Origin of the sequence: Nocardia acididurans (assembly GCF_016741815.1) — a bacterium.
GTDB classification, from domain to species: domain Bacteria; phylum Actinomycetota; class Actinomycetes; order Mycobacteriales; family Mycobacteriaceae; genus Nocardia; species Nocardia acididurans.
On record NZ_JAERRJ010000005.1, the window covers coordinates 513155 to 559859 of the forward strand.

The window sequence follows — 46705 nt, forward strand, 5'->3', positions numbered from 1 at the left end:
AGAGGTAGCCGTCGGGGGCGGTGAGTAGGACGGCGGTTACGCGGCGGGCCGTGGTTTCGGCGGGGGTGTGGTGGGTTTCGCGGAAGCGGATCACTACCGTGTCGCTCACGCGGTTCAATTCGATGAGCTCGTCGATCTCGATTCGAAGTCCGGGAACCGCGTTCCGCGCTTCGCGCAACCCGGCCAGGAGGGGTTCGCGCGCGACGATCGAGCCGTCGGTGCTCACCATTGTGAGGTCCGGATGTTGTGCTGCGGCAAAGCGTTCGAGTACTTCGTATGAAGCCTCTGTGCCCAGCCAGGCGGCGAGGTCGGTGTGCAGGTTCTGTACCGCGGTGACTATGGCCGCGTTGTCGGCTGCTCTCTGGTCGGTCACAGCACGAGCCTACGGGTGCGGTCGCGGGCGCGGCTGACATCGGATTGCGGCTTCGTCGGTATCCACGACTTTGATGGTTCCTTCGAGCTCGCCGTCCTCGTAGCTGTGGATGGTGATCCGCTTCGCGCCCTCGGTGCAGTAGATGTCGACGACTTCGGCGATGGCCTGGATATTGCATCCGCCCACGTGGTCTGAGTGCGGTACCAGAATCAGCTCCGCGTCCGCCAGTGCGACGAGTTCGAGAAGCTGTTCTATCGCGTCATCGTCGAGCTGGGTGTTTCGATAGGCGATGGCGGTCAGGTCGAGATCGAGTCGTGCCGCTATCCGATGAAGTCCGGATTCATCGTCTCGCCAAACTCGTTGGGGCAGATCGCGTCTGACGAAGCCTATCGCCCGGTGGCTGGTCGGCCGAGCGTGTCCCTCGAACCCCATCACGCCCCCTCCGTCGAATACTCCTGGTACACGGCTGCCCGTGCAACGAGTCGCCCCCTGTCGGTGGCTCGCCACGCCGCCGGGCTCCGGTAGTTCCGGTGGGCGAATCCGCCTCGTTCCAGGCGGGCGAGTGCTCGAATCGTCGTCGTGTGCGCAAGTCCCGACTGTGCGCGAATTTCGCTGGCAGTCAACGCTTCCGTGGGTTCGAGCGGGCAGAGAATGCCGAGCACTTTCGCCTCCCGTTCAGTCAGCGCCATGTCGCACCCCCTTGGGATTTCGAGTGACGGGACTCGGATTCCAGCCGTGTGCGGATCTGGTCGACGGTCGCGCCGTGCCAGTGCTGCGCAGTGGGGCTCGTGCGTAGTGGCGCGGATATTCCAGCAACGACCACCAGCGCGAGAAGCGTTATTGCCAGGATGATTTCCATGTCGTGTCTCCAAGTCCCCGGTATGGATGGAGGCATCCGTCGCCGAGCTCGCAGGACCAGAGATTGAGGACTCCGGTGTCGGATGTAACTCTGACGGTAAGGCTGTGCGGGGTGCATGGCCCCGGCTACGGTGTTGACAGACTGTTCACAGAGTCTCTGGGACGAGGGGACCATGGAACTCGGGGCAATGTTGAAAAGCGCGCGTGAGGTTGCTGGCATCGGCCTGCGCGAAGTGGCGCGCCAGACGAATTACACGCCTTCGTATCTGAGCATGGTCGAGAAGGGGACACGACCGGCGCTTCCCGAGATTGTTGCCGCGTATGAGAGGGTGCTCGGCCCTGACGCGATTCTCACCGACGGCCGCACGGACGGCGAGCTCGAGGCGCTCGCATGGGCGCAGCGAGTCTCCTCGTCGGATGTCGGCGGCGGCGTCCTCGAAGGGCTGGAGCGCAGGGTCGACGATCTCGCGTCGGCTTATACGAACACCGCGCCAGGCGAACTGCTCGTCGAGGTCGCGCAGCACCTCCGGCTCGCCGGGCGCATGCTGGACGGGAAGACAACGCTCGCGCAGCATCGACGCCTTGTTGTTGCGGTGGGATGGCTGTCGGTGCTCGCGAGCACCTGTCATATCGATCTCGGCGAGTTGCGGGCCGCCGACGCGCGGCTCGGAGTGGCGAAGGGAATCGCGGCAGAGGCGGAGCATCGGGAGATCGCGGCGTGGATTCTCGAAACCCGAGCCTGGCAGAAGTTGATCAGCGGTGATTTCGTTGCCGCGGTGGAACTTTCGCGTGCGGCACAGGACGCCGCGCCGCGTGATTCATCGGCCTACATTCAGGCGACCGCGCAGGAGGGCCGGGCGCTGGCCAGACTCGGCGATCCGGCCGGTACTCATTTCGCATTGCGTCGGGTCGCAAGCTTGGTTTCCGGTATGGGCTCGCCCGACCGGCCGGAGCATCACTTCCAGTACGACCCCGCGAAATCGGATGCCTACGTCGCCACCACACTCGCATGGCTCGGCGACCCGGCGGCCGAGTCTCACGCCCGGCACGTACTCGCCGACCTCACCTCGGCAACTCCGACCCGGCCGCGCCGAATCCTCACGGCGAGTATCGATCTCGGCCTGGCCCTGGTTGCCGCGGGCAAGCCGGATGAGGCCGCGCACGTCGCGCTCGGTGCGGTCACCTCCGGGCGGCTTGTCCCGTCGAACATCTGGCGCCTGTCCGAGGTGGTGGACCGAATCGGGCAGCGTGACCAGGCCGACGCCGCGACCGTCCGCGTCGCAATCCGTGACACTTATTTCGCCGACTCTCGCCTCCGGCCGAGCCGCTAGACTCGATCGGGTTGTTCCACCCTGCTCATCTCCATCGGAATCGAGAGGGAATCGGATGACTCAACTCGATCGCACCGTGCAGAAGTTCGTGGACGCGGTGAACGCACATGATTCGTCGGCCTTCTTCGCCACCCTGACCGAGGACGCCAGCATGTCCGATGACGGGAACGAGCGGAATCTCGCCCAGTGGACGGACTCGGAGATCTTCGAGACCAATGGGCGGATGAAGGTCGAGTCGGTGGCCAGTCCGACGGAGTTCGTGGCCGATTACAGCAATGATCGCTGGGGTGCGATGCGGACGGCGTGGCGGTTCACGGTGCGGGATGGTCTGATCAGCCGATTCGAGACCGGCCAGGCCTGATCTCACCGAGCGGGGGGATGGCTGAGTGCGTGATCCGAAACGGGGCTAGTCTCGACACCGTGACTTCCCACTACGATGTCGTCGTTCTCGGCGCTGGTCCCGGCGGTTACGTCGCCGCGATCCGTGCCGCTCAACTCGGCCTGCGAACAGCGATCGTCGAGCAGAAATACTGGGGTGGCGTGTGCCTGAACGTCGGGTGCATTCCGTCCAAGGCGCTGCTGCGTAACGCGGAATTGGCCCATATTTTCACCAAGGAAGCCAAGACGTTCGGTATTTCCGGGCAGGCGAGCTTCGACTTCGGCGCGGCGTTCGATCGCAGCCGCAAGGTGGCGGACGGCCGCGTCAAGGGCGTCCACTTCCTGATGAAGAAGAACAAGATCGACGAGTTCGACGGCAAGGGCACCTTCACCGGTCCCAAGGCGCTCTCGGTCGAGCTGACCAAGGGCGGCACCGAGGAGATCACGTTCGACAACGTGATCATCGCGACCGGCACCGTCACCAAGCTGCTGCCGGGCACCTCGCTGTCGGCGAATGTGGTGACCTACGAGGAGCAGATCCTCACCCGCGACCTGCCGGGCTCGATCCTGGTGGTCGGCGCGGGCGCGATCGGCATGGAGTTCGCCTACGTCCTCAAGAACTACGGCGTGGACGTGCGCATCGTGGAGTTCCTGGATCGCGCGCTGCCGAACGAGGACGCCGACGTGTCCAAGGAGATCACCAAGGCGTACAAGAAGCTCGGCATCACCATCACCACGGGTGCGGCCGTGCAGTCCATCGACGACGACGGCTCCAAGGTCACCGTCGCGATCAAGGACAACAAGTCCGGTTCGATCGAGACGGTCACCGTCGACAAGGTGCTGCAGGCCGTCGGCTTCGCGCCCCGCGTGGACGGCTACGGTCTGGAGAACACCGGCGTGCAGCTGACCGATCGCGGCGCCATCGCCATCGACGACTACATGCGCACCAATGTCGACGGCATCTACGCCATCGGTGACGTCACCGCCAAGCTGCAGCTCGCCCACGTGGCGGAGGCGCAGGGCGTCGTGGCCGCGGAGACCATCGCGGGCGCGGAGACCATGGCCCTCGGCGACTACCGCATGATGCCGCGCGCCACCTTCTGCCAGCCGCAGGTCGCCTCCTTCGGCCTCACCGAGCAGCAGGCCAAGGACGAGGGCTACGACGTCAAGGTCGCCACCTTCCCGTTCACCGCGAACGGCAAGGCGCACGGCCTCGGCGACGCCACCGGCTTCGTGAAGCTGATCTCGGACGCCAAGTACGGCGAACTCATCGGCGGCCACCTGATCGGCCCCGACGTCTCCGAGCTGCTGCCGGAGCTGACTCTGGCCCAGAAGTGGGATCTCACGGTCAACGAGCTGGCCCGCAACGTGCACACCCATCCGACCCTGTCGGAGGCGCTGCAGGAAGCGATCCACGGCCTCGCCGGCCACATGATCAACTTCTGAGGCCGCCCAACTCTGTGGGGTTTCTCATGGGTTCCCCAAAGTGTCCGGGGTGATAGCCTGAGCCGTGTGAACGGCCCGATGCCAGCGAAATCCACTGGCCTCGGGCCGTTTTCGCGTTTTCTGCTGAGTGCGCTGGTGGGTTGCCTCGCCACGCTGCTGATCGGCTGCGGCCTCTGGTTCGTGGACGACATCATCCTCGATGTGACCGATCATCAGCAGATTCCGCGGCCCGCGGATTCCGCCGTCAGCTATGCCGTGAACAGTGTCGGCATCGTCGAGCAGAAGAGCGGGCTGTTCAAGCGACACCTGAATTATCAGGTGTACGTGGGCTGCGAGGCGGGCATGGGGTACGGCCATGGCTTCGTCTTCGACAACGGCGATGACCCGCCGGTGATCAGCGCGGTGGGCTGGGAGCCCGGCGGAGTGCGCGTGCGCCTGTACTCCGGCCACGAGCTGTTCTTCCCGATCGAGCAGCAGAACCAATACTGCTGGCGCTGACCCCGGTGCGGGCGATCAGCCCAGGTACATCCGGCGGTGCAGCGCGTACACCCGATCGGTCAGCTCCGGAAACGGTCCTGTGACAGGCACATTCGGTGCGACCTGCTGAATCGGGAGCGGGCTCACCGGTCCGGGTGCGACACCGAATTCCGCGAGCCAGGCGGTGAACTGTTCGGTGGAGGCGGCGTAGACGATCGGGCCGAGCCCGACCCAGGCGTGCGCCGCCGAGCACATGGGGCAGTGCTCACCGGAGGTGTAGACGGTGGCTTTCGCGCGCTCCTCGGGCGTGAGATGCGCTGCGGCCCAACGCGCCAGCTCGAATTCCGGATGCCGCGTGTGATCCCCGCCCGCCACCCGGTTGCGGTCCTCGGCGAGGATGGTGCCGTCCGCCGCGACCAGGACGGATCCGAACGGCTCGTCACCGGCGTCCAGTGCCTCGCTTGCCAATTCGATGCAGCGCTCCAGATACCGCAGGTCCGACATCGCGCTCCTCAGTCTCGGTGGTAGTTCGCCTGGGCGGCTTGGATCTTCCCGATATTGGATTCCAGCACGTCGATGAGGTCGGCCAGGTGGTAGGCGACCTGTGCCCCCAGATCGGTGAGGGTGTATTCGACGTGCGGCGGGATCGACGTCTGGACTTCGCGGTTGATCATGCCGTCGCGTTCCAGGGCCTGCAGGGTCTGGGAGAGCATGCGCTCGCTGATGCCGTCGACGCGGCGGCGCAGGGCGCTGAACCGGTAGGGGCCCGCGCGGAGCGCGACCAGGGCGAGCACGCCCCAGCGGCTGGCGACATTGCCGAGGACCGGGCGGGAGAGGCAGTTGCGGGCGAAGACGTCGGCTTCAAGGGTGGGGTCGGCGTGATCGGCGGCAATGGCCTCGGGGTCCTCGGCCGGGTCGGGACCCGGGATTTGTGGAGAAAGAGGCCGCGTGGTCATGGGTCTAGGTTATCCGTCCCGGTTGCGATGGTGCGGGAATAGCTGGTACTTACTATTAGTTAGTACACGCAGAAGGTGCAGTTCATTCCCTTAACTACCTGGAGGAAGTCATGACCGTCGCGGTAACCGGAGCCAGCGGACAGTTCGGCCGTCTCGCCGTGGAGGCCCTGCTGAAGGAGGGCGCGGACGTGGTGGCCGTGGTCCGCGACCCCGCGAAGGCGGCGGATCTGGCCGCCAAGGGTGTCGACGTGCGGCAGGCGAGCTACGACGAGCCGGAGGCCCTGGACCGCGCCTTCGCCGGTGTGGATCGCGTGCTGCTGGTCTCGGGCACCGAATTCGGGCAGCGGGTCGCCCAGCACACCAATGTGATTCGCGCCGCCGAGCGGGCGGGTGTCGAATTGCTGGCCTACATCAGCATCCCGCACGCCGAGCGCAATCCGCTCATCCTCGCGCAGGAGCACTGGGGCACCGAGCAGGTCCTGGCCGACGCGTCCGTGCCGAATGTGGTGCTGCGCAACAGCTGGTACTGGGAGAACTACCTCGGCGGCCTGCCGCACGCCGTCGAATCAGGCGTGCTGCACGGCGCGGCCGGAACCGGCCGGGTCTCCGGCGCGGCCCGCGCCGACTACGCCGAGGCGGCCGCCAAGGTGCTGACCACCGACGGCCACGCCGGGCAGGTCTACGAGCTGGGCGGCGACGAGCACCTCACCTATGCCGATCTGGCGCAGGCGATTTCGACCGCCGCCGGTAAGCCGGTGCGTTACGAGAACCTGCCGCAGGCCGACTACGCCGCCGCCCTGGAAGCCGCCGGTCTGCCCGCGGGTTACGCCCAGGCCCTCGCTGACGCCGACAGCGGAATCGCCGACGGCATTCTGGATGTCACCAGCGGTGACCTGCAGAAGATCCTCGGCCGTCCCTCGACTCAGGCGGTCGAGGTGTTCCGCGCCGCACTCGCCTGATCAGGGCGGCGCACTCGATGGGCGGCAGGGTGAACGCCCTGCCGCCCATCGCTTTTCGCGTGCGGATCGGTCAGACCCACTGCACCAGCTGGATGATGATCCCGTTCGGATCGACGGTCTGGAAGTAGCGCTCACCCCACGACTCGGTTTCGATCTCCGTCACGATCGGCACGCCCTCGGCTCGTACGCGCTCGTATTCGGCGTCGATGTCCTCGACCACGAATACCACCAGCGTGCCCTGGCCGGCTGCGCCCGCGATCCGTTCGGGCTTGAAGGTCGACAGGCCCGTGCGCAGGTAGATGACATTGAATCCGGCGTCCTCGCGGGCGAGCGAGACGAAGCCGTCGGCGGCCATCTGCTCGGCGAAGCCGAAGTGGTCGATGAGGAACTTCGCCGAGGCGGTCGGGTCGGCGACGTTCAGCGACAGAGCGGAAGCGGTGATTTTCATGGGCCCTCCTACGGCGGCGATCAATCTCTATACGTAGTACGCTATACTTTGTATGGAAATTCCCGGGCGATTGCATCGTGATGGTCGTCACACTGGAAGTCGTCGCGAACGGCCGAGCCCGAGTAGCCTTGTGTCGGTGCGGTGGGTGCGTTTCCAGGGACATGGCGTCCAGCATTGGCTGGAGATGTCCGACAAGGGAGCGATCCTGCGCCGCATCGAATTCGACAGCGCCGCACCGGATCCGCTGCCCCCGCAGCTGCGTCCCGAGCGCAGCGACTATCCCGGCGCCGCCGTCGCCGCCGCCTCGATCACCGAATTCCTCAGCGTGCGTTCCCGATTCGGCGACAGCGGGGCATGGGTGTACGAGGCGCTGCGCGGCGATCCCGCGGTCGAGGCCGAACCGCCGTCGGACGCCACGGAAGTCACCTCCGACGAGTTCGACCACGCCTGGAACCACGCGGTCGTGCAGCGCAACTTCACACCGTGCGAGGGCGGCCCGCTGCCGGAGGGCTCCCGGGTGACCGGCACGGTCGAGGCGCTGCCGTGGGGGCCGGGGCAGACCGGCATCCTGGTCGACATCGGCATTCCGATTCCGGGTTTCGTGGACAAGGCGCACCTGCCGGGTGACCCCGGCGAGTGGCCGACCATAGGCGTTCGCGGCACCTTCAGGGTGCTGCAGATTCGCTTCAGTCAGTGGGAGGACACCGCCCGCCTGCAGATTCGGCTGGAGCCGATCGGCATTCTCGGGCGGCGGTGACGATGCAGGAGCAGAATTTCAGCTATGCCGAGATCCACCCCGGCAATCGTTGCCACCGAGATGTTCACCCGGGCGGCGCAGCCGGTGATCCCGGCCGGCGACGGTCTGGTGCTGCGGCCGTGGCTGCGCCGCGACGCCCCGGAAGTGTTCGCCGCGTTCCAGGACCCGGCGATCCGCCGCTGGCATGTGCGCACCGCGGATTCGGAGTCGGAGGCCGACGAGTGGGTGCAGTCGTGGGCAGGCGCGTGGAGCGGTGGCCTGGACGCCAATTGGGCTGTGGCCGATAGCCGTTCGGGGCGGATCGTGGGGCGGGCGTCCCTGCAGTACATGGTGCCGTCGCAGGGTCTGGCGGCGGTCGCCTATTGGGTGGTGCCGGGGGTGCGCGGCCGGGGCATCGCACCGCGCGCGGTGAACGCGCTCACCGACTGGGCCTTCCAGCAGGCCGGTTTCCACCGCCTCGAACTGCGCCATTCGGTGCACAACCCGCAATCCTGCCGCGTCGCGCTCAAATCCGGCTTCCGCCTCGAAGCCGTGAACCGCAGCGCCGGATTCCACGAGGACGGCTGGCACGACATGCACCTGCACGCCCGCATCGTCGGCGACAGTGCCGACGAGAACGCCCTGCTCGCCGCCGCCCCGACCGAGCCCTTCCGCGGCATCCGCAAATTCCGTGCCTGACCCTCCCGTCGTTCCACGCCGGGACGACGGGGGTGACGTGCTCCGCGATGACGCGGCGCTGTCAGTGATCGGGCTGGATGCGCAGCGCGGTGATGGTGCTGGCCAGTCCCTCGTACTGGTTGACCAGCAGCACGATCTCGATCAGCTTCGGCTCGCTGAACTGCTCGGACAGCGACTTCCACGCGTCGTCGGAGAGGTCGCGCGTGGTGACGAGCTCGTCGACGGCGGCGAGCAGCGCCTGTTCCTTGGCCGACCAGCCGGGCGCGCCCGGCCCGCTGCGCACGCGCTCCAGAATCTCCTGGGTCACGCCCGCCCGCTTCCCGAGCCGGATGTGGTGGTCCATCTCGTACTGACACTGCCGCAGATGCGCCACCCGCAGGATCACCAGCTCGGTCTCGTACCGGCGCAGCTTCCCGCCGGGCATCAGTCGTCCGGAGTAGTGCAGCCACCCCCGGAAGATGCCCTTGGCCTGTCCCAGCGTGCTGAACAGATGAGCGTCGTCGGTGCCCGCGGCGCGTGAAAGCACCTGCCAGACGACCCAATTGACAGGTCCCAGCTCGCGAAGGCGGCCGGGTGCGATGCGTGGCTGCTCTGACACCATGGGGCCACGCTAACAGCCCGTCTGAGTCACTGCCAGTACCGACTGTCAGTCACGCAGGGCGCGAGCCAGTTTGGTCAACCGCAGCGCATGTTCAGCACGCGCCAGCACATGATCACGCGAGGTGGCGATGTGCGCGATCAGCGCGTTCAGCGCTTTCTCGAGGTCACCGGCGAGCAGCTGCTCCGCAATGCTGATGTGGTCGTCGGTCATGGTCGAGATGCGGTCCGGGGTAGGTATATCCAGCGCCCGCACCGGCCGCACGCGGGCGTGCACGGTGCCGAGTGCCTCGGCCAGAGCGGTATTGCCGGAGGCCGTGAGAAGAGCGGAGTGGAACCGCTCGTCGGCGGCGATCAGCGCGGCACCGGGCTCCGGCGGATGCTCACGCAGATGCCGCCAGGTGGCCAGCTCGGCGCGCACCAGATCCCGATCGTGCGGGGCGGAACCCGTTGCCGCCGTCGTGTTCTCGGCAGTGCACCGCTCGACGTCGGCGCCGTCGCGGGCCGGGTCGCCGACGCCGCGTTGCCGCTGTATCCCATGGGCCTCCAGCAGAATTCGGAGCTCGTAGAGGTCGGCCAGCTCCTCCACGCGGGGCCGGTAGGGGTAGAGCCCGTCGGAGTGGCGTTCGACCAGGCCGTCGGCGAGCAGCCGGGCCAGGGCCTCGCGCACCGGGGTGCGCGAGACGCCGTAGGTCTCGGCGAGGCGTTCCTCGCCGAGCCGTTCGGTGGGCACCAGCACCCCCGCCGCCAGATCCCGCTGCAGGGCCCGATACACCCTGTCCGACAGCGGGATACGCCCCCTGTGTGCCATGTCGGCGCGCCCGGTCAGATGGCCATCGCCAGCCGGACAGCGGATTCGGCGCCCGCGCCGCCCGCACCGGACGAGGTGATCCGGCCCGACTGCAGCACGTAGTACTGCTGGGCGGCCTGCAGCGCGAAGCCGATGTGCTGCTCGACCAGCAGCACGCTCAGGCCACCGCGATTGGTGAGTTCGATGATGGTGCGCTCGATTTCGGCGACCACCGAGGGCTGGATGCCCTCGGTCGGCTCGTCCAGGATGAGCAGCTTCGGTTCGGTGATGAGCGCGCGGGCGATGGCCAGCTGCTGACGCTGACCGCCGGAGAGCAGGCCCGCCTTGCGGGTGAGCAGGTCCTTCAGCGCCGGGAACAGGTCCAGCGCTTCGGCGACGAGTTCCTTCCCGCGTTTGCGCCCGTCCGCCACGACCTGCAGGTTCTCCATGGTGGACAGCTGCTGGAAGGACTGCTGCCCCTGCGGCACATAGGCGATGCCGTGCTTGACCCGCTTGGACGGCGACATCTTGGTGATCTCGGTGCCGTTGAACACGATTCGGCCCGATTTGGCGGGCAGCAGGCCGACGGCCGCACGCAGCAGCGAGGTCTTGCCCGCTCCGTTGTGGCCCATGATGGCGGCGACGCCGTCATCCGGAACCGTCAGGGACACACCGTGAATGACCTCGGTTCGCCCGTAACCCGTGTGTAGCTCGGTGATTTCAAGCATCGGCGCTCTCCAGTTCCTCGGTGCTCGGCGGCAGTTCGCCCGCGGCCGCGGTGCCGAGGTAGACCTCCTGCACCTTGGGGTCGGCCTGCACCTGTTCGACGGTGCCCTCGCTGAGCACCCTGCCGCCCGCGAGCACGGTGACCGAGGAGGCGAAGGCACGCATGAAATCCATATCGTGTTCGACCACGATCACCACGCGCTTGTCGCCGATGCGGCGCAGCAGGTTTCCGGTTTCCTCGCGTTCCTCGGCGCTCATCCCGGCGACGGGTTCGTCGAGCAGCAGCACGGAGGCGTTCTGCACCAGCAGCATGCCGATCTCCAGCCACTGCTTCTGGCCGTGCGCGAGGATGCCGGCGGGTTTGTCGCGCAGGGCGGTGAGGCCGGTGATCTCGAGCGCTTCCTCGATGGCGGGCAGCACGGACTTACGTTTGCGCAGCAGGGTGAGGGCGGACCGCCCGGCTCCGGCCGCGATATCGAGGTTCTGCAGCACCGTGAGCTGTTCGAAAACGCTGGCGGTCTGGAAGGTTCGGCCCACGCCGAGCCGCGCGATCTGATGCACCTTCTTGCCGATCAGCTCGTCGCCGGACTTCTGCGCCGAGCCGGTGGCGGGCACCAGCCCGGTGATGGCGTCGATCAGCGTGGTCTTGCCCGCGCCGTTGGGACCGATGAGGAACCGCAGATCGCCCTGCAGCACCGTCAGATCCACATCGGTGACGGCCTTGAAGCCGTCGAAACTCACGGAGAGGCCGCGGATTTCGAGGTATACCTCGCTCATCGTGCTTCCACCTTCTCTTCGTCGGGCTCGTCCGCGGACTTCTCCGGCACCGGGTCGCCGGTGGTCATCACCGAGGCGGTGATTGCTTCGGCGGCCGTCAATCCCGCGGCGGGAGTGGGTGTCTCGGGCTTGGCGGGCCGGACGCGCTCCAGCAGCTGCTTGCCCAGCACGCCGAATCCGGCCAGCCCGGCGGGGATGAAGCCGACGACGACGATGAACAGCGCGCCCTGGAAGTACACCCAGCCGGAGGGGAACTCCTCCGAGAACGCGGTCTGCGCCCAGGCCACGCCGATCGCGCCGAGCACCGGGCCGAGAAGCGTTGTGCGCCCGCCGATCGCGACGCCGATCAGGAAGGCGATGGACGGCACCACGCCGATGTCCGCGGGGGAGATGATGCCGACGATCGGGGTGAACAGCGCACCCGCGATACCCGCGAAGAACGCCGCCACCACATACGCGACGATCTTGATGTTGGCCGGGTCGTAGCCGAGGAAGCGCACCCGCTCCTCCTGATCACGCACGGCGACAAGCAGTTCCCCGTACCGGCTGTGCATGAGCTGACGCGCGATGGCCACCACCGCCAGCAGCGCGCCCGCCGCGATGAAGAACAGCATCCGCCGATTGATCGGATCGTCGAGCCGGTAACCGAAGAAGGACCGGAAGTCGCTGAGCCCGGTGAACCCGCCGATGCTCTGCTGTCCCGTGAGCAGGATCGCCAGCGCCGCGGCCAGCGCCTGACTCAGGATGGCGAAGTACGCGCCCTTGACCCGGCGCTTGAACACGCCGAACCCCAGAATGAGCGCCAGCAGCGCGGGCAGCACCAGAATTCCGAGAATCGCCACCAGCGGCGATTCGAAAGGCTGCCAGTAGGACGGCAATTCGTCGATGCCGGAGATCACCATGAACTCCGGCACGTCGTCGCCCGCCTTGGCGGCATCGGCCATCTGCATGTGCATGGCCATGATGTACGCGCCGAGTCCGAAGAACACGCCCTGCCCGAGGGTGAGCATGCCGCCCCGCCCCCAGGCCAGGCCGATGCCGACGGCCACGATGGCGAAGCACAGGAACTTCGCCAGCAGGCTGAGCCGGAAATCGCTGAGCATCGCGGGCGCGACGCCGAACAGGATGACGGCGGCAATCGCGAAGCCGCCCAGGGCTTTCAGAGAAGAGTTGGCGTTCAAACGCTGGAGAGTGCTCATGCCAGGCTCCGGGTGCGGACGGTGAACAGGCCCTGCGGGCGCACCTGCAGGAAGATCACGATCACCACGAACACGATCACCTTGGCGACCGACGCGGTGGTCGAGTACTCGACGAACGAATTCAGCAGGCCCATACCGAAGGCCGCGATGACGGTGCCCTTGATCTGCCCGAGCCCGCCGATGACCACCACCAGGAAGGCGTCGACCAGATAGCTCTGCCCGATGGTCGGGCTGGTGGAGCCGATCAGTGTGAGCGCCACACCGGCCACGGCCGCGAGCCCGGATCCGATGAAGAACGTGCTGAGATCGGTGAAACGGGAAGATATGCCCGAGGTTTCGGCCAGACTGCGGTTCTGCACCACGGCCCGGATCCGGCGTCCCATGGGCGTCGCCTTGAGTGCGGCGGCGAGCGCGACCACAGCGGCCACCGCCAGCACCATGATGAAGATGCGGGTCTTGGGCACCACGGTGCCCGCGATCTCGATACCGCCGGTGAGCCACTGCGGAATGTCCACCTGCTTGGCTTGCGCGTCGAAGATGTCGCGCGTGGCCTGCTGGAGTATCAATCCGACGCCGAAGGTGACCAGCAGCGTGTCCAGCGGCCGGTCGTACATCCAGCGGATGAGCCCGGCCTCGAGGGCCGCGCCCAACAGCCCACCGACGATGAAGCCGGCGAACAGCGAGATGATCAGTGCCACCCCGGTCGACGAGACCACCTGCTGCACAACGAATGTGGTGTAGCACCCGGCCATGATGAATTCGCCGTGCGCCATATTGACCACGCCCATCTGACCGAAGGTCAGTGACAGGCCCAGAGCGGCGAGCAGCAGGATCGAGCCGAGGCTCAAGCCCGTGAACAGCTGTCCGACAGCGACTTCCATTGTGAATACCTCTGTGTCGTGTGCCGTACGGCCGGTGCGGGAGTCCCCGTCCCGCACCGGCCGCCCCTCATCGGCTTTCCTGGATTACTTGAGCCCGGCAGCCCATTCGTAGGACTTCAGGTACGGGTCCGGCACCACGGCCTTGCCGGAATCCCACACCGTGTAGATGAGGCCGTCGGCACGGATCTCGCCGATGCGCGCGGTCTTGGTGATGTGGTGGTTGGAGCCGTCGATGGTGACGGTGCCCTCGGGGGCCTCGAAGCTGACGCCGTCGGCCGCGGCCTGAATGTCGGCCACCGCGAAGGACTTCGCCTTCTCGACGGTGTTCTTCCACAGGTAGACCGAGGCGTAGGCGGCTTCCATCGGGTCGGAGGTGGGCTTCTCGGCGCCGAAGGCGGCCTTGTAGTCGGCGACGAACTTCTTGTTCACCGGGGTGTCGACGGTCTGGTAGTAGTTCCAGGCGGTCAGCTGGCCGACGATGTTCTGCACGCCGATGCCCGCGACCTCCTCCTCGGCGATGGACACCGAAACCACCGGCATGTCAGCGGCTTTCAGGCCCGCGTTGGCGTACTCACGGAAGAACGCGACATTGGAGTCGCCGTTGAGGGTGTTGAACACCGCGCCCGCCTTGGAGTTGCGGACCTTGTTGACGATGGTGGAGAAGTCGGTGGAGCCCAGCGGAGCCAGGTCCTCACCCTTGATCTCGATACCGTTGGCCTTGGCGTACGCCTTGATCTCGCGGTTGGCGGTCTGCGGGAAGACGTAGTCCGAGCCCACCAGGTAGAGGCTGGTGATGCCCTTCTGCTTCAGGTAGTCCAGGGCCGGGATGATCTGCTGGTTGGTGGTGGCGCCGGTGTAGAAGATGTTCTTGGAGTCTTCCAGGCCCTCGTACTGGACGGGGTAGTAGAGCAGCGAGTTCAGGTTCTCGAACTTGGGCTTCATGGCCTTGCGGCTCGACGACGTCCAGCCACCGAAAACCGCTGCGACACAGTCGGAGCTGATGAGCTTCTCGGCCTTCTCGGCGAAGGTCTTCGGGTCGGACGCGCCGTCCTCGAGCACCAGTTCGATCTTCTTGCCCAGCACGCCGCCGGCCGCGTTGATCTGATCCACCGCGAGCTTGGTGGAGTTGGCGACGGTCACCTCGGAGATGGCCATGGTGCCGGTGAGCGAGTGCAGGGAGCCGACCTTGATGGTGCTCGCCGACGTGTCGACGCAGGACTTGGCGGCCGAACCCGCGGGATCACTGTCCTTGGAACCACATCCGGACACCAGCGCCACGGAGAGCGCCAGCGCGGTGGGGATGGTGATCGCCTTGATCAGACGCCGAGCGCGATCTCGGCCGAGGGAATCTTGCATGGGGGCGGACCCTTCTCACTCACGATCTTCGGCGACGCCGCTGCGCCGCTTGCGAATACCGGTGCGTATACAACCGCTGTATTCGTGGTGAGAAAGGTAAACGGGAAGTGTTGCGCTGGAATGTCTCTCGATGACAGTCCGATTGCCTGTGTTGCGCAGACGTGAATTTCCGCTCACCGCACCGGGATCGGAACGATGAGTTCGGCTATAACCGCAGGTCGAATGCGGTTGCGGGACCTACTGGATCACGTAGGGCGAGATGGAGCTGCGGTGTTCGCTGATGTCGAGCGACTTGCCGAGCGGGGGGAAGGCGCGCTGCGGGCAGCTGGAGCGCTCGCAGACCCGGCAGCCCGCGCCGATCGGAGTTGCCTTGGGCTCGTTGAGATCCAGGCCGTCGGCGTACACGACGCGGCCCGCGTGTCGCAGTTCGCAACCCAATCCGATAGCGAAGACTTTGCTGGGTTCGCCGTAGCGGGTGGCGCGGCGTTCCACGGTGCGGGCCACCCACAGGTATTTGCGGCCGTCGGGCATCTGGGCGATCTGGGTCATGATCTTCGCGGGGTAGGCGAAGGTTTCGTAGACATTCCAGAGCGGGCAGGTGCCGCCGCTGGAGGAGAAGTGGAAACCGGTGGCGGACTGGCGTTTCGACATATTGCCCGCGCGGTCCACACGCACGAAGGAGAAGGGGACGCCGCGCAGTTTCGGGCGCTGCAGGGTCGAAAGCCGGTGGCAGATGGTCTCGTAACTCTGCGTGAAGAAGGCGGACAGCCGCTCGATGTCGTAGCGGAAGTCCTCGGCCACCTCGTGGAATTGGCCGTAGGGCAGCACGGTGGCCGCCGCGAAATAGTTGGCCAGGCCCAGTTTCGCCAGCACGCGGGACTCGTGGCTGGAGAAATTGCCCTCCTCCACCAGCTTTTCGATGAGGTCGCCGCACTCCAGGTAGGCGAGTTCGGCGGCGAGTTTGAACACCCGCTGGCCGCCGGACAGGTGCGGAGCGATTTCCAGGCGGCGGGTATCCGGGTCGTAGCGGTGCAGGACACCGTCGCCGAGGTCGATGCGTTCCACGATCTGCACGCCGTGCGCGGTGGTGAGGCGGCGTTGGATCTCGCGTTTCAGGTCGCCGCCGTGGAAACGCATGCGGGTGGCGAGTTCCTCTGCGGCGGTATCCAATTCGTGGATGTAGTTCTGGCGCTGATAGAAGTAGTCGCGCACTTCCTCGTGCGGTTTGGAGATGGCTCCCGAACCGCTGCCGTCGGCGAAGCGGTCCTCGGTGGCGGCGGCGAGCTGTGCGGTGGTATTGCGATAGCGCCTGTGCATATTCACCATGGCGCGCGCCAAACCCGGGTGCGCGGAAACCATTTCGGCGATTTCCTGAGCGTCCGCCTCGATGGCGAGCTCCTGGTCCATCACCACTTCCTGGAGTTCGGCAATGAGACGCGTATCGTCCTGTGAGGAGAAGAACCCGGCGTCGACGCCGAACACCTCGCTGATGCGCAGCAGAACCGGTACGGTGAGCGGGCGGACGTCGTGCTCGATCTGATTCAGATAGCTCGCCGATATCTCCAGCGACTTCGCGAGCGAGACCTGGCTCAGCCCGCGTTCGGTACGCAGCTGCCGTAGCCGCGCGCCGACGTAAGTCTTGGCCATGTGCCCAGTTTATGACCGCTTTCGCAAACATGCCAATCGAGAATTAACAGCTCTGCTGAGCAATCTGTCACACCGGCGGGTTACGGTCGGATCGTGCTGTTGTCGCAAGTAGTGCAGGCGTCGCAGACCGTGCGTGCGACCACCTCGCGCAAGATCAAGATCAAAACGCTGGCCGAGCTGCTCGCCGAGGCCGCGCCGGACGAACTCGCCCAGGTCGTGGCCTGGGTTTCCGGGGAGCTGCCGCAGGGGCGGATCGGGACGGGCTGGCGGACTTTGACCGCCATGCGGGTGCCCCCGGCGACCGAGTCGAGTCTGAGTGTCGGTGCTGTCGACGCCGTATTCGGTGAGCTCGCGACAGTCAACGGGTCGGGATCCACGGCTCGCCGCAAGGAACTGCTGACCGGATTGTTCGCCGCCGCCACGGCCGACGAACACGAATTCCTGCTCCGCCTGCTGACGGGGGAGATGCGCCAGGGCGCGCTGACGGCGATCGTCGCCGAGGCCGTGGCCCAGGCCTTCGACGTGCCCATCGCCGCCGTCCGCCGCGCCCACATGCTCTCCGGCAAGCTCCCCGTGACGGCCCTGGCCGCGCGATCGGGTGGTCTGGAGGCGCTCGAAGCCTTCCGACTCGAGGTGGGCCGCCCCATCCAGCCCATGCTCGCCTCGCCCGGTGCGGCGCTGGACGCGGCTCTCACCGAATTCGACGGCGACGTCAGCATCGAACACAAGATGGACGGCGCTCGAATTCAAGTGCACCGCAACGGCGACGAGGTGCGCGTCTTCACCCGCACCCTGCGCGACATCACCTCCGGCGTCCCCGAACTGGTGGGCCGCGTCCTCGAATTGGATTGCACCAGTGTGGTTCTCGACGGCGAAACGCTGGCCCTGGAAGACTCCGGCCGCCCCCGCCCCTTCCAGGAAACCATGTCCCGCTTCGCCGCCGACCCCGCCGTAGCCGAAGCCAACTCCACCCGAGAACTCCTCCTGCACCCGTACTTCTTCGACTGCCTACACCTGGACGGCGTAGACCTCCTCGACGCTCCTCTGCGCGAGCGCCGCGCGGCCCTGACGAAAGTCGCAGGCCCGCTGAGCATTCCGGCGCTGATCGCTCCCGACGAAGAGGCTGCGGCCGAATACTTCGACGGCGCTCTGGCCGCGGGCCACGAGGGCATCATGATCAAATCCCTCTCCGCCCCCTATGCCGCTGGCCGTCGCGGCCGAGCCTGGCAGAAAATCAAACCCACCCACACCCTCGACCTGGTGGTCCTGGGCGCGGAATGGGGCTACGGCCGTCGCACCGGCTACCTCTCCAACCTCCACCTGGGCGCCCGCGACCCCGAAGGCGGCGACCCGATCATGGTCGGCAAAACCTTCAAGGGCCTCACCGACGCCCTACTCCACTGGCAGACAGCCGAATTCCCCCGCCACGAACGCGACCGCGACGAACACACCGTCTACCTCTACCCCGAACTCGTAGTCGAAATCGCCATAGACGGGGTCCAAACCAGCCCCCGCTACCCCGGCGGCATAGCTCTGCGCTTCGCCCGCGTAATCCGCTACCGCCCCGACAAGGAACCCGCCGAAGCCGACACCATCACCACCCTCCGGTCCCTGCTGCCGGGCGGGTGAGACCACGCCACCGGAATGCGTTCCGGCGCACCGTGGTTCAGGCCGTGCGTACGCCCAGCTCCCGACATGCGCGGGCGGCGCTTTCCAGCGCTCCTTCGATCCAGGCGCGGCCCCGGGTGGAGGTGCTGTCCCCGGCGAAAGCCAGGCGGCCGTCCATTTCCGTGGTTCGGGTGTCGGGCCCGATCTCGACGGCCTGGCCGGGCAGGTAGACCGCGGCCTCACCGTCGGCCCAGCGGTCCGAAGCCCAGGAGTGCGAGGCGAATCCGCCGGTCCAGGTCTCGCGTACGCGCGGCCCGTGCACTTCGGTGAGGTGGGCGAGGCATTCGGCGGCGCGCTCGGCCGGCGGTAGCGCATCCCAGGCGCGGGCGTCGTCGGACCAGGTGTAGGAGGCGATGACGACGCCACCCGCGCCTTCGGGATGGGAGGGGTAGACGGTCAGCCGGGGCGGCGCGTCGGTGACATCGATGCCGCCGTGGCCGGGCCACCAGCGCTCGGAGAACTCCAGGAAGGTCTTGGTCGCGGCGTCGTAGTGCAGTTCGGCGATGGCGCGCCGCTTGCCATAGGACAGTGCGGGTGCGAAGGACATGTGCCGCAGCAGCGTGAACGGTGCGGTCACCAGTACCCGATCGGCGTCGACGGTCACCTCGTCCGGACCGTAGGTGACGCGCATCCGATGGCCGCGGCCGTCGATGGCCGTCACCTCCGCGCCGGTCATGATCTCCGCGCCCGCGGCGCGCGCCGCGGCGGCCAGCGCGGTGGTCAAATGCTCTGTACCACCGACGATTTCGACGATATCGGTATTCGGCGCGAGGTTGTATGCCGTCATCAGATTGTGCGTCATGCTCAGTGCCATGCGCGCCGTGAGCCCCTCGGTGGACCCCACATAGTCGAGGTGCGCCTCCGAATTCCCTTGCCCGAGCAGCCATTCCCGCAGCGATACCTCGTCGTAGCGGGCCAGATAGTCCGTCCATTCCCGCACCCCGGCCCCCGGACCCACGCCCGCCTGGGTGAGCGCATCGTCCAGAATGGCCCGCCCACGCTGCGCTCCGATCCCGAACAGGGTGGTGATCGGCGCGGGATCCCTGTCGTATTCCGATCGCGTCACCGACACATCGCCGACGGTGATCCGCCGCTCGGAATGATGCATGAGGAACGGCCGAGTGGCGACGCCGAGCTTGTCCAACACCCCGGTGACCAGCGTGTGCGAAGTGGGGATGCGCATGGCCCCCGCCTCGCCGTGCCCGCCGGTACGGGCGAAGGGTTCGCGCAAGGTGCGGATGCGCCCCCCGATCCGGTCCGCACCCTCCAGCACCCGCACCCGATGACCAGCCCGCGCCAGCACCCAGGCCGAGGCCAGTCCGGCAACCCCCGCCCCCACAACGACGACCTCACCCGCGTCCGCCTGCCGCCGCGGCCCCGCCCCGCCCAGCAGTTCCTGATACCGCGCAAGCAGACTGCCGCCATCCTCATCGACACCAACGATGTCCCGAGCCACCATCCGGGCCCGATCCACCCTATGAGCAGGCACCTCGGCCGCTACCGTCCGGACCGGGTCCTCCCGATCGGTGACCAACACCCCACCCGCCGCCCCCAGCGCCACCCCCATCGCGCCGACCGCGCCCATACGCAGAACGTCCCGCCTGGTGCGAGTGTCATCGCCCACGATTGCAACTCCCCGGATAGAGGAAACAATTGCTGCAAGTTTGCACCACGAAGGTTCCAAAGGCGCTCATCGCGCGCCGGAATTTCGAATTGCCGGTCGGCCAGCGAAACCCCCTGCCCGGTCGGCTTTACCTGAAGCGCACTCGAGGTTCTAACCTCGCTTGTACTGCGTCAAACCGACCGAGGAGAAGCGATGACCACCGCTGCGGCAGCAACAGTGCTGGAACAGTACGAAGCAGCCTTCAACACCAACGACGCCGACGCCATGAACGCATTGTTCTGGGACGAAGCAACTTTCGTGAACTTCAGCGGCAGTGTGTCCACCAATCGCGCCGACCTGCTGGCCAAACAACGCTTCGTCTTCGCCGAAAACGGTCCCCTGCACGACATCAGCGTCCGCTACGACGTAGAACGAACCATCGAACTGGCACCATCCTTCGTGCAGGTGGTCGCGCGGCAACACAGCCGCGATACCAGCGCCTCCACCCCCGACCCGATGCACGGCGTCATCATCCTGACCCTCGAACAGCGCGAAAGCGAATGGCGTATCCGCACTGGCCAGAACACCCCGGTGAGCGTCGTTTAGCGCCATCGGGCACAGGTCGCCATTCACGAATCAATATGCGGCACTGAAGTATTCGTTCACGGTCCAGGTCTTCGCGCGGAGTTCGGGGTGCTGCGGGTCGTCGGTGACGGTGATCGTCGCGCGGGCCAGGTCGATCTTCATACCGTCGGCCACGAACTGCTGGCTGTTGGCGGTAAGGTGAAAAAGGTGCCTTCGAACGGGTCCGGGCGCAACCCCGGGGCCGATGCGCGCATGACGCGGGTGCCGGTTCGGTCCTCGCACACCACGAATCGCTGGTCGCCGCCCGCGCGAGTGCCCTGGACCGTGGTCACCGGTCGGCCGGTGGTCTGCCCGACCAGCAGGACCAGGCGTTCGGGGTCCTTGCAGCGGGCGAACGAGTCGCGGTAGCCGTACGCGTCGGTACCGGCGGGCAGTGTGCCGTCGGTCTGTACCGGGGCGGCGGTTGTGGTGGTCGGCGGTGTCGATGAGCGCGACGACGTGACAGCGGATTCCTGACCGGAACACGCCCCCATCGAGCTGATCACCGCGGCCCCCGCCAATGCCGCAAAGCATTTCCGTGCCGAGATCATCCACGGAGGCTAGCAATCCAGACGACAGGAGGGAGCGTGCTACGGTTGCGGCCCTGTATTGATCTTCGGGGGCAGGGTGCGATTCCAACTGGTTGTGTGTGCGTTGACCGTCACGGTGACCGGTGGGCTTTCCGCAGGGTGTGGCCAGCCGGTTCCAGCGGCACTCCCCGTGTGCGACAAGACATTCGACTTCCGCGCTGGAGTAGAGCCACTGGGACCGCAGAGCACGCTGTGGACCGAGATTCGCAAGGCGGCCGAAGGCGCCGAACCGGTGACTTTGGCAGAACTCACACGGCTGGCCGGCTGGGCCGAAGGAACCTGGGACCGGATGGTGCATGTGCCCGCGGACGCGACGGCAGCGGAACTGAACGCGGCCTCCGGCATCTCCGATTTCTGCTGGTCCAATATGCCGCAGAGCTGGTCGATCAGCGTGGAGCAGACAATTCGCGACGGAAACCTGCTGTTCGTACCGGGCACGACCCCGCTCCAGTCGGTATTCGTGAGCGACATCTCACGCACCATCGAACTCGGCGACAACCCCCTGGAAGTGGTCCACCCGAATACTCTTCTCACGCCGAAGGACCACTACAGCGGCCGACGGCTCACCACCGTCGAGTAACCCGCCCCCTCTCCTAACATCGCCCACCCTCTGAGCGGGGCTCCTGGAACGAATGTCGAGGTACACGGCAAGGTGACCTGACCATTGGGAAACGCGACCGTGGTGGTCCGGTAGAGATTGGTCAGCCCGATCGCCGCCGAGTTCGGCGACGGCTGAAATGCGTTAGCGTCGTCGAGTGGAGCTGCGTCAGTTGCGATATTTCCTCGCGGTGGCCGAGGAGCGCAATCTCACCAGGGCCGCCGACCTGGTCGGGATCCGGCCGACCTCGCTGAGCCAGCAGATCATCGCGCTGGAACGCGAGCTCGGTGCCGCGCTGTTCGTACGCACCGCGGCGGGAATGTCGGTGACACCGGCTGGACTGCGACTGGTGCCGCACGCGCAGGCAGCGGTGGACGCTACACGCTGGGCACAGCGTGCGGTGCGGGAGAGCCACGCTCTTCGTGTCGCTGTGACGCCCGGAGCGCCGCCCCAGTTCGCGGCAGCGATCTGGCAGGCAGCGGGGGATCCGGCCGCCGAGATCACCGATATGCAGACCGCAGAACAGCTTTCGGCGCTGCGGGCGGGAACCCTCGACGCCGGAGTGCTCCTGCTGCCCACCGACCTGGCCGGACTGGAGCATGCGGTCGTCGCCGATGTCGAGCTCGGTGTCGTAGTCGCGGACGGGCACCGGCTGGCACAGCAGCAGGCACTGCGATGGACCGACCTCGAGGGCAGCGCACTGCTGTGGTTCGCGCGTTCGGCGGCGCCGGGCTACCACGACGCCGTCCGCGAATCCTGGACGCGCGCGGGCTGGCAGCCCGCCGCGATTCGCGAGAGTTCGCCGCGCCGAGCGTTGTTCACCGCCGAACTCGGTTTCGGAGGCGATGTCCTCGCTCTCCGCCCGGCCTGGGATGTCCGCCCCGGCGACGGATTGTCGTGGATTCCGTTTGCCGCCGAGGCAGCCCGCATCCGCTACGCCCTCGTCTGGAACACAACGGATTCCGCCGCCGCCCGCTACCGCGAGATAGCGGCTGACCTGGCGTGTGCGGTTCCGCCACAGGCTCATCCGGTACCGCCTCGTGGACAGGCCACCCGGCGATCGGCTCAGATGGAGAGCGATCAGGTCACGCCCTAGCGCGGCCGAACCACACTTCGAGAGGTACCGAGATGGCGCTCACCGCATGGGGATTCATCTACACTGCGTCCGGCAGTGATCCGGCTCGGGAAACGGTCGTCGAAACTCCCAGCTGCCGCTCGGTATTCGTCGGAGTGAACGATCCCAGCCAGGTGGTCGACGTGGCGCGGCGACTGGTCGAAGGCGGCGCGCAGTTGATCGAACTGTGCGGTGGTTTCGGCCCCGTCTGGACCGCCCGGGTGATCGAGGCGGTCCAGGGAGCGGTGCCGGTGGGCGCCGTGGCCTACGGCACTGAGGCCGTCGACCAGGTGCACGCGCTGTTCGCCGACCACTGACCGAACCGGTGTCCTGATGGCGAACCACCGGACGATCAAATGGCGAACGATTCGGACTGCTGCTCCTCGCCACCGGAAATGCCTTCTGTAACAGTCGGTGTCGCTATCCCGCAGTCGCAGGACGGATACTTCGCACGTGGAGAGCTGAATCGCTCACGGCCGACCAGCTCCGCCCGCGGGCCGTGGAGCCGTCGCAATTGTCGCTGATCGGATTGGTCCGCCACCCGACCGACGTCGAACTGGGCTGGTTCACCCGCATCTTGTCCGGCGCGGATACTCCCTTCGTCCACTGGCGCGCCGACGCACCGGACGGCAACGATTTCCACGTCGAAGACGCGACGTAGAAGAATCACTGCGGTTGTGGCACAACACATATGCCCGATCCCGTGAGACCGCCGAGGCCTGCGAATCGCTCGACACTTTCGGGATACATGAGCCGACCGGCGACCGATTCAGCTTGCGCTGGATCCTCACCCACATGATCCAGGAATACGCTCGGCACAACGGGCACGCCGACCTCCTCCGCGAGCGAATCGACGGCCAGACAGGCACATAACAGCGTTCCCACCCCATGAGTCCACGTCATCCGCACATCCACGCCGCTTACAAAGCCGTTCGGGACAGTCAGACCGGGCCCGCCGTACGCACCCTCATGCCGAGTTTCGTGCATCCAACTGGTCCATAAGGGCCTCCTTGCAGCCCTCTGGCTACTCCGTGGATCTCGGGAGTGAGGGTGTTTGGCCTCTGGAATCAGAACGGAGCGTTGAAGTGTCGACTTGCCACCGTCAGCCCCAGGCCCCGGGCGCCCGGACAGGTGTAGTGAGTTCGGCGACTACGCCGTAGTGGTCGCTGGCTTGAACCTCATCGCGGGGCTTTACCCCGATCAGGTCGACGGACTGCACCTCGAGCGTGGGCCCGAAACTCCCTCCTCGCACCATCACGTAGTCGATGCGCCGCCCGGCCGCGGAGAACATGTCGCCGCGGGCTACGAGCGGGTTGTCCGGGGTGAACGTATGCCCGGGATCGTTGGGGCGCAGGGCTTCCCACGCGTCGTGATAGCTGACGCTCATCCCTGCCAGTGACTGTCGGCCGGTCCAGAACCGTATGCTCGACGAGTCCGGGCCGGCGTCGAAATCGCCGACAAGGACAACGTGCTCCTCTTGGTCGCCGAGGACCTTTTCGATGAATCGGGCCGCCTCGACCGCCTGCAACTCCCGTTCATGTTCGTAGTCGAACTGGAAGACCGGTTTGTGGTGGACGACATGCAGTGTTCCCAATGGCTGTGGAGCACGGATTTCGGCGACGACCACTGCCGACCAGGGGTACACGGCCGCGCGAGCGGTGACGCCCAGGTCGTGTTCGTGAATCTTGTCGATCGGCCAGCGGCTGGCCAGCGTCAATCCCACGCCGTCAGGCGTTGTCCGAGAGTGCCACGCGACGTGCCAGCCCGGGCCCAGCAGGTCAGAAATGCCCTGGTCCCGATCCGCACCGGCATCGACCTCTTGGAGAGCGACGATGTCGGGGTCGGTTGCTCGTAGGTGTTCTGCGACAACCTTCTTCCGGAGGTGCCAATCAGCAAGCAGTGGCGACAACACATTGAAGGTTGCTACTCGCACCGATTCTCGGGATATCGCGGGGCTGGTGCTCGGCTTCGGATCGATCACGATGGATATGTTCTCAGAGCCTCGTATTTCGGTTGTCCCGCAGGAACTTCAAACCCGACATGCGGTGACCCTCGCCGACGAACCCGGATGTGCCGGAGTCAAGGGCCGGGTCGGCCTCTTTCAGCAAACACACCAATCTGCCGCATTCCGCGCGGTGCGTGGAAACCAGCGCGGTCTGGCTGAAGATCAGCGGCCCGAGGCAACTCGGGCCGTTCTGATACTCGCGCTGTCGATTGCCGAAGGATCGTCCGTTGTAATCAAGAGCGGTACAGGGTCATTCGACTGCCGCTACCCTCCCTTCCGTAACCCGTCGGCGAGGAAGGCGTGTCATGGCAGAGAAGGAAGCCCCGCTGGAGAACCCCGGTCTCGTCGAGGTGACGCCTGGTGACGCTCAGCGCGGAGAAACAGCGACACTGTCGATCTTCTACCGCGACGGACGTCCGGTGCTCATTGCCACGGCGGGAACAGTTCTTCCGACCGTAATCGAAGTTGTGGACGACCAAGGCCAGGCTATCGCCGCCTATGCGACCACGACCGAGCAAGTCGGCACGCAGACCAGGTTCGGCGAGTTCGACTGGCAAGGATCGATGCGGTGAGCCGCGAACGGTGACCTGTCTCGCCGCCTTCACCTCTGGGCGTGGCAGCGATCCGAACCAGGCCGTGAAACATCCGATTCTGCCGCGACCCGGGCGTTCGGAACCGGCCGCGGGCTTGCTATGACCGGTGCTCTCGGTGTGTGCGCGGCTCGTGTGGTCGTGATCCGCTTCCGCGAAACCCACCACACTCCCGCCGACGTGACCGCTCGCCGCGTGATCCGCCGTCCTGCTCGCCACCCCCGGCGGTTGCCTCTGGCAATCCGTCCACGAGGCAAGAATCTGTTAAGGATCTCGAAGGCCGCGGGCCATAGTTTGGTCTTCATCGGGCTGGAAGTTGTTCAGCCGCAGATAGATTCGCGTCACGTGGCGTGAGGTCGAGGGGAATTCATGAAACGGTCGGTCGTCGCTCGTATAGGCATCGTGCTCGCCGGTGTCGCCGCCGCCGCGGTGGTGAGCGCACCCGCCGCACAGGCGGACTATCCCACCGGCGCGTGCCTGGTCGTGGACAATCAACGTTCGGCGGCGGTCACGCTCACAGTGCGCAATCAGCCCTATACGGGGCGTCAGTGGACCGTGCCCGCACACGTCAGGTGGGTGCTGCTATCGGGCGACCAGGCGATCAAGAATCCCGAACGCAGCTGGTCCATCACCGCGCCGCAGGGTGAATGGAGCTACAACAGTTCGATCGAGACCGGCCGTGGGTGCAACGGCTCCTGGATCTTCACACTTCGCTGAACTGCCACCCCATGACCTGGACGCATCTGCCGCATCGAAAATCGCATGCCCGGTTGGCAATTCGTCACCGGGCGGCACCAGAACGAGCCACAAGGAGCATCATGGCGAACAGCGATGACCACGAGCCGGTCGACCCGCGAGCCAAGTGGCGCAAGCTACCTCCAGAACCCGTCCCGACGGTCGAGGAGACCCACGTCGAGGGCAGTTCCTCGGATTACTCGACGCCCAACGTCGACCCGGGGCAAGACTTCACCCGCCTCTACGGCGGCTAGTGGCGGCGTGGGAGGTTGTCGGCGGAGCGTGATCATCTTGTGAGGCGGATTCGCCCGGCGGGTTGGGGCCGGCGGTCCTAGGCTCTGGGAACGCACTGTTCGTGGAGAGTCGAGGATTCCATGGTGCAACAACCTCCGGGCGGATATCCGCCCGCTCAACAGCCGCGAATCACTCCGCCCGCGTGGTGGTTCGCGGTGGGGGCGCTTCTCATCGTGGTCGGCGTGGTGGGGGCGATCGCACTCGCCGTGTCGTCGTTCACGGGGATGTCGGACAAGATCGATGGCTTCCAGCGGGTCGCCATCCCGGGGTCCGGCACGGTGCAGCTCGAATCGGGGAGCTACACCGTTTACATCGAGGGGCCGGACGGGGCCACCGGCAGTGTGCTCATCACCGCGCCCGACGGGTCCGAGGTCACGCTCGAGCCGTATTCGTCGAAGGTTACCTACTCCTTCGGCGGGCATGACGGTGAGGCCGAATTCTCGTTCCAGGCAACACAATCCGGCACCTATGACGTGACCACAGAGGGACCGTCCGGGTCGAACATCGCGATCGGCGAGGGGCTGGGCGGCGGCATCGTCGGCAGCGTGCTCGGCGCGCTCGCGCTCGGACTCGGCGGGCTGTTCCTCGGAATCATCGTGCTGATCGTGACGGCGGTGAAGCGCAGCGGCAGCAAGAAGCGGGCCGCGGCCGGATCCGGATGGGGTGGTGGCGCTCCCCCTCCCGGTCAGCAGTGGCCGGCCCAGCCCGGCCCGGGGCAGCAATGGCCCGCCCAGCCCGGACCCCAGCAGGGGCCCGGACCGTACGGCCCAGGCCCCAAGGAGTTCTGACAATTACCGGCTGAGCCGCTGGAATCTGCGTACCGCCAGCGGCAGGAAGATCGCGGTGAGCACGGCGGGCCACACCAGCGCCATCAGTCCGGCGTGCTGCTCGATCCACGAATCTCCGCTGCCCACAGGCGTTCCGAAGAGTTCACGGGTGGCCGCCGAGGTCGACGAGATCGGATTCCACGCCGCGATCGCGCCCAGCCAGTCCGGCATGAGCTGCGGTGCGACGAAGATGCTGGAGATCATGGTGAGCGGGAAGGCCACCGCGTAGAGGCCGCCCGCCGCCTCCGGGTTCGGCACCATCAGACCGAGCCAGACGCCCACCCAGATCAGCGCGAAGCGCAGCCACAGCAGCAGCGCGAAAGCCGTTGCCATACCCAGGATTCCGCCGCTCGGCCGCCAGCCGATCAGGAAGGCGGTGAGCATCAGGATGGCCAGTTCCGCGCACGCCACCAGTAGATCGGTGACCCCGCGCCCGGACACCACCGCCGACGCCGACATGGGCATGGAGCGGAACCGGTCGACCACGCCCTTGGTGACGTCGTACACCACCAGCGTGGCGGTGTTCATGAACCCGAAGGCCATGGTCATGACGAACATGCCGGGCATGAGGAAGCTGCGGTAGTCGCCGCCGCCCGGCACCGTCATGGCACTGCCGAACACGTAGCCGTACAGCAGCACCGAGATGATCGGGAAGCCCAGCTGCCAGGCGATGTTCACCGGTTGGCGCTGATAGTGGGTCAGGCCGCGCCGCACGATGTTCCAGCAGTCGGCCAGCGCCCAGTAGGCGCGGGATCGGGTTTCGGGGGTCAGGTCGACGGCGCTCATCAGGCGGCCTCCTCGAGGGTGGTGCGGTGACCGGTCAGATGCAGGAAGACGTCGTCGAGGCTGGGGCGGCGCAGGCCGATGTCCTCCACGACGATGCCCTCGTCCTGCAGGGTGCGGGCCACCTCGGTGAGCGCGGCCACCCGATCGGTGACCGGAGCCTGCACGCGGCGATCGAAGTCGATGATCTCGGGCTCGCCGATACTCACGCGCGCAACGACTTTCGCGACCAGGGGTAGATCGGCGGCGGTCAGCGCGACCACCTCGAGCAGGTCGCCGCCCACCGTGCGCTTGAGCCCGTCCGGGGTGTCGTCGGCGATGCCGTGACCGTTGTCGATGACGGTGATGCGCGAGGCGAGCTGGTCGGCCTCCTCCAGGTACTGGGTGGTCAGCAGCACAGTGGTGCCGTCGGATACCAAGGCGCGCACCGACTCCCACACCTCGTTGCGGCTGCGCGGATCCAGGCCGGTAGTGGGCTCGTCGAGGAAGAGCACCTCCGGCGCGAGGATCATGGAGGCTGCCAGATCGAGGCGGCGGCGCATGCCGCCGCTGTACTTGCCCGCACCGCGATCGGCGGCGTCGGTGAGATCGAAACGCTCCAGCAGTTCCTGGGCGCGCAGCCGCGCCCGCCGATTGCCCAGATGGAACAGGCGGCCGAACATCTCCAGGTTCTGCCGCCCGGTGAGCACCTCGTCGACGGCCGCGTACTGGCCGGTGAGGCCGATGCGGGAGCGCACCTCCCCGGCCTGGGTCGCCACATCGAAACCGGCCACCCGCGCCTGCCCGCCGCTCAGCGTGAGCAGCGTGGACAGGATGCGCACGGCGGTGGTCTTGCCCGCGCCGTTCGGACCGAGCAGGCCGTGCACCGTGCCGCGGCGGACTGTCAGATCGAATCCGTCGAGCGCGTTCTTGTCTCCATATCTCTTGGTTATCCCCTCGGCCTGTATCGCGAAGTCGGTCACCGTCACCCTCCAGCATCACTCGGACCAAACTGGGTACATCGTACCCCAATTCGGGTACAACGTACCCAGTTTTTCTCCGGAGCGCTAGGCTTCAGTCCTATGAGCAGTACGGAGAGCAGTGGCAGCGGCGACCTCGCGCGGACTCTCGAGCTCCTGTGGGACTCCGGCCCACGGCCGAGCCGGGGGCCGAAACCCGGACTCACCCTCGATCGCATCGTCGAGGCCGCCATCCATATCGCCGACGCCGAGGGCCTGGACGCGGTCACCATGCGCCGGGTCTCCACCGAGCTCGGCACCGGCACCATGACCCTCTACCGCTATCTGGGCGGCAAGGGCGAACTGCTCGACCTCATGCTCGATCGCGTGCAGCGCCCCGAGGAGGACGGTCTACCCGAACCCGAATCCGGGTGGCGCGCAACGCTGGAAGCCCTGGCCTACGCGAATCTCGCTCTGCTGCAGCGACATCCGTGGCTGATCCAGGTGAATCAGGCCCGCCCCGTCATGGGACCGAGCGCGGTGGAGGGCATGGAGCGCATCCTCACCCGCATCAAACCGATGGGATTGACCGACCCGCAACTGATTTCGGTGGTGCTGCTGATCGACAACTACGTCACCGGTGCGGCTCGCACCCAGCTGTACGAGCAGGAGGCCGAACGCCGCACCGGGCTGACCGACCGCGAATTCTGGGACGTGCAGGCTCCGATGCTGCAGAAGGCCATGGAATCGGGCCGGTATCCGGTGCTGGCCGGCATGGCCGAGGACACCTTCGATCCGGGTTTCGACCACTTCGGCTGGGGACTGCAGCGGCTGCTCGACGGCCTCGAAACCGTGGTCGGCCGCGACTGATTCGATCCCGCCGGACCTGGCGAGGTCAGTCCCGCCAGACCTGGCGCGCCACCCGCGTGAAATTGCCCCGGAACACCGCGGCGATCTCGGCCGCGGAGAAGCCGCGCCGGGCCAGCACCTCGGCCAGACCGGGAATCTCGTTCTCGCCGAACAGATCCTCGGGCGGGGTCCACTGCAGCGGACCCCAGCGCGTATAGAAGTCGGAGAACGCCTCCGGTGTCGCGGCGATCTCGGCATTGAACTGATCGCCGTCGAAGGAGAAGTCGGAGCTGACGCCGACGTGCTCTATCCCGACCAGCTCCGCGCCGTAGGCGATGTGGTCGGCCATGGCCTCGACCCGCTCCGCGCGCTCGCCGGGTGCGTTGTGGCCCAGGAAGATTCCGACGCCGTTGATACCGATGACACCTCCGGTGGCCGCGCAGGCGCGGGCCTGATCGTCGGTGATATTGCGCGGATGCTCCCACAGCGCATCGAAATTCGAGTGGCTGTAGATCATCGGGACCGCTGTGGTCTCGGCAATGTCGAGGCCGGTCCGGCGCGAACAGTGCGATCCGTCGGCGAATACGCCCACGGCGTTCAACTGCCGGACCAGATCGCGGCCGTAGCCGGTGAGCCCGGTGTCCTCGGTGTCCAGGCATCCGCACCCGGCCGCGTTCGCATAGTTGTAGGTGGCGGCCAGCGACCGCAGGCCCAGGTCGTAGAACACCTTCACGGTATCCAGATCGCCGCCCAGCGGATTGGCGTCCTCCAGATCGAAGGCCAGCGCGATCCGGCCCTCGTCCTCGATATCCGCGAACCGCTCGACGAGCCGGAAACCGCCGTGCGCCAGCGCATCCCGGCGGAACTGATGCAGCAGCGCCAGGGTGTCCGCCGTGCTCTGCTGCGAGTACCCGACATTCACCGACAGATACGACCCGACCGGGTAGCGCGCCAGCTCGAGAATATCGGCGGTCGGCAGCAGTGGGAGACAGCAGTGCTGCTCCCACACCCTGGGCCGGAGCGAATGCGGCTGCGGCAACCCGGAACCTCCGATCGGACTCGGCGACGCTGCGGCAATCCTACTGACCGGTGTGGACACCTCCATTCACTAGCCTCGGACCCGTGGACCCGATCGACAGCACTGTTTCGACGCATCTCCTGCGGCTGGTGCGCGATTCCGCGCGCCGGGCCGGGGTGGCGGAGGACCAGTTGCGCGCGATCCACGGGACGGATGACGAGACGCTCAACGGAGAGCTCAACCGCATCCCGCTGAGCTCGCTGGTCCGGCTCTGGGAGTTGCTCGCGCACGCACTACCGGTACCCGGCGCGGGCATCGCCGTGGTGGACGCGGCACCGCTGGGCACCCTCAACACCTGGGACTATCTGGTCACCACCGGAGCCACCCTCGGCGACGCGCTACGGAACGCCCAGCCCTATCACCGCCTGGTCACCGCCGCCGGGGAAGCCTTCACCCTGGACGGCGACGGCGACCTGACCGTCGGATTCGGCACCACCGTGGGCGATCCGAAAGTCGTCGGCATCCTGAACGAATACGTCCTCGCCTACTATCTGCGGCGGGCCCGCGAGGCCACCGGCCGCCCGGTGCGGCCCAAGCTCGTGAGTTTCAGCAGCCCTGCGCCACAACAGCATTCGACGCTCGCCGCCGCCTTCGGCACCGATCGCATCGAATTCGGCGCGGCCGCCGACACCATCGTCTTCGACGCCGCCGACGCCACCGCCCCTCTCATCCGCCCTGATCCGACCCTCGCCGGGCTGCTGCGCAGTCACGCCGATCTGGTGCTGGCCACCGCCAAGCCGATTCCCGGCCCGATGGACGCCTTCCGCATCGCGCTGACCGCGGCCCTCGAATCCGGCGACCTCACCCTCGACGCGGTGGCCCGCCGCCTGCTCCTGAGCCGCCGCAGCCTGCAGCGCCAACTCGCCGACCAGGGCACGACCTGGCGGCACGAGGTCGACCTGATCCGCTACGAGCAGGCCAAACGCCTACTCGCGGAAGGTCGTTCGACATCGACGGTGGCCGTCCAACTCGGCTTCACCGACGACCGCGCCCTCCGCAAAGCCTTCCACCGCTGGAACGGCACCTCCCCCACCGGTCACTGACCGCAGCGCTGGCGCGGGAGGACCGGGGGGTGGCATCGGGGGACCTGGGAGCGGAGGCGCGGGGGCAATAGCGTTCATGGCAGCGGATCGGAGATGCCGGTCGATATATGAAAAGGATTGTGCGCCATGACAACTCAGGTACGTATCAGCCGAGAGATCCAGCTCGCCGCCCGCCCGGACGGCGTGCCCACCGCCGAGAATTTCGCACTGGTCGAGCGGGCGGTGCCGGAACTCGGGGAAGGGCAGATTCTGGTGCGGAACACCTGGATGTCGGTGGATCCGTACATGCGGAGCCGGATGGACGACAAGGAGTCCTACATTCCGCCGTTCCAGGTGGGGCAGGCCCTGGAAGGGTCCGCGGTCGGCGAGGTGGTGGAATCCCGGGCGGAGGGAATCGCGGTGGGGGCCACCGTTTCCCACTTCGCGGGGTGGCGGGAGTTCGCCGTGCTGGATGCCGCCGACGCCACGCCGATCGACACCGCGCTCGCGACGCCGCAGCAGTATCTGGGACCGCTGGGCACGACCGGGCTCACCGCGTACGCGGTGCTGACCGATGTAGCTCCGGTGCGAGAAGGGGACACCGTGTTCATCTCCGCCGCCGCGGGCGCGGTCGGCAGCGTGGCGGGGCAGATCGCACGGGCGCTCGGTGCGAAGCGGGTGATCGGCTCCGCGGGCGGGGCCGCGAAAACCGCTCTGCTACTGGAGGAATTCGGGTTCGACGCGGCCGTCGACTACCGCGCCGGGGATATCGCCGGGCAGTTGCGGCAGGCCGCGCCCGAGGGTGTCGACGTGTACCTCGACAGTGTGGGCGGCGAACATCTGCGGGTCGCGGTCGAGCAGTTGCGGCACAGCGGGCGGATCGCGCTCGTGGGAGCAATCAGCGGATACAACGGCTCGGCCCCGGAGGCCGGACCGGATCTGTACCTGGCCGCCACCAAGGAGGCCACCCTGCGCGGGATGCTCGTCAACAGCTATTTCCCGCTGTTCGGCGAGTACATCGGCAAGGCGGCGGGCTGGCTGGCCGACGGCACGCTGCGCACCCGCGAAACCGTGTACGAGGGTCTCGACCAGGCGCCGGCCGCCCTGCTCGGGGTGCTGTCGGGCGCGAACACCGGAAAGATGCTGGTTCGCCTGGGTTGAGGGCGGGCCCGGCCCGCAGCGGGCGCGGGACCCGGCGACCCCGCGGTCTCATCCCACCGCCCGGCCCGGCGTGGCACCGGTTCGGCAACAATGTGGGGATGAGCGTCGTTGACGAGAGCGTGACGGACCCCTACCTCTGGCTCGAAGAGGTCACCAGCGACCGCGCCCTGGACTGGGCGCGGTCGCACAATGACGTGGTCGTGCAGCGGTTCGCCGCCTCCGACCGCTTCGGCGACCTGGAATCGCGCATCCTCGCCATGCTCGACACCGATACGCGCATCGCCTATCCGGGGCGGCGCGGGCGGTGGCTCTACAACTTCTGGCGCGATGCGCAACATCCGAAAGGGCTGTGGCGGCGCACCACTTTCGCCGAGTACGCCAAGGACGAGCCGGAGTGGGAGGTGCTCATCGATGTCGACGCACTGGCCGCCGCCGAGGACGAGAACTGGGTGTGGGGCGGCGCGGCGGTGCTGCGGCCGGAGCAGGAGCGGGCGCTGATCTCGCTCTCGCGCGGCGGCGCGGACGCCAAGGTGGTGCGCGAATTCGTCATCGAGGCAAAGGCTTTCCTGGAACCGGAGAACGGCGGCTTCTTCCTGCCGGAGGCCAAATCGGAGATCCGCTGGATCGACGCCGACACCGTCTATGTCGGAACGGATTTCGGTGACGGCTCGCTCACCGACTCCGGCTATCCGCGAATCGCCAAGCGCTGGAAGCGCGGAACCGCGCTCGCCGAGGCGGAGACGGTGTTCGAGGGCGAGGTTGCCGACGTCGCGGTCTCGGCCGGATACGACCGAACCCCCGGCTACGAACGGCATTTCGTCGGCCGCGCCACGGACTTCTTCAACGAAGAGGTGTATCTCGTGGAGGCCGACGGCAGTCTGCGGCACATCGATGTCCCCACCGACGCCTCGGAATCCTGGTACAAGGATTGGCTGCTGGTGCGGCTCAAGTCACCGTGGCAGGTGAACGGGCACAGCTACCCGGCGGGCGCGCTGCTCGCGGCGAACTTCGAGGAATTCCTCGGCGGCGCACGCGATTTCGAGGTGCTGTTCACCCCTGACGAGCACACCGCCCTGCACGGCTACGGCTGGACCGAGAACCACCTGCTGCTCATCACGCTCGAGGATGTGCAGACCGGCCTGCACGTGCTCACCCCCGGTCCGGACGGCTGGACCCGCGAACCCCTCGCCGACGCCCCGCCCATGGCCACCACCAGCGTCATGAACCTGGACCCGCTCGAGGGCGGTGACGAATTCATGCTCTCCACAAGCGGTTTCACCAGCCCCACCACGCTGCTGACGAGTTCGGTGGGCGGCGACACCGCACTGCTCAAGAAGGAGCCGGAGTTCTTCGACGCCGCGGGCGTGCAGACCGAGCAGTTCTTCGCGCGCTCCGACGACGGCACCATGATCCCGTACTTCGTCATCCGGCACCGCGACCGTGTGGGCACGCCCGGCCCGACCATCATGTCCGGGTACGGCGGATTCGAGGTCTCCCGCACCCCCGCCTACAGCGGCGCGTCCGGCATGGGCTGGCTGGAACGCGGCGGCACCTGGGTCATGACCAATATTCGCGGCGGCGGCGAATACGGCCCCGAATGGCATACCGCCGTGCAGAAGGCCAACCGCCACAAGGTGTACGAGGACTTCTCGTCCATCGCCCGCGATCTGGTGGCGCGCGGCATCACCACGCCGGATCAGCTCGGCGCGGTCGGCGGCAGCAACGGCGGCCTGCTCATGGGCGTCATGCTCACCCGCTACCCGGAACTGTTCGGGGCCATCGTCTGCCAGGTGCCGCTGCTGGATATGAAGCGCTACCACCTGCTGCTGGCGGGCGCGTCCTGGATCGCCGAATACGGCGACCCGGACAAGCCCGAGGAGTGGGAGTACATCTCGAAGTACTCCCCGTACCAGAACACCAGCGCCACAGCGCAATACCCGCCGATCCTGCTGACCACCTCGACTCGCGACGACCGCGTGCATCCGGGACATGCCCGGAAGATGGCCGCGCTGCTGGAATCCCAGGGCCACCGGGTCTGGTACTACGAGAACATCGAGGGCGGCCACGGCGGCGCGGCCGACAACAAGCAGTCGGCGTTCCAGGCCGCGCTCATCTACGAGTTCTTCACCAGGACGCTGATCGAGGACCGGGCGTAGTCAGGCGGTCCAGTGCGGATCCCGGCCGGTGACCCCCACCAGCCGGGACAGCAGCGGATCGGTCTCGGGCACCGGCACCTCCGGGCCGTAGATACCCATCTGACGGCCCTGTTCGGCCGTGGCCGCGGTCTCGCGGTAGGCGTAGGCCAGCAGATCGGCGTCCCACTGCGGGTCCTGGCCGGTGGCCCGCGCCAGATCCCACGCGTGCACCATCAACTCGCCGACGACCATGCCGCCGATCAGGGGTGCGGGCAGTTCCATCGGACTGCCCATATGCGTCATGCCCTGCCAGGCCGCGGGCGCACTCCACGCGGTGGCGATCCGGTCGAGCTGGGATTCGAGGGCTGCGGCCCAGTCGCCGGACAGCAGATCCACCTCGGCCTCGTTCTCGGCGGGCGGCGGCACGGATTCCTTGCGCGCCGCGCCCTCCAGCGACGGACCCCAGAACAGCAGGTGGTTCAGCAGCCGACGGACATCGAATTCCGCGCACGGCGTCGGGTTTCCGAGCTGGTCGCCGGTGATGTTCCGGATGATCTTCAACAGGGGTGCGGCAGCCAGGGCCGCGTAATCGCTCTCGGACATGGCCACAGGTAAACACGGGCGCGATGCCGCCGTCTCGTACAAACGCGACATAGACTCGCGGCGTGGGCCGGGATCCTCGGGAACTCTCCAGTTCGTGGCGGCGGTTCCAGCGCCACGAATTCCATACGCCCACCGGCGATCTCGCAACGCATATCGCGCACTACTGGACCGTCGCCTGGGAGTACGAGCAGCCCTACCGCCAGCTGATCGTGCCGATGCCGACCGTGCACCTGACCTTCCGGGACGGGACGGCCACCCTCTCCGGGCCCACCAGCGGGCATCGATTCCAGGTGCTGGAGGGCACGGGCAGCGTGTTCGGGGTGGCGTTCCGCCCGGGGCGGTTCCGGCCGTTCCTGGGCGCACCGGTGTCCACGATCCGGAACCGGGTGGTGGACGCGCACACTGTATTCGACTGGGCCGCAACGGAAGTCGTCGATACCGCCACCGTGGAACGGCTGCTCGCGCCACTGCTGCCCGCGCCGGATCCGCACGCCGAACTGGCCGAGCGGATGGTCGCCGCGATCGCGGAGGATATCGAGGTGACCCGGGTCGACACCGTCGCGCGGCGCTTCGGACTCGGCATGCGCCAGGTGCAGCGGCTGTTCGCCGACTATGTCGGCATCGGGCCGAAGTGGGTGATCCGGCGCTATCGGCTGCACGAGGTCACCCAGCAGCTCGACGCGGGAGCCGACATCGACTGGGCCGCACTGGCGGACGCCCTGGGATACGCCGACCAGTCGCATTTCGGGCGCGAGTTCCGCAAGCTGTTCGGGGAGACGCCGACCAGCTACGCGCAGCGCTACTGACGCGGTGTGGGTTCCGGCCACAAATATGCCGGAGCCGGCGATCAGCGGTCCCGCAGCCACTTTTCGACGTGATCGAGCGTGGACTCCGGTGCGCTGATCCACCCGTTGTGACCGAGGCGCTCCGGATTGTGCCAGGTGGTGATCTGTGCGTTCGGCAGTTTGTCGAGCAGATGCCGCGCCGAACCGGGCGGGGTCAGTTCGTCGCCGGCGAGGGTGATCGACAGCACCGGCAGTTTCAGCCGCGCGATGCGCTCCTCGTAGTCGATATCGGCCTCGGCGGGCTCGAACCGGCCGGTGCGGGCCAGCCGCGCCCAGTCGTTGATGAGCACCTTCGACTGCCGCCCGAAACCACCCGCGGTGATCTTGTCACCGGGCCAGAACCCGGCCAGGTTGGCCGTCAGCGAGACGGCGGCGCTGCCGAGCAGCAGTCCGGCCGAACCCAATCCGGTGTAGCCGCGGTGATACGGCGTCCCCGACGCGACGAGAATCAGCCCGCCCAGCCGGCCGCGGATCCGCGATGCGTACATGACGCCGAGCTGGCCGCCCATGCTGTGCCCCAGCAGGTACGGCGTGCTGTCCGGGAAGCGGTCGCGCACCACCTGGAACATGGCCGGGAAATCCACCGAGACCAGTTCCTGATAGCCGTAGGCGCTCTTGGGGCCCGGCTTGGGCAGGCTGCCGCCGTTGCCGCGCAACTCCAGCAGCGCCACATCGAATCCCCGTGCCGCCAGCGGCATCCCGAACAGCGAGTAGTACTCCCCCGGCACGCCCAGACCGGGGACGATCACCACGACCGGCCGGGGCGCGTCCGGCGAGATCGGATGCCGATGCGGGCCTTTCGCCGGAATCAGCCGCACCGGCACTGTGGTCCCGTCCGGCATCTGAATCGGCACAGTCTCCATGCCGCCGAACGCTACCCGCCGGACCCGGCAGCGTGCCCGTCCGCACGGGCGCGAATCTCCCCCTGACGACATTCATGCCCGCTCGCATTCGCGAGCGGGCATGAATCGGCTTCGGCTATCGGAAGATCGGTGGGGTTCAGGCGCTGACCGCGCCCATGATTATGCGGCGGAGGACGCTGATGACATCGTCCAGGGGTGGGCGGGGATCGGAGCCGCTCCAGGCGTCCACGACGTAGTTGACGGCGCCGATGATGGCCAGTACGCGCATTTCGTAGTCGCCGGGCGGGATTTCGCCGTGCATGGCGGCATCCTCCGCGGCGCTCGCGAGTAGTGCGCCCCAGGCGCGGCGCAACTCGAGGCGGAACTTCTCCACCTTGGGTCCGGCGCCGACGACTTCGACCAGTGCGACCCGGGCCTTGCGCGGATCTCGTCCGATGGACTCGATATAGGCGCGCACGGCGGCGTCGATGATGTCGATGGCTGCGGCGTCGGAGCGTTCGGCGATGGTGGCCGATACGGCATCCCGCGATTCACGGTCGATCTGTTCGTAGAGTTCCAGCAGCAGTGATTCGCGGCCGGTGAACTCTTCGTAGAACTGCCGTGACGAGAGTCCGGCGTCTTTGCAAATCGCGCCGACTGAACTGTTGGCGTATCCGTCGCGTGCGAACACCGTCAGCCCGGACTCCAGAAAACGCGCACGACGTTGCCGCTGCCGGTCTTCTACGGGCTGCCCGGCGTACATTCTTCCCGCGTTCGTTTCCTGAGACATTGCGCCAGACAATACCGAAGGCCCCGATCCCCTCGTCATGGATCGGGGCCTTCGATTGCACCTCCGGCTTACCGCGCGTTAGCCGAAAGTTGGCTCAGGACCTCGGGAGACTGCGACGCACCCGGGACGGCGGGTATTGGCAGGGGAACCGCCCCGGGTTCGGAACGCGCGTCTGGGGGGAGACTCACGCCCGATGTCGCAATAACCCGAAAGTCACTGATCATTTGCCGTTCCACACGATACAGAGCGGGCGAACTGGACGGAATACTTTTGCAGGACTTTTTTAGTACTTATTTTCCGACCCGCCGTGACCACGTACGCGAAAGGGCCCGGCCCCCTCATCCGGGGCCGGGCCCTTGCCTGCCACTTCGACTTCCGCGCAGTAGCCGAAAGATGGCACTCGCGTGACTACTTCGAGGATCCGCTCGACGATCCGCTCGCCAGCAACTTCACGAGGGTCTGGACGAGAACATCCGAGAGAAAGTCGGCCATGGTCGTGCTCCGCTCTAACAGGTGGTACCAGTGCTGTCACTGATGGTTTGCCATCGGGACGATACAGACCGGCACGCAGCCCGCGAGAGCTTTTGCAGGAAAGATCTAGAAAATTTTCAAGACACCGCTAGAACCGGTCGCCACCTGCTGATTCAAGCCGGAACCTCGGGTTCGCCGAGGGTAAGCATGAGCCGGTTCGCCCACGAGAACGACGCCGCCGACAGCACCAGATCGTGCAGGTCGGCATCGGTGAAACCCAGCTCACGCAGGCGGGTCGCGTGGGAGCCCTCGGCACGGGGCGGGTTGGCCGCCAGCGCGTCGACGAAATCTATTACGGCATCCCACTTTTCGTCGATACGAACACTATTTCGCAATTGCGGGTCAGCAACCGGAAGTACAGGCCCGATGCCGCGGTCGCCAGCCAGTAGCGGGCGCTGGTTCTCGTCGGCGTCCGCCACTCCCGGCACAGGAGTGAACTACGGTGCGGCGAGGTGGTTTTCGAGCCAGGCCGGGAATTCGGTGAGGCTCTGCAACACCACGTCGGCGCCCTCGGCCGAAAGTTCTTCCGCCGCATAGGGTCCGGTGGTCACCGCGACGGACACGGCGGCGGCGGCCTTCGCGCCGCGGACATCGCCGAGGTGATCGCCCACGTAGATGGAGGCGCCGTGCTCACGCAGCACGGCGCCTTTCTCCTCCGCCCACACGCCGCCGACCAGATCGTCCACATCCAGACCGAGATGGTCGAGATGCAGCTGTGCGTGCGGACCGTTCTTGGCGGTGATCACCAGCACCTTGCCGCCCGCCTTGTGCACGGCCGCCAGGGAGTCGATCACGCCCGGGAGGTGGTCGCTCGGCTCCACCGCCAGATCCGGATACAACCGGCGGTACAGGGCGACCACCTCATCGACCCGGTCCGGCGGGAACCAGTTCGCCGCCTCGTGCGCCAGCGGCGGACCCAGCCGCGACACCACCAGCGCGGAATCGATCGGCACGCCGGTCTCGGCCGCCACCGCATCCCACACCGCGGCTATGCCGGGGCGCGAATCGATCAGCGTCATATCCAGGTCGAACCCCACGACGAGGCCGCCGGAACGACCGGTCGGATGATCTTCAGCCACCCTTCGACCCTACGATCCTCGCTACCCTCGACGCATGACGGGTGAGAAGGAGTCCTTGTTCTGCGATATCGAACTCGGCGCACGCATCGAAAGCGTCGAGGTCGAACTCATCGCCACCAGCAGCGCGGCCGCCCGCGCCCGGCTGGCGGACGCGGGCGGATTCACCATCCCGCTAGCGGGGGGCATCGCCTCCTACGCCGAACCGGACTCGCCCCTCAACAAGATCGCGGGGCTCGGCTTCTCCGGCATCCCGACCGACGCCGAACTCGACGAGATCGAACAGCGGTACGCCGCCCACCACGCACCCGTGCAGGTCGAACTCGCGCACATCGCCGAACCCGGGCTGGCCGAGCTGCTCACCGCGCGCGGGTATCGGCTCATCAACTTCGAGAACGTGCTCGGGCTGTCGCTGAAGACCACACCGGAACGCGTCACCCCGCCCGGCGTCGAGATCCGGCCCAGCGGCGCGGACGAATTCGACCTCTGGATCGACACCGTCGCCGACGGCTTCGCCCACCCCGACACCCAGGGCGTCACCTCGCCCGAGGAATTCCCGCGCGACGTGATCGCCGACGCCGTCCGCGACCTCACCTCCGCCGCCGGGGTCACCCGCTACCTCGCCATCCACGACGGACAGGTCGCGGGTGCGGCCAGCATGCGCCTCTCCCAGGGCGTCGCCCAACTCACCGGCGCGGCCACCCTGCCCGCACACCGCCGCCACGGCATCCAGACCGCCCTACTCTCTGCCCGCCTCACCGAGGCCGCCACCGCGGGCTGCGACATCGCCGTGGTCACCACCCAGCCCGCCTCGAAATCCCAACAGAACGTGCAACGCCGCGGCTTCGACTTCCTCTACACCCGAGCCGTTCTCGTGAAGGACTGAGCGCGCTTGCGCGAGGCTCGTAGCAAGGAAACGTCGCCCCATCTGATGATGGGGCGACGTCCCGGCAGGCCCGACCTGGTGGGCAGACCTGCCGCCCGGCCAGGCGGCGTCCCGGCTCACGGCGGCTTCGAGCCGAGCGGCAAGGCGCCCGGCCCATCCGTCGCCGGAACGAGCCGCCCGGCTCCTCGCCGAGGCACTATCGCACAGCGGCTCGTTCGTAGCCGAGCGAGCGGGTGGTGAAGGTGCCGCGGCCATGGGTTCGGCTGCGCAAACGGGTTGCGTAGCCGAAGATCTCGGCCAGGGGCGCGACCGCCGTGACGGTCACCTCCGTGCCACGGGTGGTGGACTCGGCGATGCGGGCGCGACGCGCGGCCAGGTCGCCGAGCACCGCGCCGAGATCCGCCTCCGGCGCGGTGACCGACAGCTCGACCATCGGCTCGAGCAGCGCGATCTCACACGCCCGCAAGGCTTCTCGCAGCGCAAGCCGACCGGCCATGCGGAACGCCCGCTCCGACGAGTCGACCGGATGGGTCGCACCATCGGTGAGGGTGACCCGCACACCGATCACCGGGTTCCCGGCGAGTGGGCCGTCCACGAGCGCGTCGCGACAGCCCGCCTCCACCGCCCGGACGTACTCGGGCGGCACGCGGCCACCGACCACCGTCGAGCCGAACTCGAAATCCGCTGCGGCGTCGAGTGGTTCGACGTCGATCAGGACATCCGCGAACTGGCCCGGACCACCCGACTGCTTGACATGCCGGTATCGCACACCGGACACGCCACGCACCACCGTCTCCCGATACGCCACCTGCGGACGCCCCACCGCGATCTCGATCCCGCGGTCACGGCGGATCTTCTCCACCGCCACCTCGAGATGCAGCTCGCCCAGGCCCGACAGCAGCGTCTGGCCCGACTCGGGGTCGGTGCGGACGACCAGGGAGGGATCCTCCTCGACCGCCCGCGCCAGCGCCGCCGTCAACCGCTCGGTATCGGCGGAGGTGCGGGCCTCCACCGCGACCGAGACCACCGGTTCCGCCACGGACGGCGGTTCCAGCAGCACCGGCTGATCCGGCGCGCACAGCGTCGCACCGGCCCGCGCCGACTTCGGACCGATCAGCGCGACGATCTCACCCGCCTGCGCGGCCTCCACCTCCGTATGCCGATCGGCCTGCACCCGCAGGATACGAGCCACCCGCTCGGTGCGACCGGCCCCGACATCGAGCACGGACTCACCCTTGCGCAGGGTGCCCGCGTACACACGGGCGAAGGTACGCCGGCCGGAACCGGTGCCCTGCACCTTGAACACGAGCGCCACCACGGCGGCCGCCGGATCGGGTACGAGCGCCGAAGGCGGTTCACCACAGCGGAATTCGACCTGCGGCAGCGGACGATCCGGCGGCGCGGGCAGGTAGTCGACCACCGCGTCCAACAGGGCCTCCACCCCGATGTCACGGTAGGCGGCACCGCACAGCACCGGCACCATCTCACCGGTGCGGGTCAGCTCGCGCACGGCGGCGGCCAGCAGCGCGTCCGACAGACCCGGCCGCGTGTAGAACTCGTCCAACGCGGCCGAATGACGTTCCGCCACAGCCTCTTCCAGTGCACGTCTGCGCTCCCCGGCAGCCCGCTCCAGCTGGGCCGGAATCGGTTCCACGGTCAGTGTCCCCGACTCCCAGACCAGCGCGCGCATGCGCACCAGATCCACCACGCCGGTGAACCCGGCCTCCGAACCGATCGGCAGCTGCACCGCCAGCGCGGCCGGATGCAGACGCGTGCGGATGGAATCCACCGCGGCGTCGAAATCGGCTCCGGCACGGTCCATCTTGTTCACGAACGCGATGCGCGGCACACCGTAGCGATCCGCCCGCCGCCACACCGACTCGCTCTGCGGCTCGACCCCGGCCACCGCGTCGAATACGGCCACGGCACCGTCCAGCACGCGCAGCGCACGTTCCACCTCATCGGAGAAATCCACGTGGCCAGGCGTATCGATCACCGTGAGCCGGTGACCGCTCCACTCGCACGCGACCGCCGCCGCGAAGATGGTGATGCCGCGCTCGCGCTCCTGGGCGTCGAAATCGGTGACGGTGGTGCCGTCGTGCACCTCGCCCCGCTTGTGGATCTCACCCGCCAGGAACAGCATGCGCTCGGTGACCGTCGTCTTTCCGGCATCCACATGCGCGAGGATGCCGAGATTGCGGACAGCGGTCATGGCTTGCCGAGAAGTGTTGGTACGCACAGTCTTAGGTCTTTCTCTTCGACCCGAACAGAGACAGCGCGATTCACCGGACACACTGCGCCCGAAGACACAGTGATAGAAGAAGTCCGGACTCAGTACCGGCCGCGCAGCCGGCACCGGACCGGCAGGGACACCAGGATCACCTCGAAGCGAGAACGGGCAGCCACGACGGGACGACTACGCATCACCGGCTCCCTTCACTTCGACGAAAGTTGAAGGCGGGCACCCCCAACGGTCCCGCCGACAATGAACCTAACAGCCCCGGCCGACAGGATCATCCCAATTTCCGGCGGGGAGCCGAACTACCTCAACTACCAGGGTTTTCCCGCATGAGACGCGCGAAAGCCCGTAGCCCGGAGATGATTTCGCGCTGATCGGCCACACCGTCCAGCGCCGCGTCGAACCGCGCCACCATCACCGTCATACGCTGCTCCACCCCGACGATCGACTCCCGCGCCGCACGCTGCTCGTCGCGGGCGCGCTGATCCTGGCGGCGCACATCATCACGCAGGTCGTCGATCTGACGGGCGTCCGACTCCTGCCAGGACGACAGCGCCGACTCCAGCGCCTCCAGCCGATCCGAGACGGCCCGCACCCGCGACCGCAACTCCACCACATCATCGGGCGGATACGCGACGTCCTGCGAAATGGACGCGATTCTCGACCGTAGATAGGCGAAATACGCTGCGGCGGGGCGGAATACGATACTGCCGAGGAAGAATCCGGCGATGTAGTAACCCAGGACGTAGCCGAAAGCCAGCGAGACGACCAGTGCGATCGCCGCGGTGACGAGATGCGATCCGACGGCCATGGCCAGCAGCCGCTTCGTCAACGACGCCACCTCGGTGACACTCGCCGGAGACACCGGGATCTCGCGCACCTGCACCGCACTCAACCGGTGCGCGGCCTGACGGGCGGCGAAATACAGATTCCACGGGACCGTCAGAATGACGATCAACCAGAAGAACGCGATGAAGCCGAGCCCGACGCCGACCACCGTCTGCGCGTCGAGATCGGCCCAGATCGCAAGAACCGCGAGAACGATCGCGAGAAGGGCCGCGGCCCAGAACAACCCCCAGTACTTCTTCATGCGGTCAGCCTCGTGGAAGACACCGCACGACGGCACCGTACGACTACTCGAGTACCTTCGCGAATTCCCCGGTATCCGCCGGGCTGGGCACAGCCGCCGCGCGACCCGGCAGGGCCAGCGCCACCACCGCCCCGCACAGCGACAGCGCCGCACCCACCGCCACCGCCGGGACGAAGCCCGCCACGAAATCCGCCGCCGAGGCGTAACCGCCGAAACCGGCGAAAACCGCCACCACGACGGCGATTCCGAAGACGCCGCCCAATTCCCGCATCATGCTGTTGGCCCCTGCCGCCTTACCGATGGCGCCCTCCTCGACCGCACCGACCACCGCGCTCTGCGCGGTCGGAATCGCCATGGACACACCGATTCCCGAAAGAACCAGCGGCGGCACCAGAGCGCCGTAGGCCATTGCCGGATCCGCGATCAGCGCCAGCCAGCCCATGCCCACCGCCTGTAGAAGCAGGCCCACCGCCATGATCGGGCGTTCACCCACCCGATCCGCCAGCGCGCCCGCGATCGGCGCGCAGAAGAACAGCGTCAGGGTCCACGGCAGCAGCCGCAGGCCCGCGCCGAGCGGGCCGTAGTGGAAGACCAGCTGCATGAACTGCGCGTAGAAGAACACGGCGCCGAACAGCGCGGCGTAGGTCAGGAAGATCGCGGTATTGCCGGCTGCGAAACCCCGGGACGTGAACATCCGCACCGGGAACATCGGTGTGCGCGTGCGTGATTCCCAGACCGCGAACACGGCGATCAGCACGACGCCACCGCCCAGCGTCGACAGGACCTCCGGGGACGACCAGCCCGCGATATTGCCGCGCACCAGACCCCACACCACACCCAGCGCCCCGCCGGTGACAAGCAGCAGACCCACACCGTCGACCGCCGTATCGGAACCGAAGCTCTCCGGAATCCTGGTCAGCGCCAAGGGAATCGCGAGCAGACCCAGAGGGACGTTCACCCAGAAGATCCACTGCCACGACAGGCCCTCCGCGATCGCCCCGCCGATCAGCGGGCCACAGGCGACCGCCAGACCGGTCACGCCCTCCAGCACCCCGATCGCCCAGCCCCGGCGCTCCGCCGGGAACGCGGCACTCACCAGCGTCAGCGCCAAACTCATCAGCAGGGCGGCACCGACACCCTGCACCACCCGCGCGGCAATCAGCACCCCCACCGAACCCGACGCCGCACAGGCCGCCGAACCCGCCACGAAGACACCGAGCCCCACCGCGAACATGCGCCTGCGGCCGAAGCGATCACCCAGCACCGCCGCCGTGATCAGCAGCACCGCGAAACTCAGGTTGTAGCCGTTCACCGTCCACTCCAGAGTCGCCAGGGACGCGTCCAGATCCTCCCGGATCGTGCCCAGCGCGGTCGCTACGACCAGCGTGTCCAGAGCCGCCATCATCGAGGCGACCGCACCGAGCACCAGCACCCAGCGCTGCGTCGCCCGCGAAACAGTCGAAGTAGTCACGAGAATCCTTCCGATCGAGCCTGCCCACATACCGACCGGCGGGACACGAGAACTCATCGCCCGCGCACCGATGAGTTCCGGGCCCGGCACCGGTCGGTACAGGGAGGGGTGATCCATGCCCGCCGGAAGGAGCCCGGATGATCGGAACCGACGAATTCGCCGCACGCACCACGCCGTACCGGCGCGAACTGCTCGCCCACTGCTACCGCATGCTCGGCTCCGTCGACGACGCCGAGGACCTGGTGCAGGAGACCATGCTGCGCGCCTGGCGCGGATACGCCGACTTCGAAGAACGGGCCTCGATGCGCACCTGGCTGTACCGCATCGCCACCAACGCCTGCCTCAACGCGCTCGAACACAGCAGCCGGCGCGTACTTCCGTCGGGCCTGGCCGGGCCCTCCGTGCATCCGGAACACCTCGCCGCCGACACCGACACCGTGCCCTGGCTCCAGCCCATGCCCGACGCCCTCGTCGAACCCGCGGCCACCGACCCGGCCGCCATCGTCATCGCCCGGCACGACATGCGACTCGCGCTGATCGCCCTCTGGCAGCATCTTCCGCCACGACAGCGGGCAGTGCTGCTGTTTCGAGATGTGTTGCGGTGGAAGGCCGGTGAGGTCGCGGAAGTGCTCGGAATCACGGCCGCCGCGGTCAACAGCACGCTGCAACGCGCGCACGCCACGCTCGCGACGGTTCGAGCAGGAGACGAGCCGGTCACCGAACCCGATGATCCGGAGGTCCGGGCTGTCCTGGAGGGATGGGCGGCCGCCATCGAAGCATCCGACACGACTGCGCTGACGAATCTGCTGCGGGCCGAAGCGATGTGGGAGATGCCGCCGATTCCGGACTGGTTCGCCGGGCGAGATCGGATCATCGAGCTGATCACCACCCAATGCCCCACGAATGCCGGGGAAGGGCGGATGATTCCGACGCGAGCCAACGGGCAGCCGGCGTTCGGGCTGTATCTGAACGGCGAAGCGCATTCGATTCAAGTGCTGACTGTTGTCGGCGGCGGAATCGCCAGAATCGTGGCCTTCCACGGGGCTGCGAGATTCGAGCCGTTCGGATTGCCGAAAACGCTCTA

General features: G+C 67.1%; 53 protein-coding genes (1 of these 53 only partly in view). 25 read left to right on the forward strand and 28 right to left on the reverse strand.

Annotated features, from left to right (window positions below; translation table 11 throughout):
• Together JK358_RS15625 and JK358_RS15630 are read right to left on the reverse strand one after the other, a co-directional pair.
• Positions 1 to 373: the 5' portion of a hypothetical protein gene (locus JK358_RS15625; protein WP_201948235.1), read on the reverse strand. Its footprint begins 32 nt before the window's first position; only the first 373 of its 405 coding nucleotides appear in the window; the start codon lies at positions 371 to 373; the stop codon falls past the left edge of the window.
• A gap of 9 nt (positions 374 to 382) precedes the next feature.
• Positions 383 to 805 (reverse strand): hypothetical protein, encoded by a 423-nt coding sequence (locus JK358_RS15630; RefSeq protein WP_201948236.1) that lies wholly within the window; start codon positions 803 to 805, stop codon positions 383 to 385.
• A gap of 542 nt (positions 806 to 1347) precedes the next feature.
• Here JK358_RS15630 and JK358_RS15635 point away from each other — a divergent pair.
• The 4 genes from JK358_RS15635 to JK358_RS15650 all read left to right on the forward strand — a co-directional run bounded on the left by JK358_RS15635 (position 1348) and on the right by JK358_RS15650 (position 4884).
• Complete coding sequence (locus JK358_RS15635; RefSeq protein WP_232851294.1) at positions 1348 to 2562, forward strand: helix-turn-helix domain-containing protein; 1215 nt, start codon at positions 1348 to 1350, stop codon at positions 2560 to 2562.
• A 55-nt stretch (positions 2563 to 2617) separates the two neighbouring features.
• Positions 2618 to 2923, forward strand: coding sequence for a nuclear transport factor 2-like protein (locus JK358_RS15640; protein WP_201948239.1), 306 nt, complete (start codon positions 2618 to 2620; stop codon positions 2921 to 2923).
• A gap of 59 nt (positions 2924 to 2982) precedes the next feature.
• Positions 2983 to 4386 carry a dihydrolipoyl dehydrogenase gene (lpdA, locus tag JK358_RS15645; RefSeq protein WP_201948241.1) on the forward strand — a complete coding sequence of 468 codons (1404 nt, stop codon included), beginning with the start codon at positions 2983 to 2985 and terminating at the stop codon, positions 4384 to 4386.
• A gap of 66 nt (positions 4387 to 4452) precedes the next feature.
• The gene (locus tag JK358_RS15650) at positions 4453 to 4884 is read left to right on the forward strand and encodes a hypothetical protein (RefSeq protein WP_201948244.1); all 432 of its coding nucleotides are present in this window, start codon (positions 4453 to 4455) and stop codon (positions 4882 to 4884) included.
• A 15-nt stretch (positions 4885 to 4899) separates the two neighbouring features.
• On the opposite strand, the gene JK358_RS15655 is transcribed toward JK358_RS15650, so the two are convergent.
• Together JK358_RS15655 and JK358_RS15660 are read right to left on the reverse strand one after the other, a co-directional pair.
• Positions 4900 to 5367, reverse strand: a complete 468-nt coding sequence (locus JK358_RS15655) for a nucleoside deaminase (RefSeq protein WP_201948246.1) — start codon at positions 5365 to 5367, stop codon at positions 4900 to 4902.
• Positions 5368 to 5375: 8 nt separating this feature from the next.
• Positions 5376 to 5819: a winged helix-turn-helix transcriptional regulator gene (locus tag JK358_RS15660; RefSeq protein WP_201948248.1), complete on the reverse strand. Its 444-nt coding sequence runs from the start codon at positions 5817 to 5819 to the stop codon at positions 5376 to 5378.
• 110 nt (positions 5820 to 5929) lie between these two features.
• Between JK358_RS15660 and JK358_RS15665 the strand changes: the two genes are divergently transcribed.
• The gene (locus tag JK358_RS15665; RefSeq protein WP_201948251.1) at positions 5930 to 6778 is read left to right on the forward strand and encodes an SDR family oxidoreductase; all 849 of its coding nucleotides are present in this window, start codon (positions 5930 to 5932) and stop codon (positions 6776 to 6778) included.
• 70 nt (positions 6779 to 6848) lie between these two features.
• On the opposite strand, the gene JK358_RS15670 is transcribed toward JK358_RS15665, so the two are convergent.
• Positions 6849 to 7226, reverse strand: coding sequence for a VOC family protein (locus JK358_RS15670; RefSeq protein ID WP_201948255.1), 378 nt, complete (start codon positions 7224 to 7226; stop codon positions 6849 to 6851).
• 136 nt (positions 7227 to 7362) lie between these two features.
• Here JK358_RS15670 and JK358_RS15675 point away from each other — a divergent pair, with 136 nt between their 5' ends.
• Complete coding sequence (locus tag JK358_RS15675) at positions 7363 to 7983, forward strand: hypothetical protein (protein WP_201948257.1); 621 nt, start codon at positions 7363 to 7365, stop codon at positions 7981 to 7983.
• 24 nt (positions 7984 to 8007) lie between these two features.
• Positions 8008 to 8661 (forward strand): GNAT family N-acetyltransferase, encoded by a 654-nt coding sequence (locus JK358_RS15680; RefSeq protein ID WP_232851296.1) that lies wholly within the window; start codon positions 8008 to 8010, stop codon positions 8659 to 8661.
• Positions 8662 to 8722: 61 nt separating this feature from the next.
• On the opposite strand, the gene JK358_RS15685 is transcribed toward JK358_RS15680, so the two are convergent.
• The 8 genes from JK358_RS15685 to ramB form a co-directional block, all read right to left on the reverse strand.
• Positions 8723 to 9262: a carboxymuconolactone decarboxylase family protein gene (locus tag JK358_RS15685; protein WP_201948259.1), complete on the reverse strand. Its 540-nt coding sequence runs from the start codon at positions 9260 to 9262 to the stop codon at positions 8723 to 8725.
• A 45-nt stretch (positions 9263 to 9307) separates the two neighbouring features.
• Positions 9308 to 10069, reverse strand: coding sequence for a GntR family transcriptional regulator (locus JK358_RS15690; RefSeq protein ID WP_201948261.1), 762 nt, complete (start codon positions 10067 to 10069; stop codon positions 9308 to 9310).
• Positions 10070 to 10083: 14 nt separating this feature from the next.
• Positions 10084 to 10776, reverse strand: a complete 693-nt coding sequence (gene urtE / locus JK358_RS15695; protein WP_201948263.1) for an urea ABC transporter ATP-binding subunit UrtE — start codon at positions 10774 to 10776, stop codon at positions 10084 to 10086.
• Complete coding sequence (gene urtD, locus JK358_RS15700; protein WP_201948265.1) at positions 10769 to 11551, reverse strand: urea ABC transporter ATP-binding protein UrtD; 783 nt, start codon at positions 11549 to 11551, stop codon at positions 10769 to 10771. The genes urtE and urtD overlap by 8 nt, the downstream gene beginning before the upstream one ends.
• Positions 11548 to 12750 carry an urea ABC transporter permease subunit UrtC gene (urtC, locus tag JK358_RS15705; RefSeq protein ID WP_201948268.1) on the reverse strand — a complete coding sequence of 401 codons (1203 nt, stop codon included), beginning with the start codon at positions 12748 to 12750 and terminating at the stop codon, positions 11548 to 11550. Before urtC ends, urtD begins: the two co-directional genes overlap by 4 nt.
• Positions 12747 to 13631: an urea ABC transporter permease subunit UrtB gene (gene urtB / locus JK358_RS15710; protein WP_201948270.1), complete on the reverse strand. Its 885-nt coding sequence runs from the start codon at positions 13629 to 13631 to the stop codon at positions 12747 to 12749. The genes urtC and urtB overlap by 4 nt, the downstream gene beginning before the upstream one ends.
• An 84-nt stretch (positions 13632 to 13715) precedes the next feature.
• Positions 13716 to 14987 (reverse strand): urea ABC transporter substrate-binding protein, encoded by a 1272-nt coding sequence (gene urtA, locus JK358_RS15715; RefSeq protein WP_201948273.1) that lies wholly within the window; start codon positions 14985 to 14987, stop codon positions 13716 to 13718.
• Positions 14988 to 15224: 237 nt separating this feature from the next.
• A complete protein-coding gene (gene ramB / locus JK358_RS15720) occupies positions 15225 to 16634 on the reverse strand; it encodes an acetate metabolism transcriptional regulator RamB (protein WP_201948275.1) in 1410 nt (469 codons plus the stop codon).
• A 93-nt stretch (positions 16635 to 16727) separates the two neighbouring features.
• Between ramB and JK358_RS15725 the strand changes: the two genes are divergently transcribed.
• On the forward strand, positions 16728 to 18263 hold the full coding sequence (locus JK358_RS15725) for an ATP-dependent DNA ligase (RefSeq protein WP_201948278.1): 1536 nt from the start codon (positions 16728 to 16730) through the stop codon (positions 18261 to 18263).
• Positions 18264 to 18300: 37 nt separating this feature from the next.
• Here the strand turns inward: JK358_RS15725 and JK358_RS15730 are convergent, their stop codons facing one another.
• Positions 18301 to 19926, reverse strand: a complete 1626-nt coding sequence (locus tag JK358_RS15730; protein WP_201948280.1) for a flavin monoamine oxidase family protein — start codon at positions 19924 to 19926, stop codon at positions 18301 to 18303.
• Positions 19927 to 20118: 192 nt separating this feature from the next.
• Between JK358_RS15730 and JK358_RS15735 the strand changes: the two genes are divergently transcribed.
• Complete coding sequence (locus JK358_RS15735) at positions 20119 to 20511, forward strand: SgcJ/EcaC family oxidoreductase (RefSeq protein ID WP_201948283.1); 393 nt, start codon at positions 20119 to 20121, stop codon at positions 20509 to 20511.
• 30 nt (positions 20512 to 20541) lie between these two features.
• Here the strand turns inward: JK358_RS15735 and JK358_RS40025 are convergent, their stop codons facing one another.
• Both JK358_RS40025 and JK358_RS15740 read right to left on the reverse strand, forming a co-directional pair.
• Positions 20542 to 20664 carry a hypothetical protein gene (locus JK358_RS40025; protein WP_269811815.1) on the reverse strand — a complete coding sequence of 41 codons (123 nt, stop codon included), beginning with the start codon at positions 20662 to 20664 and terminating at the stop codon, positions 20542 to 20544.
• A complete protein-coding gene (locus tag JK358_RS15740) occupies positions 20649 to 21080 on the reverse strand; it encodes a hypothetical protein (RefSeq protein ID WP_201948285.1) in 432 nt (143 codons plus the stop codon). The genes JK358_RS40025 and JK358_RS15740 overlap by 16 nt, the downstream gene beginning before the upstream one ends.
• A 271-nt stretch (positions 21081 to 21351) precedes the next feature.
• Here JK358_RS15740 and JK358_RS15745 point away from each other — a divergent pair, with 271 nt between their 5' ends.
• From JK358_RS15745 to JK358_RS40655, 5 genes are all read left to right on the forward strand, one after another.
• Positions 21352 to 21699 (forward strand): hypothetical protein, encoded by a 348-nt coding sequence (locus JK358_RS15745; protein ID WP_201948288.1) that lies wholly within the window; start codon positions 21352 to 21354, stop codon positions 21697 to 21699.
• Between the two features lie 175 nt (positions 21700 to 21874).
• Positions 21875 to 22813: a LysR family transcriptional regulator gene (locus JK358_RS15750; RefSeq protein WP_201948291.1), complete on the forward strand. Its 939-nt coding sequence runs from the start codon at positions 21875 to 21877 to the stop codon at positions 22811 to 22813.
• Positions 22814 to 22845: 32 nt separating this feature from the next.
• Complete coding sequence (locus tag JK358_RS15755; RefSeq protein ID WP_201948293.1) at positions 22846 to 23148, forward strand: DUF6506 family protein; 303 nt, start codon at positions 22846 to 22848, stop codon at positions 23146 to 23148.
• 125 nt (positions 23149 to 23273) lie between these two features.
• Positions 23274 to 23492 (forward strand): mycothiol transferase, encoded by a 219-nt coding sequence (locus tag JK358_RS40650; RefSeq protein WP_443677907.1) that lies wholly within the window; start codon positions 23274 to 23276, stop codon positions 23490 to 23492.
• A 14-nt stretch (positions 23493 to 23506) separates the two neighbouring features.
• Entirely contained in the window at positions 23507 to 23704 is a 198-nt protein-coding gene (locus tag JK358_RS40655) for a mycothiol transferase (protein WP_201948294.1), read from the forward strand.
• A 229-nt stretch (positions 23705 to 23933) separates the two neighbouring features.
• Here JK358_RS40655 and JK358_RS15770 read toward each other — a convergent pair whose 3' ends face one another.
• The gene (locus JK358_RS15770) at positions 23934 to 24812 is read right to left on the reverse strand and encodes an endonuclease/exonuclease/phosphatase family protein (protein WP_201948296.1); all 879 of its coding nucleotides are present in this window, start codon (positions 24810 to 24812) and stop codon (positions 23934 to 23936) included.
• A 329-nt stretch (positions 24813 to 25141) separates the two neighbouring features.
• Here JK358_RS15770 and JK358_RS15775 point away from each other — a divergent pair, with 329 nt between their 5' ends.
• The 4 genes from JK358_RS15775 (at position 25142) to JK358_RS15790 (ending at position 27243) form a co-directional block, all read left to right on the forward strand.
• Entirely contained in the window at positions 25142 to 25408 is a 267-nt protein-coding gene (locus JK358_RS15775) for a hypothetical protein (RefSeq protein ID WP_201948298.1), read from the forward strand.
• A 387-nt stretch (positions 25409 to 25795) separates the two neighbouring features.
• Entirely contained in the window at positions 25796 to 26143 is a 348-nt protein-coding gene (locus JK358_RS15780) for a hypothetical protein (protein ID WP_201948300.1), read from the forward strand.
• A 101-nt stretch (positions 26144 to 26244) separates the two neighbouring features.
• Entirely contained in the window at positions 26245 to 26415 is a 171-nt protein-coding gene (locus JK358_RS15785) for a hypothetical protein (RefSeq protein WP_201948302.1), read from the forward strand.
• A gap of 120 nt (positions 26416 to 26535) precedes the next feature.
• The gene (locus JK358_RS15790; protein WP_201948305.1) at positions 26536 to 27243 is read left to right on the forward strand and encodes a hypothetical protein; all 708 of its coding nucleotides are present in this window, start codon (positions 26536 to 26538) and stop codon (positions 27241 to 27243) included.
• A 3-nt stretch (positions 27244 to 27246) separates the two neighbouring features.
• Here JK358_RS15790 and JK358_RS15795 read toward each other — a convergent pair whose 3' ends face one another.
• Positions 27247 to 28068 (reverse strand): ABC transporter permease, encoded by an 822-nt coding sequence (locus tag JK358_RS15795; RefSeq protein ID WP_201948307.1) that lies wholly within the window; start codon positions 28066 to 28068, stop codon positions 27247 to 27249.
• Entirely contained in the window at positions 28068 to 29027 is a 960-nt protein-coding gene (locus JK358_RS15800) for an ATP-binding cassette domain-containing protein (RefSeq protein WP_201948309.1), read from the reverse strand. The genes JK358_RS15795 and JK358_RS15800 overlap by 1 nt, the downstream gene beginning before the upstream one ends.
• A 99-nt stretch (positions 29028 to 29126) precedes the next feature.
• Between JK358_RS15800 and JK358_RS15805 the strand changes: the two genes are divergently transcribed.
• A complete protein-coding gene (locus tag JK358_RS15805; RefSeq protein ID WP_201948312.1) occupies positions 29127 to 29873 on the forward strand; it encodes a TetR/AcrR family transcriptional regulator in 747 nt (248 codons plus the stop codon).
• A 25-nt stretch (positions 29874 to 29898) separates the two neighbouring features.
• On the opposite strand, the gene JK358_RS15810 is transcribed toward JK358_RS15805, so the two are convergent.
• On the reverse strand, positions 29899 to 30891 hold the full coding sequence (locus JK358_RS15810; protein ID WP_232851297.1) for a dipeptidase: 993 nt from the start codon (positions 30889 to 30891) through the stop codon (positions 29899 to 29901).
• An 83-nt stretch (positions 30892 to 30974) separates the two neighbouring features.
• Between JK358_RS15810 and JK358_RS15815 the strand changes: the two genes are divergently transcribed.
• From JK358_RS15815 to JK358_RS15825, 3 genes are all read left to right on the forward strand, one after another.
• Positions 30975 to 31973, forward strand: coding sequence for an AraC family transcriptional regulator (locus JK358_RS15815; RefSeq protein ID WP_307817542.1), 999 nt, complete (start codon positions 30975 to 30977; stop codon positions 31971 to 31973).
• Between the two features lie 126 nt (positions 31974 to 32099).
• Positions 32100 to 33113 carry an NADP-dependent oxidoreductase gene (locus tag JK358_RS15820; protein WP_201948319.1) on the forward strand — a complete coding sequence of 338 codons (1014 nt, stop codon included), beginning with the start codon at positions 32100 to 32102 and terminating at the stop codon, positions 33111 to 33113.
• Between the two features lie 98 nt (positions 33114 to 33211).
• The gene (locus JK358_RS15825; RefSeq protein WP_201948322.1) at positions 33212 to 35269 is read left to right on the forward strand and encodes a prolyl oligopeptidase family serine peptidase; all 2058 of its coding nucleotides are present in this window, start codon (positions 33212 to 33214) and stop codon (positions 35267 to 35269) included.
• Here the strand turns inward: JK358_RS15825 and JK358_RS15830 are convergent, their stop codons facing one another.
• Positions 35270 to 35851, reverse strand: a complete 582-nt coding sequence (locus JK358_RS15830; RefSeq protein WP_201948324.1) for a TIGR03086 family metal-binding protein — start codon at positions 35849 to 35851, stop codon at positions 35270 to 35272. It abuts the gene before it with no gap.
• Positions 35852 to 35913: 62 nt separating this feature from the next.
• Here JK358_RS15830 and JK358_RS40355 point away from each other — a divergent pair, with 62 nt between their 5' ends.
• Positions 35914 to 36657 carry an AraC family transcriptional regulator gene (locus JK358_RS40355; RefSeq protein WP_201948326.1) on the forward strand — a complete coding sequence of 248 codons (744 nt, stop codon included), beginning with the start codon at positions 35914 to 35916 and terminating at the stop codon, positions 36655 to 36657.
• Between the two features lie 41 nt (positions 36658 to 36698).
• Here the strand turns inward: JK358_RS40355 and JK358_RS15840 are convergent, their stop codons facing one another.
• The 4 genes from JK358_RS15840 to JK358_RS15855 form a co-directional block, all read right to left on the reverse strand.
• Positions 36699 to 37559 carry an alpha/beta hydrolase family protein gene (locus tag JK358_RS15840; RefSeq protein WP_201948328.1) on the reverse strand — a complete coding sequence of 287 codons (861 nt, stop codon included), beginning with the start codon at positions 37557 to 37559 and terminating at the stop codon, positions 36699 to 36701.
• 136 nt (positions 37560 to 37695) lie between these two features.
• Positions 37696 to 38328, reverse strand: a complete 633-nt coding sequence (locus JK358_RS15845) for a TetR/AcrR family transcriptional regulator (RefSeq protein ID WP_232851298.1) — start codon at positions 38326 to 38328, stop codon at positions 37696 to 37698.
• 644 nt (positions 38329 to 38972) lie between these two features.
• Positions 38973 to 39278, reverse strand: a complete 306-nt coding sequence (locus JK358_RS40030) for a carboxymuconolactone decarboxylase family protein (protein ID WP_201948330.1) — start codon at positions 39276 to 39278, stop codon at positions 38973 to 38975.
• An 18-nt stretch (positions 39279 to 39296) separates the two neighbouring features.
• The gene (locus JK358_RS15855; RefSeq protein WP_307817543.1) at positions 39297 to 39938 is read right to left on the reverse strand and encodes an HAD family hydrolase; all 642 of its coding nucleotides are present in this window, start codon (positions 39936 to 39938) and stop codon (positions 39297 to 39299) included.
• Between the two features lie 55 nt (positions 39939 to 39993).
• On the opposite strand from JK358_RS15855, the gene JK358_RS15860 reads away from it, so the two are divergent.
• Entirely contained in the window at positions 39994 to 40821 is an 828-nt protein-coding gene (locus JK358_RS15860) for a GNAT family N-acetyltransferase (protein WP_201948455.1), read from the forward strand.
• A 196-nt stretch (positions 40822 to 41017) separates the two neighbouring features.
• Here the strand turns inward: JK358_RS15860 and fusA are convergent, their stop codons facing one another.
• The 3 genes from fusA to JK358_RS15875 all read right to left on the reverse strand — a co-directional run bounded on the left by fusA (position 41018) and on the right by JK358_RS15875 (position 45621).
• A complete protein-coding gene (gene fusA / locus JK358_RS15865) occupies positions 41018 to 43033 on the reverse strand; it encodes an elongation factor G (RefSeq protein WP_201948333.1) in 2016 nt (671 codons plus the stop codon).
• Between the two features lie 334 nt (positions 43034 to 43367).
• The gene (locus JK358_RS15870) at positions 43368 to 44150 is read right to left on the reverse strand and encodes a hypothetical protein (RefSeq protein ID WP_201948335.1); all 783 of its coding nucleotides are present in this window, start codon (positions 44148 to 44150) and stop codon (positions 43368 to 43370) included.
• A gap of 43 nt (positions 44151 to 44193) precedes the next feature.
• The gene (locus tag JK358_RS15875) at positions 44194 to 45621 is read right to left on the reverse strand and encodes a DHA2 family efflux MFS transporter permease subunit (RefSeq protein WP_307817544.1); all 1428 of its coding nucleotides are present in this window, start codon (positions 45619 to 45621) and stop codon (positions 44194 to 44196) included.
• A 137-nt stretch (positions 45622 to 45758) separates the two neighbouring features.
• Between JK358_RS15875 and JK358_RS15880 the strand changes: the two genes are divergently transcribed.
• On the forward strand, positions 45759 to 46705 hold a 947-nt coding region (locus JK358_RS15880), incomplete at its 3' end, for a sigma-70 family RNA polymerase sigma factor (RefSeq protein ID WP_201948337.1).

Bases quoted from the DNA above. Each gene is read 5' to 3' on its own strand.
- JK358_RS15630 (WP_201948236.1), bottom strand. From the start codon at position 805: ATGGGGTTCGAGGGACACGCTCGGCCGACCAGCCACCGGGCGATAGGC.
- JK358_RS15635 (WP_232851294.1), top strand. From the start codon at position 1,348: ATGGCCCCGGCTACGGTGTTGACAGACTGTTCACAGAGTCTCTGGGAC.
- JK358_RS15640 (WP_201948239.1), top strand. From the start codon at position 2,618: ATGACTCAACTCGATCGCACCGTGCAGAAGTTCGTGGACGCGGTGAAC.
- JK358_RS15655 (WP_201948246.1), bottom strand. From the start codon at position 5,367: ATGTCGGACCTGCGGTATCTGGAGCGCTGCATCGAATTGGCAAGCGAG.
- JK358_RS15660 (WP_201948248.1), bottom strand. From the start codon at position 5,819: ATGACCACGCGGCCTCTTTCTCCACAAATCCCGGGTCCCGACCCGGCC.
- JK358_RS15665 (WP_201948251.1), top strand. From the start codon at position 5,930: ATGACCGTCGCGGTAACCGGAGCCAGCGGACAGTTCGGCCGTCTCGCC.
- JK358_RS15670 (WP_201948255.1), bottom strand. From the start codon at position 7,226: ATGAAAATCACCGCTTCCGCTCTGTCGCTGAACGTCGCCGACCCGACC.
- JK358_RS15680 (WP_232851296.1), top strand. From the start codon at position 8,008: ATGCCGAGATCCACCCCGGCAATCGTTGCCACCGAGATGTTCACCCGG.
- JK358_RS15685 (WP_201948259.1), bottom strand. From the start codon at position 9,262: ATGGTGTCAGAGCAGCCACGCATCGCACCCGGCCGCCTTCGCGAGCTG.
- JK358_RS15690 (WP_201948261.1), bottom strand. From the start codon at position 10,069: ATGGCACACAGGGGGCGTATCCCGCTGTCGGACAGGGTGTATCGGGCC.
- urtE (WP_201948263.1), bottom strand. From the start codon at position 10,776: ATGCTTGAAATCACCGAGCTACACACGGGTTACGGGCGAACCGAGGTC.
- urtD (WP_201948265.1), bottom strand. From the start codon at position 11,551: ATGAGCGAGGTATACCTCGAAATCCGCGGCCTCTCCGTGAGTTTCGAC.
- urtC (WP_201948268.1), bottom strand. From the start codon at position 12,750: ATGAGCACTCTCCAGCGTTTGAACGCCAACTCTTCTCTGAAAGCCCTG.
- urtB (WP_201948270.1), bottom strand. From the start codon at position 13,631: ATGGAAGTCGCTGTCGGACAGCTGTTCACGGGCTTGAGCCTCGGCTCG.
- urtA (WP_201948273.1), bottom strand. From the start codon at position 14,987: ATGCAAGATTCCCTCGGCCGAGATCGCGCTCGGCGTCTGATCAAGGCG.
- ramB (WP_201948275.1), bottom strand. From the start codon at position 16,634: ATGGCCAAGACTTACGTCGGCGCGCGGCTACGGCAGCTGCGTACCGAA.
- JK358_RS15735 (WP_201948283.1), top strand. From the start codon at position 20,119: ATGACCACCGCTGCGGCAGCAACAGTGCTGGAACAGTACGAAGCAGCC.
- JK358_RS15740 (WP_201948285.1), bottom strand. From the start codon at position 21,080: ATGATCTCGGCACGGAAATGCTTTGCGGCATTGGCGGGGGCCGCGGTG.
- JK358_RS15755 (WP_201948293.1), top strand. From the start codon at position 22,846: ATGGCGCTCACCGCATGGGGATTCATCTACACTGCGTCCGGCAGTGAT.
- JK358_RS15775 (WP_201948298.1), top strand. From the start codon at position 25,142: ATGGCAGAGAAGGAAGCCCCGCTGGAGAACCCCGGTCTCGTCGAGGTG.
- JK358_RS15780 (WP_201948300.1), top strand. From the start codon at position 25,796: ATGAAACGGTCGGTCGTCGCTCGTATAGGCATCGTGCTCGCCGGTGTC.
- JK358_RS15785 (WP_201948302.1), top strand. From the start codon at position 26,245: ATGGCGAACAGCGATGACCACGAGCCGGTCGACCCGCGAGCCAAGTGG.
- JK358_RS15790 (WP_201948305.1), top strand. From the start codon at position 26,536: ATGGTGCAACAACCTCCGGGCGGATATCCGCCCGCTCAACAGCCGCGA.
- JK358_RS15795 (WP_201948307.1), bottom strand. From the start codon at position 28,068: ATGAGCGCCGTCGACCTGACCCCCGAAACCCGATCCCGCGCCTACTGG.
- JK358_RS15805 (WP_201948312.1), top strand. From the start codon at position 29,127: ATGAGCAGTACGGAGAGCAGTGGCAGCGGCGACCTCGCGCGGACTCTC.
- JK358_RS15820 (WP_201948319.1), top strand. From the start codon at position 32,100: ATGACAACTCAGGTACGTATCAGCCGAGAGATCCAGCTCGCCGCCCGC.
- JK358_RS15825 (WP_201948322.1), top strand. From the start codon at position 33,212: ATGAGCGTCGTTGACGAGAGCGTGACGGACCCCTACCTCTGGCTCGAA.
- JK358_RS15830 (WP_201948324.1), bottom strand. From the start codon at position 35,851: ATGTCCGAGAGCGATTACGCGGCCCTGGCTGCCGCACCCCTGTTGAAG.
- JK358_RS15840 (WP_201948328.1), bottom strand. From the start codon at position 37,559: ATGGAGACTGTGCCGATTCAGATGCCGGACGGGACCACAGTGCCGGTG.
- JK358_RS15845 (WP_232851298.1), bottom strand. From the start codon at position 38,328: ATGTCTCAGGAAACGAACGCGGGAAGAATGTACGCCGGGCAGCCCGTA.
- fusA (WP_201948333.1), bottom strand. From the start codon at position 43,033: ATGACCGCTGTCCGCAATCTCGGCATCCTCGCGCATGTGGATGCCGGA.
- JK358_RS15870 (WP_201948335.1), bottom strand. From the start codon at position 44,150: ATGAAGAAGTACTGGGGGTTGTTCTGGGCCGCGGCCCTTCTCGCGATC.